We start from the raw sequence: 57671 nt of genomic DNA on the forward strand, positions 1-57671 counted from the left end.
TTCAATCATATGTCAGGTAAATTAAGTATAACGCATTCAATCTCCCCGACCCAAAATGAAGAGGGATGATCGTTTGATCATCCCTCTTTCTTCATAAATTAAACCAGTTTTTAAGTTTGCTCTCCATCATACATCTTTGGATATCATTAATTGACTTTAACTGTTTTCCCCGTTTTAGCCGTCTTCCATTGCAGAGCATAATAGGTAGTGCGGGTGCTGCCTGTATTTTTAATGGCATGCAAACTGTTTGCGGCTTCATAAACTACGGATCCTGGACCAATTTGCTGCCATTTGCCGGCAACCATAGCACTCACATTGCCCTCCTTAATAATAATCAGTTCCTCATTGGGGTGCTGGTGAGGAGCATGTGAAGAATCTCCAGGGTTCAGGGTGGTAATATGAAGTTCCAGCTGGTCAAGGGTTTCTGTAGGCGAATTGAATACTTCCCTCCTTTCGCCCTTTGGAGTTGGTATTACTTTAATATCCTTCCAGTTATAGGCGGCAGCCGGCAATGTGGGCTGGTCATTAATTTTATGGGCCAGAATACCTATAGGGATACACATCACCAATGCAGTGATGATTATGAGGCTTAAGTCTCTTCTTTTCATAATAATTTTTAAACTAATTTGTAATTTACTTACGGTTTATAATTGCAATTACACTTTAGGCTCCCAGCCTGGCTCATAGGTACGACTCCACAATTTTTGTGCCTCAGGATCATTTAAAATATGACCATTTTTAGGATCAAGATGAAGATCACGGCCCACACGCCAGGAAATATTACCCAGCTGCATAGCCATCACACTCCTGTAGCCTAACTCCACATCACAATTAGGGCGACGGTTATTACGGATAGCGTCCAGAAAGTTAGCCACGTGAAGGCTATCCATACCCAGGCTTGGGCTGGCGGTGTTCCTACCCTCAACTGCACTTTGCGGGGCGGTTGATTTTACCTGTTTTACTAGTTTGCCACTCAGGTCATATATAGTATAGTCCTCGCCGTCTGTATCTACGCTGCCATTTTCACCATAAAATATTACACCGCGGTCAGCACCTTCTATCTTCCTGCCGTTTGAGCTTCTGTTCTCCCACATCAGTGATACCCTGCCCGGATAATCCATCGCCACAATCTGGGTATCTGGTGTTTGCCAGTCGTCCTTAAATTGGTACCTGCCTCCTACCGAACTTACCCGGGTCGGAAATTCAACACCTAATCCCCAGCGGGCTACATCAACTTCATGTGTTCCATTGTTTAAAGCTTCACCGGTTCCCCAGTTCCAGAACCAGTGCCAGTTGTAATGAATCAGTCCATCCTGGTATGGTGTGCGCGGGGCTGGCCCCTGCCACAGATCATAATCCAGCCAGTCGGGCACAGTACCAGGTTTCAGGTAGTTAGCTTTACGGTTATTGGTGTACCATGCCTTAGCCAAATAAACCCGGCCTATAACACCACCATGTAATTCTTCTATACACTGTATCATTGCAGGCGATGAGCGGCGCTGTGCCCCCATTTGCACTATCCGGTCATACTTGCGGGCCGCGGCTACAGCCAACTCCCCCTCATGAGGGTTATGGCTTACCGGTTTTTCTACATATACGTGCTTGCCGGCCTGGCAACCCATAATGGTTAATGGTGCATGCCAATGATCAGGAGTAGCTATATAAATGGCATCAATATTCTTATCCTGTAATACTTTACGGCAATCTTTCTCGCCTTTTGGGGCGGTTGTCTGCCCCGCTGCTGTTATTTTTTGTTGAATTTTAGGTATAGTCCTTGAATCTACATCACATACGGTGCCTATTTCCAGGTTTTTTTGACGGGCAAAGGTACCAGCCATGCTGCTGCCACGCCCGTTAAGGCCTATAATGGCTACATGTATCCTGTCATTAGCCCCAATAATTCTTTTATAGCTTTTGGCAGTAAAGCTAAATGCTTTGCCACCAATGGCAAGGCCGGCTGTTGTTACAGCCATTTTTTTGATGAATTCGCGTCTTTTTTCCATTGTTTATAATTGAAACATAAAATTAAATGATGATGCGGTTATGGCCGGCACCATTAATGCAACTATGAATTTTGTTAAATTAAAGTACCCTGATCTTTATATTTCTAAAATGGATCACGTCTTCATGTTCCTGCAAAAGTATAGGCGATTTTTCCGCTTCAGCAAAACCCTTTTCATTTTTAAATTTACTCTCGGCTATATGGGCCTTAAACGCTTCACTCCCGCGCTCGTACTCTAAAACTTTCCTGCCGTTAAGCCAATGCTCAATATGCTTTCCTTTTGAGATGATACGGATGTTATTCCATTCTCCCAATGGTTTACTTTTCTTGGCTGTGGTATCAGGTGGCATAATATCATATAATGCCGCAAGACGACGGTTCCCATTTATACCCAGCTTTGCATCAGGATGATGGGCATCATCAATAATCTGGTATTCGCACCCTAAAGAGGTATTTTTAATTAAGCAGTACTTAACCCCGCTGTTGGTTCCTTTTTCCAGCTTAAAATCAAGAGAAAATTCAAAGTCCGAAAACTCTTTTGAGGTCACAATATCACCCCCGCGCCCGTCCTGCGGGTTTACGCTGATCACTCCGTTTTCTATTTTCCAACCTTTCCCTGTAAATGGTGTGCCATTTGCTTTTTGCCAACCATCAAATGTTTTCCCATCAAACAATAAGGTCCATCCATTTTTAATTTCTTTTTTAGTAAGCGATGGCAATTGCGCTTTTACTGAAATAATACAGCAAAAAAAGCCCGCAGTTAAAAGCAAAATGTGTTTTTTCATATTCATGACTTTATATTTTTAAGTTTTTAAAATTGTGTGTACCCTCTGTTTTGAATGATCTTACCCGGATTGGATTGCATTACAGGCGTTGGAATAGGATAGGCTAACATATTATCGCTCCAGGTAAATGGGGCAAATCCATCAACAGACTGCTCGGCAATTATCACATCTTTGGCCCGGCCTGTTCTAACGAGGTCAAACCAGCGATGGTTTTCAAAAGCCAGCTCAACCCGGCGCTCTTTTTCTATCGCCAGCAACAGCGCGTTATCATTGGCAAAATCGGCTAAGGTGTAGTCTTTCAGCAAACCGGCGGGTGGTGTAATTGAGGGATCGCCCTTTGTATTTCTTGCCCGCTGCCTTATTTTGTTTACGTATGATATCGCCTTGCCTTTATCTCCTCCGGTGCGTACCAATGCTTCGGCATCTAAAAGGTAAACATCGGCAAGCCTTAGTTCAATCCAGTTATTACCGTTATCACTGCCTGAGGTTGCCACATCATAATATTTACGCACATATCTTTCATTTTGCACAGCCCCGTTTTTTGAACTGATCCAACTGTCGCGCATTGATACATATTTCCGGGGATCTCCCGTTTCATAGGCACGTGACATATCACCTGTTGGCGAGTTTACGCCGCCTTTATCGCCTACCAGTACTACTTCCTTATCTGAAAAACGCGGGGCAAAGTCATTGTTCCACGGACTTCCCGTAGCTCCGTTCGGGCTGCCTTTCTGGAACTGAATTTCAAATAACGACTCGCCGCTGTTCTTTTTACCTACATCAAACAGATCTGCATAACTGGGCACTAAAGTCGCTCCTGAGGTATTAATAACCTCTTCGGCCTTTTGAATGGCAAGGTTATAGTATTCTGCACCTTTATTTAGCGGGTAACCAGCCATTGTCATATATACTTTACTTAGCAAGCCTTTAGCACCCCATTTGGTAACGCGGCCTATGTTGTTTCCGGAATAGGAAGCGGGCAAATTCTCCTCTGCATATTTAAGATCGCCCACAATTAAATCATAAGTGCTTTGCAAGGACGACCGGTTTAATTTATAAGCTTCGGCAGGTGTAATTTCCTTATCAACATTAATAACTCCTAATAACTCATTATTAAGCGCATAACCGCCGAAAACCCTGTTCAACCAAAAATACATTAAAGCCCGTACAAACCTTGCTTCCGCAGTATATTGATTCTTCAATTTTTCGTCTTTAAATGTAACATTACCGATACGACTGGTAACGATGTTACACCGTAGAATAACATTATAACCCAAATTCCAGCAATTGTTAGGATATCCATTTTCGGGTAAAAGCGGCGAGGCAAATACATCTATACCATTATCGTCGGCAGGGTTACCGGCCAGCCAGGAATAAGTAGTATTATCGGAGCGTATTTCGCCAAGCCTGATAAATGGATTCCTATATTCATCAAGCAAACCGGCATATGCCGAAAGTACAGCCTGGTTCATATCGCTTTCTGTCTTGTAAAAGGTCGAAGAGTTCAGATTAGACGGCGGATTTAAATCAATAAAATCTTTTTTACATGAAAACAGCAGCAATAAGCTAAATGTGGCTATTATTAATTTTTTCATCTTCTTAAATCATTAATTAGAAAGTGAGATTTAAACCTAAAATCAGACTGCGGGCTGCAGGATATCCCAGATAATCACCTCCGCGGGTAAGCCCGGTACCCTCGCTGCTTGTTTCCGGATCATAGCCTGGATATTTTGTCCAGGTAAATAAATTCTGGCCCGTTAAATACACGCGCAGTCCATTTATTTTCAGGGATTTTATCGCGCTTTTTGTAAAATCATATGCCAGCGTAACGTTACGAAGGCGCAAGTATGACGCATCAGTTACCCAGTTAGAGGATGGATCACGCTGCCAACCTGTTGGGTTGCGGGTTGCTCTGAAATGCATACCATCGCCCGGATCATCCACCGACCGCCAGCGATCTACCTGTTCAAGCAAAGCGTTTCTGTCGCCATGATAAATGCCAACCATACGTTTGAAAAAGCTGAACGCATGCGCCCCATAAGAAAAGGAAAACTGTGTGGACAGGCTAAAATTCTTATAAGAAAAGCTATTGCTGAAACCACCTGTAAATTTAGGCTGGTTATTGCCAATAAGCGCTTTATCTGTCTGATCAAGTTTACCATCTCCATTTACATCCAGGTAACGGCCATCGCCAACTTTATCTGCTGGCAAATGGGGGTATTTATCCAGTTCCGCCTGACTTGTAAATACACCCTGGTAAACATAGCCGTAAAAACTGGCTATAGGTTGTCCGGGTAAGGTTATAAAGGAGTTATTTGCATTGGGTGCACTGGCATATATTGGCTGTCCGCCGGGGCCCACTTCCAATACCTTATTTTTATTAAACGCGATATTGAAATTGCTTGACCATTTAAACTCGCCGGTTAAATTCCTGGTAGTTAATAAAAACTCAACACCTTTATTCAGTACTTTACCTATATTTTGAATTTGATTGGTATAACCGGTTATGGTAGGTACGGGCACATTCAGCAATAGGTCAATCGATTTACTACTATAATAATCGGCCTCCAGCCTGATACGATCGTTAAACAAACCCATGTCAAAACCAAAATTGCTTTGTAGCACTTTTTCCCATCCCAGATTATCATTAGGTACGGTAGATGGGTTTACTGTACTTTGCAAAACACCGCCTGTTGAATAAAAGCCTGTATTGAGCAAACCAATTGCCGAATAATTACCAATGCGGTTGTTCCCGGCGATACCGTAACTGGCCCTTAGTTTTAAATCATTAACCGTACCAGCGATACCCGACATGAAATCCTCCTGACTAACACGCCACGCGCCTGATACCGACGGAAATACACCCCATTTTTTATTTTCACCAAAGCGGGATGATCCGTCGCTACGAACAGTAGCGGTAAAAAGATAGCGGTTGTTATAGGTATAATTAGCGCGGCCGAAATACGAAATCATAGAATATTCTGTTTTATAATTGTTGAGCTGATACATATTACCGGCATTTAAAGTTTGGATATTATCATTTGGGAAGCCACGGGCCTCGCCATACATATAATCCTGGCTATGCTTTTGGCTGGAAAAACCGCCCAACAAAACCAGATCGTGTTTTTTAGCGAATGTTTTATTATAAGACAGCGTTTGCTCTATTACCCAATCATAATCGGTATAACGCTCGTTATAAGCTCGTGCTGGTCTTGGGGCTTTGGATGCATCTAAATCTACATTTGAGGGCTCATAATCTTGCAGATTATTATCCTGAATACTTCCGTTGATATTAATCCTATATTTAAGACCATCTATCAGATCCAGCTCTCCATAAAGCGTTCCTAACCAGCCATACTTTTTACGGTAGGTGTTCACTTGCTCCGCTATGCCTATAGGGTTGGCCACATCGCCTGCAAAAACCTCGGGGTTACGTACCATTGATCCGTACGTGCCATCGGGGTTACGCAAATCAAATATTGGGGGAAGCTGCAGTGCAAACTGAAGCGGTGAGTACTTACCGTTCACCTGTTCATTACCATTGGAACTGTAGGCATTTAAGTTTAAACCTACTTTTAACCGGTTGTTTACCTGCGATTCTACGTTGTTTCGGAAATTAAATCGCTTATAACCGGTATTTAATATAATACCATCCTGGTTCATAAAACTTCCTGAAAAGGCGTACTTGGTCTTTTCGGTACCACCGGTTATTGACACTTCGTACTGTTCCATTTTTGCAAGGCGAAATAGCAGGTCCTGCCAGTTATTATCGGGCATTTGCGCCACAGACTTAGGATCTAAAAAATTGTATTTAAAGCCATTAGTTCCGTCAGGTATAACATATAATGAACCAGAGCTCGGATACAGGTTCCGGCGGCTATTGGGGTCATTAATGGTATGCGGCCCGGTATTAGGATCGCCGCTTATTACAGGCTGATCCAACCATGCCTGATTGCGCCCATCCATAAACCATTGTACATACTGATCCCTGTTTAAAACCGGGATAGTTTTTGTTCTATCCTGATAGCCCCTAAAAGCGTTAAGGCTAATAGAAGCCTGACCAACCTTACCCTTTTTTGTAGTGATGATTACAACACCATTGGCCCCCCTTGACCCATATATGGCAGTTGATGATGCGTCTTTCAACACCTGTAGGCTTTCAATATCCCCGGGATTGATGAGCTGGAAAGCCCCGTCTTCCATAGGGTAACCATCAACCACATACAAGGGTGAATTGGATTGCGTAATGGATCCGGTGCCCCTTACCCTTATAGCAAGCCCTTCGCCGCCCGGCGCTCCATTAACTTGCTGAACCTGTACGCCTGCCAGCTGGCCAGCCATCGCCTCGCCAAAGTTAACAACCGCGCGTTCCTTTAAATTTTCTGAGGAAATGGTAGCAATAGCTCCGGTTAAGTCGGCCTTTTTACGGCTTCCATACCCAATCACTACTACTTCACTTAAATCGTTTGTTTTCTCGGTTAATTTGATGTTGATAGTTGTTCTGTCCCCAACCTTTACTTCCTGGGAGTTAAAACCCAGAAATGAAAATATTAGTGATGCGCCAGGGCCAGCTACTTTTATAGAATAATCACCGGATATGCTGGTAATAACCGCATTATTAGCGCCTTTTTCGGTCACCGTAACACCTGGCAGTGTTTGTCCTTTGTTATCGGTAACCTTTCCGGAGATGGTTATACTTGTATTTTCAATGCTTTGCGTTTTGGTGCGGATTTTTTCTTTAATAACTACAGTATTGTCATTATTAAAAAGTATATCAACGGGCTGATTTACAAAGCACAAGCCAAGAAAATCTTTCAGGGATGTTTTGGTAACGCTTATGGTAATAGGTTTTACCTTTTTTATCAAATCAGCATCACAAATAAAATTGTACCCCGTTTGTTTGGTTAGTTGATTAAATACTTCCTGAATAGGAGCATTTTTAACACTGAGATTAACCTCCTGAGCATAGCTCGCAGCATTTACCTGTAAAAAGAAAGCTGCCAGAAATAGAATAGTAAGGTTCATAGTAAGCAGGAATTTTAGCGTACAGCGAGTCATGTTCCCGCACTTAAGTGCAGTAAATATTTTATACATTTGATTTAGGATTAATAATATTGGTTGACGTTTCTCAATTGGTTTGTTATCCGTATTAGTTCCCATCTGCTAATCATGCCGGGGGTGGTCGAAACACTCCCGGTTTTTGGATTAACTGTATGTGTTATTGTGCTATAATGGTAACCCTCCTTCCTTCTATTTTAAAGTGAACTTTTTCTGTTAATTCAATATTTTTAAGCAGGTTTGCCAGGCTTTTGGATCGTGAATAATTTCCAAAGAAATTCACTTTTTCCATATTGCCCTCAAAAACAACATCCACATCATACCACCTGGCAAGCCGTTTCATGATGCTTTTTATATTTTCATTGTTAAATACAAACATGTTGTTTTTCCATGCCATCACTTCGTACATATCTGCAGGTTTAATAAGTAATGACTTATCCGGATCATTAACAGCCATTTGGCCGGGTTTTAAAATCGCGTGCTTATTTCTGTAAAGTAATTTTACCGACCCTTCCAGTAATGTTGTTTTAATATCACGGTCATCGGGATATGCCTGAACATTAAAATGGGTTCCCAATACTTCTATTTGTTGTTTGTTATCCACGTTAACACAAAATGGTTTTGTGGGATCTTTCGACACTTCAAAATAAGCCTCACCTATTAACTGAACCTGTCTTTTATTGCCGGTAAATTCGGGGGGATAGGTTATACTTGAGGCCGCATCGAGCCAAACCGATGATCCGTCAGGTAATACAATATGGTACTGCCCTCCTTTTGGGGTGGTTATAGTATTAGAAGCTATTTCGCCTCTTATTGGCACTTTTGAAGTTTGGCCGGTAGCATTATAAATAACCCGGCCATCTGTCGCTTTTGTGATAGCTACATTACCCTGAACCGCAAGCCGACCCTCCTTAGCATCATCCAGCACAATTCTTTTCCCATTACCCAGGGTAAGAATAGCTTTATTATTCCCGATTAGCGTATCACCTTTTAACAAATGATTTTTGGCAAGCGGTTGTACTACTGCCTTTTTATGGACAGTAAAATAACTACCGGCCATTATAAAAAGTAAAACGGTTGCGGCGATGGCTATCCAGCGAAGTTTTAATTTAGGTTTCAGATGTACTATTTTATCTTCATCCTCGGGTGCTTGTGAAGAATCTATTTTTTGATGAATGTCAACCAGCGATCTCATCATAGCTTGATTGATCAGCTTCTCGTCGTTATCAAAAAATTCGCGGTCGCCACCACGGTAAAGTTCAAACCATGCCTCTACCTCCAGCTTTTCAGCGGGCGTGCATTTATCCTCCAGGTATTTTTTTATTAGGTTGATGTGGTAATCGTCTACCATAACTCAGGCTATATAATAACATATTGCATGAAATAACTATTACCGCCATATCTATTTACTTTTTTTAATGATTTCCATGAAAAATATTTATTTTGCGTAACATCTATCTAACCAGATAAGCCAATATTCTTGACCAAATTAACTACATACAGTGACCATGAACTGCTTATTGCTTTGCATTGCGGAGATAAAAAAGCATTTGAGGCTTTGTATTTTCGTTATTTTACGCCGCTTTCCACTTATGCTTACAAGAGATTGCAAGACGAATACGTTGTGACTGAATTGGTACAGGACGTGTTTGTAGATATCTGGAAAAAACGTGAAACATTGGATACCGATGGTGAAGTGGCAAGTTTGCTGTATGCAATGCTTCGTAATAAAGCTTTGCATGAATTACGTGCCCGGTTCATACAGTCAAAGCATATTGAGGAATTTACCCTGCTTCATAAGGATGACGTGGCTGACAAGCTAACCGACGGATTGTATGTGCGCCAAATGGAGGAAAAAATGCAGCAGGCCGTCAACCGGCTCTCTCCGCAATGCAAGAATGCCTTTACTTTAAGCCGTTATGAGCATCTGTCTTACAAGGAAATTGCGGAAAAAATGAGTATATCAGTCAATACCGTAGAAAAACATATAGGCAAAGCTTTGCAGCTTTTAAGGCAGGAATTCCAGGGATATAACCTGCCAGTAGTCATTCTGGCAGGCTTGATAGAACTGGCTTTACGACGATAATCAGTGTTACAGCTTAAATTCAGATTTAATTGGTCATGGTTTTGAAGGTTACCTTACCAACATTATCCGGTTTTCCCTTTAATGCAGGTGCAATAGTGCCCTTTAATTTTCCGTTTACTTTCTGCACTTTGATCTGCCGAAAAGCATAATTACCTTTTTCATAATTATACGTTTCACCATCATCATCATACAGGGAATAAGTTCCTGGCTTATCACCATAATATCTAACCTCCAGGTCAACCTTCTGCCCTGCTTTAGGCGCGTGCAGCATTACCGGCATGAAGGGTATAATACCGCCGTTTTTTACATAAACAGGTATTTTATCCAAACCTGGTGTAACGTTGATCACTTCTCCATCACCGGCATACTTCCCGGTATAAAAGTCATACCATTTACCCTTTGGTAAGATCACTTTTCGGCTGGTTTGCCCGGCAAATACGGGGGCTACCAATAAATACTCACCAGCCATGTACTGGTCTTTAACCTCTTTGGTTATGGCCTCTTCATAAGGGTTTTCTTCCAGATTTACTTTTTTGTTCTCTTTTTGGACTTCTGCACCAACAAAGCCATCTTCCAGGTACATGGCCCTGAAAGGCGGGATACCCTCAAAGTGATATTTGGCAAACTCGCTATACCAGTAAGGCATCATTTGCATACGCAGATTGGCCATTGTTTTTACCTGTTCGGCAACTTCAGCAAACGACCATGGTTTGGTACCGCTGGCCCAGGCATTGATCATAGCCATAGGCGAAAAAACGTTCGACTGAAACCTGCGCAGCCACTCCTCGGCTGTTTTGGAGGAGCGCACTTCCGGCGTCCATAACACACCGGCAAAACCACTGTTTACTAATGCGGTTATAAAATCCCGATGGTCATAATAGTCGTTATAGATGACATACGGAAATGACGAACCGCCACCATTTGATGCACGAACCAGGCCAAAGGTGCGCTGGTTGCGCTGATGGTAAATTTCGCTGGTATAACGCTGCATCATTAAGCCATAGGTTTGGCGCATCTGTTCGGCATCATGACCTGAAGGAAAAGTTGCCACATCCGGCCACAAATAATTATCTCCGCCATCAACCTCATCCATTTTATAACCGCTGACTCCTATATCAATTTTGCCTTTTTCCAGTTCGCCGAAAAATATTTTCCGGGCCTCAGGCATACTGATATCAGGTACTATACCATTCCATACGGTATGCGAACCACTGTAAGGTAAAATACTTTTATAAAGTGGCGCCTCGGGCGATACATAAGGATTAGTCCACAAATTAAGCCTGATATTCTTTTTCAGCATGTCCTTTACCAAACCTTTAGGATCAGGGAACCGGCTTGCATCCCACTCAAAAGTACAAGGATATGATTTACTTTGCCAGCCTGGCTCAAGCCCGATAAAATCAAGCGGATAACCTTTTTCTTCAAATGCCTTTGCTTCATTTTCAACGCCCTGTGCATCGGTCAACCGTTGCATACGCTGGGTGAAGCCCAGGCCCCAGCGCGGGGGCAAACAGCCCCCCCCATTTAATAAGTTATAACGCCTAACCGCATCTAAGGTGGTAGGGCCTGCAAATACATAGATCTCCACACCGGCAGCAGGCACCAGCATTTCCACACCATCAGAGTATGGATGCGAGCTCCATGTTTTATCAAGGTTCCTGTCTTTTACATCCGGGGCAATCTTACTGTCGCGCCTTACCGCTGTACCGGCGTATACATTGATATACCTGGCCGAATTGATAAACACACCATAACCATTTGATGATACGTAAAAAGGCGTAGGTGCATGGGTACGCCCATTGTCTTTACCTGCATAATTATCTACATGTAGTGTAAGCACTTTGCCGCGCTGAAACACGGTTTGGAAATTTAAGCCGAAACCAAATAGCTGCTCTTTTTTTTCTAACGGAAATCGCAGGTAGGTTTTACCACCCTGTACGCTACCGGTAATTTCTTGTTGTGGCAATGGAAACCCAGTCTTTGGCATTTGTTGTAAACCTGCATGATAAGGTTGTACACCGGCAGTCTTCAACAGATCAAATTCCTCGGGCTTACCAATAACGCCTTTCCATATTCCGGGTTCTACTTCTGTCCAGGTGATGGCTTGCGCGTATAGTCTTGTGGAGAAACTCCAAAGCAAGCAAATCAGCAAAAAGCATTTTAAATTTTTCATCATGTTACTTAGGTATAATGGTATAGGTTTTGCCCTTTTGGGTAACAAAGTCAATTACATAACCTTTATTAAAGGATATATCCGTCAGTTTAGCATCATCTGCCTTTTGGTAAACTGGCGTTACGGGCGGTGTATTTAAAATATTTTTATTGGTGCCGATAGCTGCTTTACCGCTTACCTCAACCACTTTAACGGGTATTGGTGTCCGTAACCGGCAATTACCGCCTAAGTTCGATTTGATTAGCGCTTTGCTCAATTTTCCTTTTTTCCAGTCAATAGCTATCTCAAAATTTCCGCGGGCCTTAATGCCTTTGATACTGCCATCGGCCCAGGCATCAGGCAGGGCGGGTAACAATTCTATTTCACCGTTCTGGCTTTGCAACAGCATTTCGGTCATACCGGCAGTTCCTCCAAAATTTCCATCAATCTGGAATGGCGGATGGGCATCAAACAAATTGGGATAGGTACCGCCACCGCTCATTTGTTCCTTTTTTTGTAAGGGGTCCATATAATTAAATGCAGCGCCTAATATTTTGTAGGCATGGTTACCATCATGCATTCGCGACCACCAATTTACCTTCCAGGCCATCGACCAGCCTGTACTTACATCGCCCCGATAGATCATGGATTGTTTTGCAGCCGCTGCCAACTCTGGCGTATTAAAAACGGAGATCTGCCTGCCCGGAAACAGGCTGAACAAATGTGATATATGCCGGTGCGTATCTGCAGGATCATCCCAATCATTAAACCACTCCTGCAACTGGCCATGCTTACCTATATGAAAGGGATAAAGTTTATCGTAAGCCGCTTTTACCTGGGCAGCAAATACTTTATCTGTACCCAATACCCCTGCACTGCTGATACAATCCTGGAACAACTCCCGGATGATAGACATATCCATAGTAGAGGCCATGCTTACCTGGTATTCCTTACCACTTATTTTAATGGTATTTTCGGGTGAGGTGGAAGGATTTGTTACCAGATAACCCGTTTTAGGATCAGTTACCAGCCAGTGCAGCATAAACTGAGCCGCCCCTTTCATAGTGGGGTAAGCGGTTTTGCTTAAAAATCCTTTATCACCTGTAAAAAGGTAATGATCATACAAATGCAGGCTCATCCAGGCACCTCCCATTGGCCATGCCGACCATCTTACCGAGCTTTTAGGGTCGTGATCAAAACCACCAACTGTTGATGTTTTGGCCCATATATCGCTGTTATGATGTTCTACCCAACCTTCGTTGATATTATAATTTACTTTGGCGGTAACGGCACCGTTTACGGCAAGCTCCTTCAGAAAATCAAACAAAGGCTGGTGGCATTCTGAAAGGTTAGTGTTCTCGGCCAACCAGTAATTCATTTCGGTATTGATATTCGTGGTGAAATTACTCCCCCAGGGTGGTATCACCTGGTCATTCCAGATCCCCTGCAAATTGGCGGGCGCACTCCCCGGCCTTGAACTCGCTATCAGCAAATAACGCCCAAATTGGTAATATAAGGTTTGCAATTGTTTATCAGGATTGGTTACACTGAAGTTTTTAAGCCGCTCATCAGTTGGTTGTTTTACCATACCGGCATCAGCACCCAAATTAAAGTCAACCCGTTTAAACAACCGCTGATAATCGGCAATATGCCTTTGTTTGAGTTGCTCATACGTTTTTTGCAAAGCCGCAAGCAAACTGGCATTTGCCTCAACAGCCGGATCTTTACCCTGCAAACCCGGCGATTTATCAAACCCGTTAAAACTGGTAGCCTCGGTTAAGTAAAGTACAACTTCATTTGCACCGCTAACCTGCAGTTCATTGTTAGCAGTAGTTACTCGCCCGCCAACATTCTTTATTTTAAGGTTGATCTGAAAATTCATACCCTCGCCTTTTGGCTCATCATAAATTACTTGGCGTGGTTCATATTCCCGGTTGGCCACGTAGCTTGGAGCTTTACCCTTTAGGATCAGCTTACTGTTGCCTTCACCAGCTAAGCTAAAATGAAGCTTGCTTTGCAAATTAGCTGTGAAATTAATGGCACCTTTTTTATCGGCGGTAATGCGTACCAACATAATTTTATCCGGGTAGCTTATAAATGTTTCGCGAACATAATGTACTCCTCCCGCCTCAAACCTCACTGTTGAGACCGCGTTGTCTAAGTTCAGGTCGCGGTAGTAATGTATGCTGTCTTTCAGATTAAAGTTAAGCAGCAGATCGCCCAATGGCAGGTATCGGGCTGTGTAAGGGCCCTGTAAATACTTTTTCCATATTTCGGCGGCTTTATTAAAATCGTTATCAAACACAGCCTTTCTCACTTCGGGCAAATGCGCTAATGCCTGCGGGTTATTCCCTGCTTCAGGGTAGCCCGACCACAGGTTATGGTCATTAAGCTGGTAATGTTCATGGTCAACCCCGCCAAACACCATGGCCCCGGTGGTGGCATTACCCAGAGGCAGCGCCTCTTCCCAAACAGCAGCAGGTTTAGTGTACCACAGTTTTAAATTTGCATCATTACTGCGTGTTTGCGCGGTTACAAATTCAGTGCTTACCAAACCTGCAAAAACTAAGTATTTTTTAAGAAAACGTATTTTATAAAACCTCATATTATTTAACTGTTGTTAACTTAAAGGCCATTACCTTTTTACCCCAAAAGGTGGGTACATACAAAATGTGTTTCACGGTATCATAAGCCAAATCGGCAGTATTTACTTTTTTCTCCTGTATATCAAGCAGGGTTTCTATTTTACCATCGGCAGTTACATAAAATATATGCCCCGACCAGCAGGTGATCAGGAAATCGCCGTTGCCAACAGGTTCAATACCATCGCCGCCACAACTTAGCATGGCTATTTGCGTTAGTTTACCCTCGCTATCCGCCTTCATAAATTTTTGCCCACCCAATATGTAAAGATCAGTACCAACGGCTTTGAGCCCGTTTACACCACCTATATTTGTTAAAAATGTGGTTACATGACCATTCTCAATACGGTGTATCTTTTTAGTTTTACTGTCTGATACGTAAACAATCCCTTTATTATCAACAGTAATATCATTTAAAGCTTTGGCGCTGTCAATAGCGATCTTGTTTTTGACTTTACCTGTATTGATATCAATAACTGCCACTTCCGACAGATCAGCGGCATACAACTCATTCCCAAAGCGTCCCAATCCTTTAGGTGCATTTAAACCGATTGTAAAGTCCAGATTAATAATTTTTCCATCAACCGCAATTTTGGCAACGCCACCTTTACCGTCAACAGCGTTAGGATTTCCGTCGATTTCGGATACATATAATATGCCTTTCTTAGCATCAGGTAAAACTGATTCGGGCACTCTTACAACGGTATCGGTTTCCCAAAGCTTTTCCAGTTGATGTGTTTGCGCGTTGCTGTAATGGGCAACAACTATCATTAAACCAGGCAGAATATATCTAAAAAGTTTGTTCATTGATTTGAGTCATTTGATGTTTATAACAACACTGCCTGTGTAGCACCATCATTTATTTTGTATTTAATTGTTTTGCTGCCCTCGGTTATGGTAATATTTAATTTCTCCTTGCTTTGACGTGATATTTTAAGATCGAATATGTGACCGAACGAGTGGATATTATTTAAGGCCATTTCATTCCAACCTTTTGGTAACCGTGGCGTGCAATTAAAACCGTTAAAACCGGTTGGCCGTATACCAAACAGTCCTTCAGTAAATATTCTGCAGTAAAGTCCGCTCTCGGCAGACAGATGCCTTTGGTTACCCTCAGGATAAGCTTCTACAGGATATGGCACATGCTCTCCCAACAGTCTTCTACGAGAATAATAACGTAGATAATCCATTGCTTTTTCGGTTTTGCCAGCCTGCAATACACCCCGAAGCGCATACAGGGTTGATCGGTCCCAAAAGGTTTCCTTACCGGCCTGTGTAGCTAATCCATCAGCCGTCCATAAACGGGGCGAAAACAGTGCGTTGATCGTCCCCTCGCTCCTGTCAAAAATCCCCATGGTCAATGGCAGACAGATCCAGGCGCGCAGTACATCATTGGTTTCGTAATATTTATAAGTATCAAAACCTTCTATATTTGCGCCAAAGTATTTTTCGATATTGCTTTTTAGCATAGCCGCCTGCTTTAAATACTCATCTGTTTGTGCTTTTGGCTGATGCAATTGTTTACCAAGATAGGCGGCGGATATCAAGGCATCATAATAAAGGCTGTTGGTTGACAGGTTGGCTTTACCGGATGGAAAGCGCCCCTCCAACTCATCATGGTCTGAATTAACTACGCCCTGGTCATTTAATTTCCGGTGACTGAACTCCAGACACCAGGTGATGAGCGGCCACAATTTCTTTGCAGAATCAGGTTGACCATAAGTTAATGCATACCTGGAAGCCCCATAAGCGATCATAGCCTGGTCGCCCCGGTCACCGGCACCTTTCCATACCGCATCGCCTTCGGCAACTATGGAACTGGGTATGGGCTTATATTCCGGGTTCATATATTTAGCAAATAAGCGGTAGCAGTTCATGGCCGAAAGATTACCAATACTATCCCCCAAAAACGCGAAGAACGGGCTGATATATTCAGCCTGATCATTTGCCCATATAGCGGCATAATAAGCCAGACCACCGGGGCTATGCAAGTACCCTACTTTGGTTTTGTAAATACTCTCTGTTCCGCGGATCTTGGCAAATGAAAACTCAGTATTCAATAAGGTATCCGGGGTTTTTAATTGCAGTGGTGGTAAAATAGTATTTATACGGTTTTCACGGGCTTTTTCCTCTGCATCTGCATCAACAGTAATGGGCTGAGCGGGGAAATCTGTTGCCAGATAATAAACGGCAAAAGTGGTATGCTCACCGGGTTGTACTATCCGGCTGCCACTGTTCGCAGATCCCATGATGATAGAATGCGGCCTTACTTTACTTTTAAGGCTATCCGTTCTGACCTCATGCCGCAGGTATTCCATAGAAATATTAACTGGCTTATCCATGATATTGGTGAACACAAACTTTTCAATAACCATAGGTTTATTTACTGATGGAAAAATACTCCGGTCAATTTTTACCAGCGCGGGATTACCCGTTGTAGCCTCGATCTGCATAATGCCTTTGTGACTTATACTTTTGATATTATACGAAAGATCACCCGACTTTTTCCCGCTGGCCAGGTCGGTTTTTAACTGCCGGTTATTAATGTAAAACCGGGGCAGTCCACTATCCTGAAAAGTATAATCAATATGGGTACGGGTACCATCGGGCAGCATCCTGAATGTGGGGAACACCACGGTTCTGGAAATAGATGATCTGCCAGCGCTGTCTAATCCATACTGAACCCAGACAGATACCTTTTCGCCCGACATTTCAATATGATCTGTATGTGGCAGCCTACCATTAATGGTCCATTTAATACTTCCGTCAGGCTGAATTGCCCAGCGATCTGTTTGCTGTGGTAAAGCAACTTGCTGAGCGTAAACCGTGTACGGCAACATAAAAATCAAGCCTAAAAGTATTTTGTAAATATTTGCCTTCATTCCTTTTTAGATAATTATCAATTCATTGCTTCTAATCCAAAACAGCCGTGCCGGCCTTCAGATCAGCAGATAGTTCAACCTTCTTTTGAATACCAGGGATTTTATTTTTCAGGATATGCACACCACGGCTTGTACTGCCCTCAACACGCACAAATGCATTGGCCGAGCCAGTAACTGTGTTATTATTTATATGCGCCCCGGCAACGTTCTCTAATCTTATTACAGCCTGGGCCCCGGTAGTTTCAGGAATTGTCCAATTATTTAACTCCAAATTTTTCCCATCCTCGCAGATAAAGGCAGGTCTGAGATCATTATGACTCAAAGTAAATTTTACATTAGTGAGTTTTAATCCATCAACATGCCTGGCCCAAACACCGTAAGCCGGTACCAGCGGACCAAATGTTTTTACTTCGGGGTATTTATCAATGGCCTCGGGTACAACCTGCCGGGCATTTTCATTACTGCCACCACCTCCCAGGTTTATCTCTATGTTTTCTAAAGTCAGGTTTTTAATGTCATGCCCTGGAATACCCGTTATTAAAATACCCGATGGCGGCATGAGTTGCGCGTTATCTGCTGCTTTTGCTTTTACATTTTTGATGGTCACATTTTCCAGGGTTCCGATAGGTTGCTGTGTATCCTGATCTTTACGGAATACACTTAACCTTGCACCTAAACGAATGAGGATTGGTGTTTTTACTTCGACCATGGTGATATCACTAATTTGAACATTACTGATATTTGCCCCATCAACCGAAAGCAGTTTGATGCCACCATTGGTTGTATCGTAAATATAACATTGCGATATTTTGATATTCTGGAATGCCGCCATGGATTCAGTGCCGATTTTGATAGCTCCCTGCCCGCTTTTTAACCGCAAGCCCGAAACAACGATATCCTTACAGGCCATTTTGCTCGATGTTGTTTTAAAGCACAAGGCGTCATCACCGCTTACCACATCACAATCTTTAATAGTAACATCCTGACAGCCATCTATATCCATACCATCATTATGCGCTACCCCTCTGCTTACAATTTTTACATTTTTAATATTTACCTGTTTACATTGAAAGTAATGTGATGTCCAGGCGGCAGCGTAATTTAGGGTAACACCGTTTACAGCAACATTTTGGCAGCGTACAATACGTAATAAAAACGGGCGCCTGCCCCAACGCTGCGATTCAGGCCGGGTATCGGTTAATATTTGCTGGGCTTTAAGCTTTGATCCCTGACCGTCAATTGTGCCTTCGCCCTCTATGCTTATATTTTTTTTATCGACAGCTACTACCAGCGCCCAGCCAACGCTTATACCAAGTCCGTCTACAAACGGATCCAGATTCTTATAATCGTTAACTTCGGTACTGCCCAGTAAAACAGCACCTTTTTTGAATTGCAGGGTAATATTATCATTCAGCGAGATAGTGCCTGTTAAAAATATCCCCGAAGGGATAACAACTTTACCACCACCACTTTTATAACACGCGTCAATCGCTTTTTGAATAGCCTCTGTATTTAATGTTGTGCCATTGCCCACAGCTCCATAAGCGGTGATATCCACATCGGCAGCAAATAAGTTTAAATTACATGCTACGGTAAGAATGACAACCAACAATAACCTAACCGACCTGTACATGGTTATTTTTTCCTTTCTGCTTTAAGCATTTCGGTTCCAGCCAATAACAGAGCTCCTAAACCATGGGTATCGTTTAACTCGGTTGGCCTGGTGTAGTAGAATTTAATGTCGGTATCCATATTAGTACCTATACAAACATCTTGTAACTCACCATTAGTTGTAACTTTGGTAACCAATCCTTTCCACCCTTCGCGGGCTATGGCTATATATTTTTCATTGATCCAACCCTGGTTTACTGCACGGGCCACGGCGTAAGTAAACATGGCTGTAACCGATGTTTCCAGGTATGAATCTGGTTTATCAAGCAATTGGTGCCATAAACCAGTCTGATCCTGATAGCGGGCGTAACCCACAATTTGTCTCAGCAGAAATTTGATCAGCTCCGGGCGTTTGGGATGGTTTGCCGGCAAATGATTTAACAATTCTACCGTTGCCATGGCTATCCAGCCATTGCTGCGGCCCCAGTGGCCAACACCGTTGGTTTGATCGTCTGAATAATAATTATGGAAGAAAAGACCTGTAGTAGGATCATAAAGATATTTATTGAAATTCTCTACCTGTTTTATAGCATCATCAAAATATTTGCTATCGCCGGTAAGCTTACCCATGCGAGCTAAAAACGGGATACTCATAAACATATCATCGGCCCAAAGGGTCATATTACGTGGGGTAGGGCGCGAAAGTGTGCCATCGGGCAGGCGCATCTGTTTAGTTAAAATATAGTCGGCCGATCTGTTTAAATAAGCCTTATAATCCTTTCTGTTTGCCAGTGCATCCACGTCAAATAGTCCTGCCGACATGGCCCCGCAGGCATCCAGGTTGGTGATATTAAATACGGCATTATACTCCACCTTGGGCGCTTTGGCTTTGCGAAGTGCATCAAAATAACCGAGGTTATCAAAAATGAAAGCGAAATTGCGTTGCGAATAATCAGAGTATTTTTTATCGTTAAGCACATCAGCAGTTTGCACCATACCTATGCTTAAAACACCATTTACATAAGCCCATTTATTGTACTTGCTATCGGCTTTAATGTCGGGCGATGAAGCTAAACCTTTGGTCGAATCATATTTTTCGTTGGTACTGGTATTGATGAACTTAAAGGAGGTATTTTGAATTACATTATCAGCAACCCGACGGACTATATCTTCGGTATTGGTAGCCTGCCCAAATGCTGTTGTCGAGCAACCGATCAGTAATAAGTATAAAAATGATTTCATTATTTGAGTTGTTAAATTGGATATCTGTTTTATAAATAGTGATTTACTTTTTGTTAGCGGCCCTTACTGTTTTTACCTGTGCTGTACTAATTGACCCCGCTTTATTGGTAAAACTTTTCCTGACATAGGTTAACACATCTGCAATTTCCTTGTCTTTCAAAAAATCATGTGCCGGCATGATATTGGAGTATGATTCACCATCAATATCAACGTTTTCTGAGAACCCATTAAGCACCACTTTGATCAGGCGGGTTTTCTCGCCCAACACATAATATGTTTTAATTAACGGGGGATTCATATTCGGCACTCCGCCCCCATCGGCCTGGTGGCAGGTTAAACAATATTTTACATAGATGCTTTTGCCGCTGACCACTGAAGCGGTTAAAGTTCCTGCAGGCCGGGGTTTGGCTTTGGTTTTAACCTGGGCCATTAACTGAACACAGCTAAAAATAAAGATGATGACCGTGACATATTTCTTCATTGGGGTAATTACTTTTTAGTGTAGACAATACGGTATATGGTGCCTTTTGAGTCATCAGTAACATACAAAGAACCATCAGCACCCTGGGCAAGACCACAAGGGCGGTGGTCGGCACGACCCGCTGCTGTTTTTTCTGGTGAACCCGAAAAGCCATCAGCAAATACTTCCCAGTTACCGTCGGGCTTTCCATTTTTAAATGGTTGAAAAACCACAAAATACCCGGCCTGAGGTTCAGGAGCACGGTTCCAGGAACCATGAAAAGCGATGAAGGCCCCGTTCTTGTATTTTGCCGGGAATTGATCGCCGGTATAAAACAACAAACCATTGGGCGCCATGTGACCGGGATAAGCCACAACCGGATCAATGAATTTAGCATCGGCTTCTTTTTTTCCGTCGCCACCATATTCGGGAGCCTGGATCTTTTTATGCTGAATCTGGTCGTAGTACATATATGGCCAACCGGCATTATCACCTTTTTTAAGCGCATATAAACATTCGGCGGGTAACTCTGCAGACTGTTTGGTGGTATACAATTCTGGCCATGAACTGTTCAGATTATCCCTGCCATGCTGCATTACAAAAAGCTGGTTATCCTGCTGGTTCCAATCCATACCTACCATGTTTCTTAAGCCTGTCGCATATCTTACGCCATCGCCATAGGTTTGATTTAATTTGTCAGTCTTAAACTGCCATACGCCGCCCATAGAATCAAGTATAGGACAACCTGGTATTCCGGGTGAATGCAGGCCCCGGTCTTTTTCCTGGCACGAATTAAACCAGGCACCTATGTTTACATAAATATTGCCATCATTATCCAATGCAAATGATTTGGTTTCATGCTGGCGGCCTGCCTTTAAACCGGTAACTATTTTTTCGGGCACATCAGGATTGATCACTTCATTTTTATCGTTCACTTTATACCTGAATACCTCGGTATTTGAGGATGCATACAGATATCCCTTTTTTAAATAAACCTCTGTACCGCCGTAAGTGCCAAAGCTTGTTTTAAGTTCGGCCTTGCCGTTTGGGGCTTCGTGGAACACCAAAATACCTTTACCTTCTTTTGTTGGCCTCGCCAGTTTTACGTAAATATCGCCCTGCGGGGTAACCACCAAATGCCTTGCCTTTGCACCGGTTTCGGCAACTTTTAAGGCACCAAATCCGGCAGGTAATTTTAAACCCGCGTTATCGGCATCGGGTACTACATCCGCCGCCGGTTTTAGGGCATAAAGCGTTATGCTTACAGCGAACACTGTAAGTGCCATCATTGATCTGAACAGTTTACTTTTCATACTATTATTCATAGGTTTTGTATACAAATTAATACCTCAAAACCCTGGTTTACCAACCAGGATTTTGAGGGTACGGCGTACCGGTAATTGTTGCATCGATCTGTGTTTGCGGAATCGGTCGTAATACATGAAAAGGCTTTATATTACTTTTTCCATCAGTATTATGCAGCTTTACCCGTTCCAGCAATTTACCTGTTCGCACCAGGTCAGTCCAGCGCATTTGTTCGCCGCATAGTTCTCTTGACCGCTCATCTAAAATAAAATCTAACGTAAGTTTATCGGCAGTGATATCCATTGCTGCCACGTTACCTGATGGATAGGCAGCCCTTTCGCGTATCTTGTTTATGTACTGCACGGCATCACCGGCACGCCCATCCATATATAATGCCTCGGCGGCAATTAAATAGGTTTCTGCTAACCTGTATATAATGATTGGCCGGCTGGAGGGTGAATTTTGATCAGGCCGTTTGGTATCAAAATATTTGATCATTGTAGGTGACAGCGCAATACTATATTTACTTGGCGGGATAACCTGGTAACGATAGCTGGCAATTTGTGCAGCGGTCATTTCATAACCTGGCATCCATATCGCTGTATCACCAACCGCAAATTTAGGCGCACCGGGTTGGGCGCCTGCGGGGGCACCGGCTGGTAAAGGATTAGGCCAGGTAGGTATAGAGGCCGCGTTGTTACATAACCACATGGTTTGAAATGTTTTTTTATAACGCTGGTCGTTCACCCTTTCACTGAATACCGTATCAGTGAGCCAATGCGTAGGAATCACACGTATATAAGGGCGGCCATAAAGTGTACTGCGCTGCATACCTGGCTGCACCTCATATTTAGGTGCAAATAAATGGCACAATAAGTTATCAGGGCCACTGTTATTTTGTGTAGGCGACCCGTTATAAGCTAATGTTGGTGTGTGTTGTACCGTCCATAATATTTCGCTGTTAGCTTCATTTCCTTCTGCATATACACTTGCAAAATCCGGCTGTAACCTTAAGCCTGCAGCCGGGGCAACATTATTGATCAAATCAGTAGCAGTAGTATAGGCGTTTTTATAATCATCTGATTGCTTGGCCGATGAACCTGCTCTTGTTAAATAAACCTTAGCCAGCATGTGCATAGCCGCGGCCTTTGTAGCCTTACCCGGAAGCACACCGCTGGTTAACGGGCCTGCAGGAAGTACAGCTACAGCATCTTTCAAATCCTGGATTATAAAATTATACACATCAGCCATTGGGGCACGCGTGGCAGAGGTTGTTGGAGTTGCCTGAAAGGTTTTATTCAAGGTTACATCGCCCCAGGACTGTACTAATATAAAGTAGTAATTTGCCCGCAGAAACTTAGCTTCGGCAACCATACTTGCCGCTGTTGTGGCATCAACCCCGGCCGGGACATTATTGATCAACCCATTACAAGTATTAATATAGGTGTAGCAATTTTTCCAGATTCCGGCAACTATACCATCTGCGGTGTTAAAGTTACTGTTATATTTTACCAGGCCATTATTACCATCATTGCCGGCAATAAACTCGTCGGTTCCGGGTATGGTCATTTCAAAATAACTATCAGGACCCCAAATAGTCCTGAACCCGGCATAAGCCGCGGTAAGACCGGCCTGAAAGCCCTGGCTTGTAGAGAAAAAAGCCGGGGTAAGGGTTGATTTTGGGTCTTCTACCAGTGTTTTTTTACAAGCTGTAGTTATCAAACCTAAAAACAAACAGCTGTATAAATATATAGATATCCTTTTCATCTTATTTCAATTTAAAGTGTCATGTTAATACCGAATGTAACTGACTTTGTGGGAGGCGTATCCACGTTTAAGGTTCCGGCTGTTTCCGGGTCAAGACCATGAAATGTATCGCGGTACGGTGAAAAAAGTATAAATGGGTTTTGCACCGTTGCATATATCCTTAATGATCTGGCTTTAATACGCTTTGTTATGGCTCCAGGCATATAATAACCTAAGGTCATGCTCCTTATTTTAAGGAAAGTACCGTCAAAATAGCTTAGCAATGATGAGTAAGGCGTATTGGTCGACGCTGAATTTGGCTTAGGATAATAATTCTGATGATTGGTTGGGGTCCAGTAATCCTCATTTATATTATTATAATTACCCTGGAAGGTGTTGATAAAACTACCGCTCTGGAATAACCTCGAAGTTATTAATCCGCCAACCCTGTAAACGCCAACCACTGTAAAATCAAACCCCTTGTAAGCAATACGGTTAGTAAACCCGCCTGTATATTTTGGCTGATTTGATCCGAGTATAATCCTGTCGCTGGCATTGATCTTTCCATCCTTATTTACATCTTCTACTCTAATGGTACCTATAACAGATCCTGTACCTGTGGTGGTCAACCCCAGACTTTTAGCCTGAGCCGTGTCGGCGGCTGTATTTTGCCAGATCCCGATTTTCTTATAATCAAATATGGAATTTATAGGTTGTCCCACAAACAGGTTATTGGTTATATCCTGAGTAACACCACTCGATAGTTTGGTTACTTTTCCTCTGTTGAAAGTGATATTAAAGTTAGTGGTCCAGCTAAAGCTGCTTCGGCCGTTGCCTGGTATATTAATGGTACTCAAACTTACTTCAATACCCTTGTTTTGAGTTTGCCCAACATTGGTTAAAATACTGTTAGGTATGCCTGATGTTGGCGGCAAGGATAATGGCAGCAACAATGACCGGGTAGACTGACGATAGGCATCAACCGCGCCCGTGATCCGGCCGTCAAAAAATCCAAAATCAGTCCCGATGTTTAGCGTAGATGTATACTCCCAGGTTAAATTGGGGTTAGGTACACTTGTTGGATAAGCGCCGGTCAGGTTAGTAGAGCCAAAGTTATAATTAACTGATGTTAAAGCACCGAGGGTTTGGTAAGGATCAATCGCTGTGTTACCTACCGTACCGTAGCTTGCCCTTAATTTAAGATTTGATAGCACATGTGAATCCTTTAACATAGGCTCCTGTGTAACATTCCAGGCCACGGCTGCTGATGGGAACACATGATATTTGTTACCCGGGGCCAGGCGCGATGACCCGTCTGAACGCATAGTTAAGGTAACCAGGTATTTATTGGCATAACCATAATTTACCCTGGCCATGTAAGAGATGATATCCCATTTTGAATAGGACCCTGATCCGCTCAGGTTTGATCCATACTGCGGGTTAAAATATTGTACACCGTCTGATAAAATATTATTATAACTAAATGAGTTCGACTGCAACTGGCTTTCCTGCAAGCTGTAAAGACCGGTAAAATTGATATGGTGCTTTTGCGCGATTATTCTGTCGTAAGTTAAAATATTTTCAAGCGTGTAGTTGTAGCTGTAAGTACTTTGGTTATTTGCGGTTGATGCACCACCCAGGTTATTGGTGGTAGCGCTGGCATAATAGTTTCCGTATATATCGGGCCGTATTTCGGCACCGCCATTAAACCTGTATTTTAATCCAGGAGCCAGATTAACCTCAGCATAAGCCGTAGTGAAAGTCCCGAACCGTTTACGCGTTTCGGCTACAGCGCCTGGAACAAAATTAGCAAGGGGGTTCCATACCTGGTTAGCGCTCCCTGCGGTAAAACCTACCAATTTGCCGGTAACGTCATCATAAGGTGTTGAAAGCGGGCTTGCCCTGAGCGCCTGACCAAGTGGGTTCGCGTTTTCGCCATTGGTATAACTTAAGGTATTTAAGCTACTTAAACCAATTTTAACATTTTTGCCTAATTGCTGGTCAATGCTTAACTTGAGGGAGTAACGCACGAATGACTGGCCAAAATAAATACCAGTTTCGTTATAATACCCACCTGATATGGCATATTGAGTTAATTCGTTACCACCCGAAACACCCAACTGATGATCGGTTACAAAACCTGTTTTATAGATGAGGTTTTGCCAGTCGGTATTGCGTCCGCTTTTAATTGATGCCACTTCCTGTGGTGCAAAAGAGCCATCCGTTAAAAAGGCCGGATCATCAATCCCTGTATATTTGCCAGGGTTCCCGTTAATCAGGCCCCATTTTTTCAGGTCTTCAAATTGCGGCCCGTTCATGATATTATAATGCCCCATTGGTTTGTTATAACCGGCATAACCACTATAAGATACAGTTGTACCGCCTTTTTTTCCGCGACGGGTAGAAACCAATAAAACACCATTAGCACCCCTTGATCCGTAAATAGCGGTTGATGAGGCATCTTTTAATACTTCTAACGAAACGATATCATCAGGGTTTATATCATTAAGGCTTCCGTTAAAAGGAATACCATCAACTACAATTAAAGGTGAATTGGACGCATTTATAGATCTGGTTCCCCTGATCAAAATAGAGGGCGCAGCACCCGGATGACTATTACCGTTACTTTTTTGAATATCAACACCAGCGGCCTGCCCCTGTAATGCCTGACCTATATTAGCAGCCGGAATGTCACGAAGTGCCTGTTCATTAACAGAAACAATTGAGCCTGTTACGTCAGATTTTTTCTGAACACCATAACCAACCACGATAACATCATTCAGTGATTTTAGATCACTTATCATGGTGACATTAATGACCGTTCGATTGTTAACAGCTATCAGTTGTGTTTTATATCCGATAGAAGAAAATTTCAGGGTTGCATTCGGAGTTACTTTGAGCGTATAATTACCATTTGCATTAGTAATTACCCCATTCCCGCTACCTTCAATCCCTACAGAAACACCTGGTAACGGACCGTTTGAATCAGATACCTTACCCGTAACTGTAATATCGGCCGATTCATTTTTTACACTTTGATCATCGGCTTTATCCGTTAGCAAACTTGTTTTTAACGATGCTGTTTTATCATAAATTACTATTCCTGTATTTACGTCTTTAAAAGACAGATGGGTTTTAGCAAATAAGTAATTCAAGATTTTGCCCAGGGGCTCATTTTGAAATTTATGCGGAGTGGTGGTATAACCCTTTAAGTCTGCCGGGTTATAGGAAAATTTAACATTTGATTGTTTTTCAAGCTTATCAATTGAGCTTTGCAATGATTCGTTACCAAACGAAATTTTAACAGGGTAGTCTGAAACCTGATCCTCTGTTCCTTTCGCTTGTATCTGGCTAAATGTCATTATGCCGATAATAACAATCATTGATACTTTCTTAAAAAAAGTAAATAATTTAGTATGTTTTTTTATCATCTTTACGAGGTTTTTTGTTAAAAAAAACTAAGGTGAATTATTGGATTAGCTTGGAACCTGCCAATAATTTATATCTACACTTTTGTCAGTATCCCCGGCCCTCAGCCTGGGATATTGGCTTTATCAGGGCTTAATTGTTCAGGCTTTTTTCAAGATAAACCTCCTTTCCTTTTACCATATAATCCAAATGATGGATGGTTTTAATAATTTCCAGCACATATTGTAAATTGTTACCGTTTGAAAAATGGATGGTTGTTATTAAATGATCTATTTTTTCGTGATCATAATTTATGTGAACGTTATAAGTATTTTCTAACCTCATGGCCAGCTCATTAAATGGAACACTGTACAAATTGATCTCATTTGATTTCCAGGCAGCTACTTTTTCGGCATCTACTGTTCTGATCAGATGGGTAGCTCCTTTTTGGTTATAAATCATTTCTTTGTTGAGCGTAAGTACACCAAAACTTGTAGCTTTATTACCAACCTCAACACGTCCCCTGGTAACCGTTAATCTTACATCGCTCACGTTTTTATAAAATTTCACGTTAAACGCGGTTCCTAACACCCGGGCATGTAAGCTGCCATAACGAACTATAAATGGCGAATTATTATCATGTTTTACATCAAAATATGCTTCGCCATTAACCAATTGTATTTCCCTGGTTTTGCCAAAACGTTCAGGAAATTTAATTACCGAGCCGGAGTTGAGCCAAACAGTTGATCCATCGGGCAGCGTCACAATTTTAATATTGCCTTTTTTTGCAGTTACAGCTATCCAGTTAGTTTTATCTTTCGATAATTTCATGTAAAAAAGTGCAGAACAGCACATCAGCAATAAAGAGGCAGCCATGGTATACTTAGCTGCAGAGGTTTTTATAAAATGCCATTTTCCAAAAATTTCTTTATGGATATGATGAAGCATTTCTTTCTCTACAGCACGCATAGCTTCTTCGTCCTGAAGATGATCCTCCCCAACTTTATAGCCAGAGGCGGGCCGTCGCCATTGCATCATGATAATCTGTTTTAAGTTTATATCAACTGCTTAAAGGCAGCTTTTGGTTTGATACTATATATACAAAGCCAAGCGGTTTAGGTACCAGAGTTATTTACATTTTTATTTATAAAAATGTACCTTGTTAAAGCATCCCCAATTTTGTCCGTAATATTTTCAAAGCATTTGAAAGCTGATTTTTAACCGTGCGCTGGGTAATGTTAAGGGTTTCTGAAATTTCACTAACAGACAAGTTTTGCTGCCTTGATAAAATAAAAACCTCCTGCATTTTTTTGGGCAACTCCCTGATCTCCCCCTCAATTACAACAGACAATTCTTTGGCTATCAAGTTATCCTCATTGGTATAGTGGTTTGTGCTATCAGGATGTAATAAGTTTTCTAACCTCTTTTTCCGAGCCGAATCCTGTTTGTAAAAATTAATGATGTTATTTTTCAATATCCTGAAAAGATAGGAAGTATTGTAACGCTCGGGGTTTATGCTGCATCTGCAATTCCATAGACTGATAAAAACCGTTTGTACAAGGTCCTTCGCATCCTCCTGCGAACAGGTTGAACGATAGGCCATTTGATACAAAGCCCGCCAGTTTCTTTTATAAAACTCGTCAAAGGCCTGTATATCACCTGCCTTAATTAATATGACCAATTCAGTTTCTGAAAGCATTACTTATCAATAATATGATTCTATTAACAATGGCACCTTTATCATTTACTTTTTACCGGGATCTGTTTTAGCAGCCACTTACTCAGGTCATCGGCGGCTTTATCATTATCAAACCCCATTGCTGCAGGCAGTCGTCCGTTGGTATACTCATTATATAACCACGGGTCACCCACAGCTATCACTAAACCTTTACCGTATTTGGCTGTACCAACAATCACATGCGCGCTATCAACCAATGCGGGTTTTGCCGGTGGTGATAGTTTAAGTGTGGCAATATCTTTCAGGTAAATCTTTTTGGCGGTTTTAAATATGGCATCATTCGCAGGGATGTTTATAGCCCCCATTTCAAATTGAGTTCCTATCACGTGTTTGTACAAATCATCATTAAAATGGATCCCAAATTTTGCTGCCAGGTTATTCAAATGCGGCAGTTCGGCATTGGCGCTGTCATTGGCCATTAAAAGCAGCACACCGCCTTGTTTAACCCAATTGGCAATAACTTCAATATGTCTGGTTTCGATGTAATGCGGATCTGCGGTTTCTTTCTTAGTGTCAGGATCAACAATAATGTAAATATCTGTTCCTTTTAAGCTCTCAGCAGTTGGCTCATTTTCAAGGCTTTGCAGACTGGCCCCGTTCTTTTTAAAAATATCCCCCAAAATGGAGAAACCGCTGCTTTTGGTATCTTCCCAGGTGTAGTGAAAACGGTCTGCCCCTCCTGCCGGGTTTTTACGGTACTCATTATTAAAAAAATAATCTAACGTAACCGTTTTAGTTTGCGCCATTAATAAAGGCGTTATCATTAAATTGAATATAAATAATATCGAATAAACTATGATCTTTCTCATTTGATCGGCTTTATAAATTTTGAGTATTCATTACTGTATGGTATACCTTCCTACGTATCCCCCACCAACGCCTAAATTCAATGACAATACATCTGTAGCTTTTACCGTTGAACGTCCCGTTTTTAAAGCACCCGTGTTATCAGGATCATCATTAATACTGGTACATTTAGCAGGCGTTTTTAAAAAACTAAGCGGTATCTGAATGCTTTTGGGCTGAGTCCCGTTCATAACGGCCAGGAACCAGGTATTCCCTTTTCTGCGTGCAAATACAGCCAGCTCTCCTATTTCTGATGGCTTTAATACAATTGTTTCGTCCCATATAGATGGAATGCTTTTAATAATATCCACACCGGGGTTTGCCAATAAATGTTGCGGACTGGCGGCATACGTTAATACCGGTGCGCTTAAAATAACCGCGCTGGCAATTTGATTGGTCCACGTGGTATTTTTACGGCGTTCGCCAAAATGTACCGGGGTGTATTCTGCCGGGCCGACCAAAAAACGAGTAAATGGAATGGTTGTACTATGGGTGGCCCTATCCTCTAATTTACTCGACTCCATACCCTTAACCGCTTCACGTGTCAGTTCATTTGGCCATGTGCGCAACTGGCCTGTAGGTTTATTGGCGCCATGAAAATCGACCATTAAATGCAATTGGGCTGTCTCTAATAAAATATCCTGATACAGGTCTACAACTTCCTTAGCTTCATTATCAAAAAAATCAATTTTTAAACCCGATATCCCTAAATCATGGCAGCGTTTAAACTGGGCGTGCCTTACACTGGAGTCGCGTAAATTTTTGGAGTGCATCCATACCCAAATGCTCACACCACGTTGTTTGGAATAACTTACCAGATCTTTAATTTCGTCATCGCTCCATTTTCCCCAAAAGCCTTCCAGTATGTTATGCTCAAATCCCAGTTCGGCGGCAAGCCTGGAGTACTCCTTCATGTTATTCACAGTTTTATCGCCGGCTCCGTCCAGATATTGCCAAACTGCCCGGCCTGGTTTTACCCATGCGGTGTGTATCCCTTCGGGGAAATATTTTTTATCAGGCGGGGGGCATAAATTATGTACAGCATCGCAATTGACCAGGGTATTCAGATCAGCACCAAGCATGACCACCCGCCATGGGGTATTAATAGTTCCGCTGATTGCTGCGGGTTTTGAAACCCTCGCTATATCGTCCTTGCTGTACCGTAACTCATAAGGATGTGATATGGGGTGATGATCAGCTAATTGTAAAATCAGCTTGCCTTGTCCGTTGGCTTGTAAAGCCATCCCTGCATAATCTTTCAAATCAGCTTCGGCAATAGCAGCATACCCGGTGCCATCTGGGAGTTTGAAGGTGGCAGGTGGCGCTATCCACTGCCCGGCTTTCACAGAATCGATCAGTTTTTTTACATGCTGCCCTTCATAGTGCCCGTTAAGATCATGATACCAGATGGTGCTCCCGGCAGGTATATTAAATTCAGTTGATTCATCAGGGATACGGCTACTGTTCTTGCTGCCCGGTATAGTAAAGCTAAAAGCGGCCGCATCGTTAAACACCCTTACATCAAGTAAAAAGCTGATTTTACCATGAAGTAGCTTAATTTTTGCGCCATTAAAGTGGTTTACAGCTATGGAATGCGCCCCATACCAGGGATAGGTTTCATTTATGTTATAAGTTGTACTTTCCCCAATAGTAGCCTGGCTGGTGAGCATTGTTTGGTCAATGCTGATCTGCATGGCAGAGGTATTGATAACCGCTTTATTTTTGTAATGAACACTGTATGATATAGTTCCCTGCTGATCAAACACTTCTAAACGGACCTGCTTGTCGGGACTGTAAACAATAATATTACCGGCAGCAAATAATATAGATGGACAAGCCATAGCAAGCAATATCAGACAGATGGCCGCCTTTACGTTTTTAATGATTTTCATTTATTTTTTAAATAAATATTTTAATAACCAGGCGTTTGCTTGAATGCGTTATTACCTACCGCTTTGGCAATATCAATTTCTGTTTGCGGAACTGGCCAAATGGTATCGCGCAGTGGGAATGTTCGCTGGGCGGCGTTCGGATCTTTAATAGTTGGTATAATTACCCTGTCCAAAGCCCATCTTTTCAGATCAAAGTATCTTTGCCCTTCCAGTGCCAGCTCTATTCTTCTTTCATGTCGTATGCGGTCGCGAATATCAGCTTGAGAAAGGCCGGCTGGTATAGGTGGCATATTTACACCGGGGCGTGTACGAACGGCATTAATAGCGGTATAAACACTGGGGTCGGGCCCAGAAACTTCATTTTTAGCTTCGGCATACATTAATAAAACATCGGCGTATCTTAAATACACCCAATCCTGATCGCTTTGCGTGCCAATTACAGTAGCACGGGTTGAATCGACACCTTTTTTGTTAAGGAAACCTGCTGTAGCACCAAGGTCTGCCGGAACAAATGGGATACCACCTTTATATAAAACTCCGGGAGTTAATATAGTGGCCAATAACCTGGGGTCGCGGTTTATATATGGCTTTGCCGGGTTGTACAAAGGCGATGTGGCAATAGGTTGCCCGTCTGTACATTCATAATCATTAACCAAATAGCCCAACGGCTGAAAGCTTGAACTATATGTGTATAAATAATCGGCAGGACTAAAAGCCGTTGGAACCTGGTAACGGCCAGAGAAGATAATTTCGGGGTTACTATTTTGTCCGGGTTTTAGAAATAAGTTTTTATACCCGCCCGTGTAAATACTGAATTTCCCATCGGTAATGATCGTATTAGCTGTGGTAGCCGCCAGTTGGTATTGATGTCTTGATAAATATACCTTTACCATATAACCCAAAGCGGTTGCCTTAACCGCGTGGCCGCTGTAAACAGTATTGGGCAGGTTATTGGCCGCAAAGGTCAGATCGTTCAATATGGTATCGGTAACTACTGATTTTGGCGTTCTTCCTAACTGGTTGTTTGCCGGGTTAAGAGTTATTTGGCTGGTAGACAACACCACGTCGCCATATAGCTGGGTAAGCATAAAATACCAATAGGCCCGCACAAACCTAACTTCAGCTATATATTGATATAAGGTGGCCGAAGGCAGATTAATTTTCCGTACGTTATCTAAAAAAGTATTACATGCCTGTATAGCCCTATATGATGTAGTATAGGCGTCTGTTTGCAAACCGCCTACAGTTGGTGTAATAGCACCCTGCGCGATGTTTGAATAGGCACCGCTGTATGCGTTATCGCTCAAACTTTCCCAATAAGGCGTACCAGCCCCAAAGCCTTGTCCGGTATTACCAGACGCGGTATAGTTAAATCCCTGGATAAAAAAACTGTAGATACCAGCCAATGCTATATCTGCATCATTTTTTGTTTTCCAAAAAACCTTGCTATCAATATCAGCCGGCGGGTTTTGATCTAAAAGATTCTTTTTGCAGGCAAACAATAAAGTGGCCATTAAAAAGATCATCAAATATTTTATTGCTGTTTTCATCGTCATTTCAATAAATAAGTGTTAAAATGTAGCCCTTACACCAAAAGAATAAACCTGGTTTTGGGGGTGTGTAACAAACCTTGTATTTGAAGCAACCCGCTCAGGATCAAGCCCCGGAAACTTAGTGAACGTAAACAAGTTATCGCCGGCGAAGTAAATGCGCAACGCCGACATAAAGAGGTGTTTAGCAAACTTTTGCGGTAAATTATAACCCAACTGAACGTTTTTTAATCTTAAAAAAGAAGCATCCTGTAAATAATAGGTAGATGCCGTATTGGCATTGCTGCTGATGTTGCCCTGCCCTAAAACATAAACCATTGGCATGGTAGTACTATGGTTAGTAGGCGTCCAGGCATTTAGCCATTCTTTTGGTGGAGGCGATCCCTGGTTAAAGGGTTGTATACCCCAGCCATTAACATATAGTTTTTGGCCATAAGAACCATAAAAGAAAACGGTAAGGTCAAAGTTTTTCCATGTTGCACCTGTATTAAAGGAATAATCAAATTTGGGATATGCCCCGGGTACTATTACCCGGTCACTATCATCAACTTTTCCGTCATTATTGGTATCAGCATATTTTATATAACCGGGTTGAGGATTATATTGCTGTGTAGGCGAATTGGCTATTTCTTCTGCTGATTGGAATATCCCAACATACTTGAGCATATAAAAACTGCCATAAGGCTGCCCTTCCTGGTTAATGGTATTGGTTGCCGTATTTGGGGCCGGGGCACCGTATGATACCAAGGTATTTTTATTAGCCTGTATGGTTCCGCCAAAAGAAAAACCAACCTGGCCAAAACGGTCAGTATATTGAAAAGATGCTTCAATACCGGTATTTTTCATTTTACCATAATTGATAGTTGGTGCGGTAAGACCATAATACAGCGGGGTAAGCGGCGTAGCTACTTCCAGGATATCGGAGGTTAGCTTGTTGTACCAGTCGACCGTAAAGCTGAGTTTGTTATTGAGCACCGAAAAATCGGTACCGATATCAAATACCCGGGTAGTTTCCCATTTAATATCGGGATTAGTTAAAGAGTTATTAACCACTCCACCGGTAACCGTGGTGCTCTGAAAAGGATAAGCATAACTGGTTCTGGTGTTGTAATAGCTTTTAAAATTATAGGTTTGCTGGTATGGATAGTTACCTATGTTTTGATTACCTAAACTACCCAGTGAAGCCCGGAATTTTAAATTGTTTAACCAGCTTACGTTCGATAAGAATTTTTCTTTGGTTACTACCCAACCTAAAGATACAGATGGGAAAAATGCCCATCGGTTATCTGCCGGAAAACGGGAGGATGCATCATATCTGGCATTTGCCTCCAGCAGGTATTTTTCCTGATAATCGTAATTTAATCGTCCGTAGTATGAGTGTAATGCATAAATATTGCTTGTTCCGTTGGCTAATTGTGATGATATGGGCCCCGCGTCAACTTCCTGCAGGGTATTAGTAGCAAAAGGCAAATTGCGGATGCCTTCTAAATTTTGTGATTTATTATATTCAACCTGCGTACCGGCCAGTAATTTGAAGTTGTGCTCGTTATTGATTGACCGGGTATAGGTAAGCTGTGTATAAGCAATTGGGTAAAAAGAATTATTATCGGTTACATCAATACCTTGTCCGTTTACATCAAGCGTACGCTCAGGCGCGTCTGCAGGTTGTGCAAACCAATTGTATTGGTAAATTACAGGCTTAAAATCAGTGGTTTTATTAAAATCAAAGTTAAAACCGGCATTGGTACGCCATTCCAGGCCCTTCAACAGGCGAATATTTAAGAAGAAACTGCTTTGAATGTAATAGTCGTTTTGCTTATTGATAGCATTCTGGGCAATAGCTATCGGGTTTTTATTGGGTGTTTGAACGCTTGGAAACACTGAATTTACATACCTCCCACTACCGTCAGGCAATATAGGACCATATAAAGGAGTTTGTGACAGTGCCGATAAGAACTGGTCCTGGCTGCCTCTTGAGGTAAAACCTCTTTCGCTATAATTTAAAGTAATATTTGAACCAAATGTTGCCCATTTATTTAATTTAGAATTCAGGTTAAACTGCAGGTTGTATTTTTTATAATAATACCCAAGCATAACATCGGGCTGATCAACAAAGCCTAAACCTACATTATAGGTAGTGCCATTACTACCACCACTTATACCCAAATGATGTGTTTGTACCTTTACTGTGTTAAATATGGCATCAAGCCAATTGTAATTTGGATATAACTTAGGATCTGAAGGATTTTGATAAAGTGCGATTTGAGCATCCGTAAATTTGTTGGGATAGTTTGAATTAGTGGCTGCCTGGTTCCATAGGGTCATGTACTGTGCCGAATTATAGATCAGATCAGTAGGTAATGCGGTTGGCCTGGTTATCCCCAGGTTATAATCATATGAAAGTTGCATTTTACCTTCCTTGCCCTGCTTAGTAGTTACCAGTATAACACCGTTGGCCGCACGGGTACCATATATTGATGCCGATGCCGCATCTTTTAATACAGTTACTGATTCAATGTTTTGCGGGTCGAGCGCGGTAAGGCTCCCGGGTAAACCATCAACTATAACAAATGGCGAATTACCCGCGCCGCTAAAAGTACCGTTACCCCTTACACGCAACGTTGTACCTTCATTACCTGCCTCACCTGATCCCTGAACAACAGACAATCCGGGCAGTTTTCCCTGTAGCAATTGTGTTGGATCAGTTGCTACCCTTTTATTTAGTTCGGTACCCGAAACCGTAGCAACAGCGCCTGTCAAATCGGCTTTCTTTTGTGTTCCATAGCCAACCACAATTACCTCACTCAGGTTATTGGTAGCATCCTTCATCGTAACGTTGATCAGCTTCTGGCTGCCAACCGCTACTTCCTGCGGTTCAAAACTCACGTAGGTAAATACCAATATGGCACGTTCATCAGGTACTTTTATGGTATAATTCCCTTGTACATCAGTAACCGTACCCGCTGATGATCCTTTTATTTTTACGTTAACACCAATTAGGGGCTGTCCTTTTTCATCAACCACTTTACCCTGAATATCAATACTGGCTTTTATATCAGTTTTAACGGTTTCCTCTTTTTGTTTAATAATTATGGTTCCCTGTATTATCTTATAAGTAATAGGCTGATCGCGAAAACAGGCATTTAACGCATCTTCGATCTTTGCGTGATCCATATCAAAATTCATTAGCTTGATACGCGACAGGTCAGGCTTTACATTAACCAGGATAAGATGACACCCACTTTGTTTTTCAATGGATTCCAGGACCTTTTTGAGCGATACGTTCTTTTCATGAAGCGTAACAGTTTGACTGAAACTTTTAGCGCTTACACTGGCAAAGGCGGTGATCATGATGATGGCAATCAATTTCATAATCAATAAAACTTTAGTTATAGCGGGGCATCTGCCCGGTATGGACTTAAAAATGAATTTCATACTTTTGTACGGTTTGGGTTAACGTCTAATTTTCAATTATGCTGTCAGGGATAATTGGTTTGCCCAGATACAACCGGGTGAGTGTTACAGCACTTCCCGGTTTTTTAGCATCGTTCTAATAAAAAGCGTATTATATACAGATACTGCTATAATTACGCGCGGAATATGTTTCCTTTATGGTGTGGCGGGTATTCGTTCTCTCATCATTTTTTAATTTAATTGAATAATTGGTTATAGTTTATGATATGGGTTAATCTTCTCACACATTAACCCGGTCATTTAGTTATGATTACTTTTTTGCCGTTGACATTAAAGTTCAAACCGGCATATTTTAATATATTGATGAATCCATAAAAATCAACCCTGCGCGACATTTGGCCGCTAAACTGAATTTCAGGGATCTTACCTTCATATACTACGTCAAAGTCATACCATCGCGAGGCCTGTTGCATTATGCCTTTGATGTCTGCATTTTTAAACATAAACAGGCCATTCTTCCACGCAATCTCTTCATCAATACTGATATCGCTGGTTATTTTTTGCTGTCCAAGATCATCAGTTATGGCTTGTTGCCCTGGCTTGATCACGTTAATCGCTGTCTGCGACTGCACCCTGACGGCACCTTCCAGCAATGTAGTTTTACTGCTTTTTTCATCATCATAAGCCTTTACATTAAAATGAGTGCCTAAAACCTGCACTTCTGTCTTGTCGGTTTTAACAACAAAAGGCATACGGGCATTTTTGGCAACTTCAAAATAAGCCTCGCCGGTTAAATACACCCTTCGCTCGTTCCCTGAAAACGCAACCGGATACCGTAAAGTAGAGGCAGAATTCATCCAGATCTTTGATCCATCGGCCAATATTAACTGATACTCGCCCCCACGCGGAACTATAATGGTATTGTATACAAGCTTTTGGTCTTCAGCAGATTGTTGTTTATTATTTTTATAGGCCAGCACATTATTTTGGTTGGATACAGCAGTGCCATCATTTTCTTTTAAGGATAGGTTTGAATGTTTTTTAAGCGATACTTTTTCGCCATTGCCCAGCACCAATATAGCGTGGTTACTCCCCGGATGAATTTGCTCATGGGCTATGGATTGGTTAGCAGTGTTTTTTGCCTGCTTACTGTATTCGCGATATAGTAACATAGAAGCGGCTGATACCAATACAACAATAGCTGCATATTTTAATAATGACAGATAGTTAAAGCGTTTTTTTTCTTCCTTTATATCCAACCTTTCCTGAAGTTTTTCCCAGGCTTTGTCATTATCAAATGAATTCCACAGCTCCATCTGTTTTTCGAGATAAGCAGGATTAGTTAATTTTTTAAAATGCGCACGGTTATCGGCACTTTCCTTTACCCATTCCTTTAACCATAAGTTCTCTTCCGTCGAGATATCGCCGTTTAAGAGTTTGCTGATCAATTCAGCAACATAAAAGTCATGATCGTTTTTTTCCATTTGATACTATACAAACAGCTATACGCGCCCAGCGGGTGACAGCTGATGAAAATTTTTTATTTTTTTTGAAAAGATTGAGCCCGAGGGGTATCGGAAAAACTATTTCTTGAGCGATAGCGAAAACCCTTATAGTGTTCATATGTACACCCGTGAACGCTCATGAACACTAATCAATATCTGATAATCAAGCATTTGAGATTATGACTGTACTGACAAAATACTGCACTTGAGGTACACCTGGGGCGCGCCAATGCATGATATCAGCCGAAAAGAAAATGGTTTTGTTATAAAACTTTGGACATTAAAAGTACCAAAGCAGTTGGAGAGTGTTTTAATATTTCGCGCAGGATACGCAGGCTCCTAACCTTTTGTGTTTTAACCGTATTGATAGAAACGTTCAAATAATCTGCAGTTTCCTGGTTACTAAGCCCTTGAAAATAGCTAAGATAAATTACCTTTCTATAGCTTTGAGGTAATTGTTGTACAGCCTGCTGAACCTCTTCTAATACTTCTGCTTCAATTAAATGGTAAATAATATTTGTTTCATCGATCTCTTCAACCTGATCACTTTCAAACTTATCAACAATTTTTTGGTGCTTATAAGTATTGATACAACTGTTTTTTGTAGTTAAGTACAAAAAGGCCTTTATAGCATTCAAATTATTAAAGCTATGCCGGCGTTCCCATAATTTTATAAAAGCATCCTGAACAATATCCTCAGCACAATCTTCATTTACAATGCCAGCAGCAAAATAACAGATCCGCTTATAAAACATGTTAAAAACATGATTAAAAGCTTCCTTATTGCCATTTTGGAATGCCGACATTGAAATTGTTTCGGGCATAAGTGTTAGATTTTTAAGTTTATCAATGTTAAAATTAAACAATAAAATTAGTGTTTAGCATTTTGACCTGCATCGGCCAAATTAAGCGCATGTGGTGTAACCGTCGTATTGCTTACCTCGTCAGCCCCTATATCAAACGGCGCAACCCTTGCCTGCCCGTCCATATCAACGGTAACCTCCGGGTATGATCCTGAAGCGTGGTCAACAGCAGGGCTTCCCTGCTGAATATGGTAGGTACCCGCAGCTGTTTTAACTAATTTGGGGTCAACCATGGTATATCCTTCTGATGGCATATTACCAATGTCGTTAACATGAAACACTATATTTCCCTGCCATTTTGAATCAGTATACGGCCCCGATATAGAAGCTGCCGGTCCACCACCCTGGATAATGTTATTAGCAACGGTAATATGGGTAGCCCCCATACCGTTCTTACGGCCTGTTTGAACAATATTATCTTTATTGTTAACCAATGTATTAAAAGCGATCAGCACCCTGTCCGGCCGGTCATGGGCGGTTAACTGGGCGCCATCTGCCACTTCACCATCACCGTTACCAACCATAATGGCGGTACTGCAATTCTCAAAATAATTACTGTAAATCAGATGATCATCACCAAATATCCTAAGTCCGGGAGTGTTAAAAAAGTAATTTCCATAAATCAAACTTTTGTTACCATGGCGTAAAGTAAATTGTGCCGGGCAATCGCGAATGGTATTATACCGGAGTGTTACGGCTGATGCTTTAACTGAGATGAGTTCATTTTCACCTTCGCACCGCTCAAATAAATTGTATTCAACTATGCTGTTACTTGATGATAAGCTAAACCCGCTTAGACCAAATTGAAGGGCTTCGGCACCGTTTTTACCACCCTGGCTGCTAAAATTATTGAAATAATTATGATGAATATGTAACCTTTCGGCAATTTGTTTACCCTCGCCACGTATGGCTATAAACCGGCCGAGCGCATTTTTATTTTGAAAAGTATTATAATCAACCTCCTGATCGCTACCCGCAACAGTCAGGTCCTCGCCAACACCCGGGGTTTCAAAAACATTTTGTGTAAACCGGCAAAAACTTGTACCTATACCCGTTTTAGCCCTTGATGCCGCATGGGTAAATTTAAAACCACGTATGGTAATATAAGCTGCCGGACTAACCAGGCTAAAGCCGCCCTTGCCAGTAATTTCGGCTTTGCCTAAATTTTGTGCAGCAATGATTATGGGCTTCTTCTCAATACCTTTATTATTAACAATAATATCTTCTGTGGTTGTATAAACCCCGTCAGTAAGCATAATCTGATCGCCAGGTTTAGCCTTGTTAATGGCGGTCTGCAAATCGGCAATTGAAGAAACCGTAATAGTATTGGCTAAAAGTATTTTTGGTAATAATAAAACCAAAACAGCAAGCAGGGTGCTCAAGGTGGCCTTGCATTTATTAAGGCAAATCACGGGGGCTGTAATATTCATTGTTTTAATTAAATAGTTGTTAGGGTTGTCCATTTAAAGCACCATAACTACTGATCTGATACCGGTGTTAAAACCAGTTAATACCATTCCATTTATAATGAAAATCGTCAAAATCAAACCAGGAATTTACTATAAACTGTAATATATTACACCATCACATCCAGACCGGCCAAAACATAGCCTGCTTGGTCTCATTCCATCGGCTGCAGGGGCCTTAATCAAATACTACCTGGTTTATAATTGGTCAAAACTAAATTAGAGATAAATGTGAACCGAAGAACAGGAATTTTAATTAAAATACGCAAACGTTTCCGAAGTGACAAATTGACACCAGTTTATTAATTTAATAAACTGATTATCTGATAGTTAAAAATATTTTTAAATGTTAATAATACAATTATAAGCCGTATTTATCAAAAGCAAAACGCCTTAAATAAATCATTTAAGGCGTTTGCTTTCAAAGTTTTATTTAAAAAACTACATTTAAATTATTGCTTTGCCTGGATCAAAGCCAGCAGCTTGTTAAAGATATCGGTATTAGGATATACCCCTTTAAAATCACCAGAATGGGGCCCATAAGCAAAAACAGGGACAGGAGTACCCGTATGGTCATTGGTGCTAAAGTCGCCCCTAACGTAGCCATTGGCAATACTGCCGTCAAGCAGGGTTAAACCACCTGTTTCATGATCGGCAGTTACAATAACCAATGTTTCGCCATCCTCATCAGCAAAGCGTAAAGCATCACCTACTACGCGGTCAAAGTCGGCATTTTCAGTAATTATCTGTTTCAGGTTATTGTTATGACCACCATGGTCAATCTGCGAACCTTCAACCATCATAAAAAAACCTTGAGGGTTGTTCTTAAAAACACCGGTTACCTTGTTAAAAGCCTGGGGTAAATAATTCCCCCTACCCTCCATTTTGGGCCGGGTTACACTGTCATCCACCAATGCAACGATTTTTTTTGCCGGTGAGTTCAAAAACTCATCAAAATTGCGGATAATAGTATAGCCTTTTTGTTTCAGTTTATCCAAAGGCGTTTCACCATTAACTTTTTGTGTAAAATCTTTATACCCTGAACCCAGCAAAATATCAATGGGTGTTGAAACCATATCATTAGCGATAGCTGCAGCATTGGCCCGTTCTGATTGATGTGCATAAAAAACCGCAGGAGTAGCATCGGTTAATTCGCAGGCAACAATATCCGCGGTTTTCTTTCCGGCTTCGGCGCTGTATACTGCCAATGATTTTAATGGTTTGCCCGATGGATCAACTCCAACTGCCCGGTTATCTGTTTTTTGCCCGGTAGCAAAGGCAGTGCCTCCAGCTGCCGAATCAGTAATATAAGCATCGGCCGAATTAGTTATGGAGAACCCAATATTGAGCATTTGAAATATATTCAACTGCCCGCGGTTGGCAGTATAGGTAGAATATATTTGTGCCAAACCCATACCATCGCCGATACATAAAATAATATTTTTAACCTTTTTAGTTGAACCATCAGAATTATAGGTTGGATGATATACCTGGTATGGGACCGGTGACACATATTCATCATGTGGTTTTTTATTTAAAAAGTCGCCCAACTCCTCTATTTTATCCGTACCAATCACATCAACACCTAACCTGATCAAAGCCAGCCAGCTGCTTTTGGTATCGGGGGTTTCCCAAAAACGGATCATTTTCCCGGAGTTGTGTACACTATCAATCCCACTCTTTATCCTGCTGATCTCATCACGGTTCAATACTCCCTTGCCATTCCATTTGGTGTATTTACCAAACGGAAAACTTACCAGCCCTATCCTTTGCCATTGCTTAGGTGTAAATCCATTTAAATGATCTACATCAAAAGATATCCAATCAGGATAATTATTAAGTTCAGCTGCCGGAGGTACCGCCCCGGTCATTACGATGGATAATCTGCCTGGGTGCCCCGAATAGGAGAAATATTTTTCAAGCGGCTTCAGTTCTTTTATTACCAGAGGTAATATTGCTTTATGATCTTCTTTTATTTCGATCAGCAGCCTTAGTTTTCTTTGGTCGTCACGCTTAAACTTTTCAATTAAGGGATCAATATATAAGATTTTTAATGATCTGCTGGCACTAATATCCTTTTTATCATGGGCCACCATAAGCTGGCCGTTAACAGCAAATACATCAGCCTCAATGGAGCCAAAACCTTTTTCATAAGCCCGTAAAAAAGGAATGTTATTCTTATAATCATTATGAGAATGAGCATCGGCAACAGTATATTCTCTTGTTTGTGCGTTTACCGTTATGCAGATGCTTGCCAATAGCCCTAATACTGTAACTCCTTTTGTAAGTTTATTCATGTTAATTATTTAATGTAAAACCGCGGTGCAATATAAAGCAGTTTTAATTCCGGCCAAAGAAACTGTTATGTTGTTAACGCAAAATAAAATAAATATTAAAGCTTAAAACCTGTGTAGATATTAACTACAACCAAATTTAGAAAGAGCAGATAGGATTTTGCTTGCTATTGATTATTTAACATCCTGATTTGTTTAGCATTAAGGTTATTTTTATATTTAGTACTTAAATCCTGTTCACACTTAAAAATCATCCTCATGCCTAATCATCTTTCAATCCTTGGAATTATTCACACTATAATCAGTGTGCTCGCAATCATCGTTGCCGTAGTAGCTTTATTTCGTTACGGGAAAATAAGTCCCGGAACCAAATCCGGCAGGTTATACGTTATCTTAACGATCATTACCTGTCTTACCGGATTTCCGATCATGAAAACCGGGCACCCTTCTGCCGGTCACGCACTTGGTGTAATTATCCTGGTATTGCTGCCCATTGCTGTTTATGCCCGGTCGATCCGTTTTTTTGGAAAAAGTGCCGATTATGTACAGATCATCCTCATGTCGTTAACACTTTTTTTCTCTATGATCCCGGCAACGGTCGAGTCATTAACAAGATTGCCAATTGAACAGCCATTGGCCAGCGGCCCTGATTCACCTGTAGTAAAAATGTGGCTGGGAATTTGGTTCGTAGTGTATTTAGTTGGTACAACATACCAGATCATCAAGTTAAGAAGCCGAAGAAAAGCGGCAGGAACGGCTGGTGGTACTGTTAACCTTGGTTAAATTATCATAACATATCCTCTTAAAAATGGGTTAATGATCATTAACCCATTTTTTGTTTAACCTGCCCTTATTTTGCATTAGATAAATACTCCAGGTTAATTATAAGTGGAGAGGCTGACCTTTACCGGCACTAACTTTTTTGTGGGGCCATAATCATTTATCTGTCCTTTTGCCTTTTTCAAAACCATTTTCTGAGAAATTGCAGGCGGTACGCCAACGTACCAGTTAATCTGATTACTGAGCTTACTAATAATGCATCTGCTCACAAAAAAATCCGTAGGCCGCGAGTACTTGCTTTATTAAATCGGGGTCATGATAAAGGCTTTCTACACGCAGTACTTTATCTTCGTCTGTAAGGTCAATTGTCCAGCTTGTTTCTCCAAAAACCGCATCAAGTACATTGGCTATAAATTCCTTGTCGGTTTTATTTTTAACGGATGTTTTATAAATAAAAATATAAACTTTCCATTTTCCTAATCGCTCCATATACATTATATCTTCCATGTAAGTCAAATAAGTTATAGAACAAAACTCACTAATAAATTAATAGATTTCTATCCCCAAATCAGGTGGTTTTAATCACCATAAATCACGGGCAAAAAGCCTATTCCTGATCATATTAGAGTATCCTAAGGCATAAACAAAACGCTTTATTCATCTCATTGTCAATACTTTTATATTACCTCAAATAACACTGGTAAAGTATGTACAAGTAGTAAAATATAGGTATCTTTGTGTATAAAGTACACTATCAACATTTACTAAAATGAGCACTCCTAAAACTATACCAGCAACCGCGGACACTGTCCAGAATGCGGTTAAAAAAATCGTGATTGTTGGAGGTGGTTTTGCAGGGATAAACCTTGCAGAACAAGTTGCCAAAGACAAAAACTACCAGGTTATTTTGCTTGATAAAAACAATTATAATTACTTTCCACCCCTGCTTTACCAGGTGGCAACCAGCTTTCTTGACGCATCGGATATCAGCTATCCGTTTCGCAAACTATTCAGGAATAAAAGGATAAGCTACCGCATGGCCGATGTGGTAAAAATAGATCCGTCAGCACAAACCGTACATTTAACTGACGAAGAACTTAAATATGATTACCTGGTGTTTGCATCAGGTGCCAGGATAAACTTTTTCGGTATGGAAAATGTTCAGCAAAACGCCATCCCAATGAAAACCATTGATGATGCTTTGCGCATGCGTAATAGTTTACTGCAAACTATGGAACAGGCCGCTATGACCCAGGATCGTGAAGAACGAAAAAAAATGTTGACCATTGTTATTGCCGGCGGTGGCCCTACAGGCGTTGAAATTGCAGGTATGCTGGCCGAAATGAAGAAAAATATTTTCCTGAAGGATTACCCCGAACTTAAAGGTACTCCTGGTGGTATTTATATTGTTGATGGCGGTAAAAACCTGTTAGGCCCAATGAGTGATAAAACTCATCAGGAAGCTTATAAGGTACTAACAGAATTAGGCGTAAAAGTGAAATTAAACACCCAGGTGAAGGATTTTGATAAAACCAAAGTCACTTTATCAACCGGCGAAACTATTGAAACCAAAACACTAATATGGGCAGCAGGTATCACTGCCAATACTTTTGAAGGCATTCCTGAAACCAGTTTAGGTGTTGGAAAAAGAATGATAACCGATGAATTTAACAAAGTAACCGGCGTCGATAATATTTATGCCATCGGCGATGCCAGCGTTCAAATAACAGATGAACGCTATCCTAAAGGCCACCCTCAATTGGCGCAGGTAGCTATACAGCAGGGCCGCAACTTAGCCAAAAACTTTATTGCCATGCAAAAAGGTAAGCCGCTTAGCGCCTTTGATTATTTTGATAAAGGCGATATGGCCATTATAGGCCGTAATAAAGCGGTTGTTGACCTGTTTAAAAACAAGCTGCATATTGGCGGTATCCTGGCTTTGTTCATGTGGTTATTTATTCACTTAATTTCGTTGGTAAACTACCGTAACAAGTTAAAAACACTGTATAACTGGGCCACAGCCTATTTATCAAAAGATCAATCGTTAAGGATGATATTCAGATCATAAAACGGGTAAAAGCTGTAAATAACTGCTGCCTATTTATTTTCAGATGCAGCCGCCCATATATCGCGGATGGTGTCTTCATCGCCATGACCATCGGGTACCGCAGTGCCCGGGTTATTGGCATAGTACCATCGTTTTTTATCAATCGGTGATGTAGTTTGCCTGCCGCCGGGCATTTCAAGGTGACCGTTAGGATCAGTTCTTTTGACCCAATCATACGCGTAATGCAGCCATTGGGTACGGTATTGTTTATTTTGATGTGCAAACCAGCTGATCTCATCATAACCCCAAACCCAAAAAGGAATGTCACCGGCATTTGCCTGGCCTGGCTTTTTGCTTACCCCATAGTTATCAAATTCAACCAGATAAGGTAAATGTTCGCAAGTCCAGCCACTTGGGGTAATGCCGCCTTTACTGCGCAGATAAAGCGCGTCTGTATGCCCTACCTTGAGCATTGCCTCTTCCGGTTTATCAGGGGTTTCCATTATTCGTAACGGAAAAGCATGAAAATCCATCAGCAATTTTCCATTGCGCACAAAGCCACCGCTGGGTACATGCGAATCGCATATGATCATGTGCCTGCGGGCATGCTTGGCTGCATAATTTCTGATCAGGGTTAATATCTGCGCATAGTTATCCAATTGAGGATCGTTTTTGTTCATCAGCTCCACCTGTCCAAAATGGATACCCTCTATACCTATATTAATATATGATACAGCGAGGTAGTAGAAAAAAAGCATGGTTTCGAGCCTGCTTACATCAGGTACAGAACCTTTGCCCCATTGATTTTTAAACTTCCCGTCGGGATACAGCATATCAGCATAACTAAAATTTCGTTTCTGTACTGGCATATTTAAGGCGGTAAATGCCCAGTCGGGTACAGCAAGCTGATCAACCTGTGGCGTTACTATCTCAAAAATACAAGCCTGCAAAATTATATCGGGGTCACTGGCATGTACCCTGGCGGCCAGCTCTTTTTCTTGTTGCAGGTTCTTTGGAATATCAGCTTCTTCGCCCCACTGGCATACTGCCCTGCCTATAAATTTGGCCCCAATGTTTTTTATCATCCTGAGGTTATCATCAAAACTACCTTTACCTACCAACAGGCTTTGCATGGTGACTGATCGGTCTAAATAGTTTTCCAGTACTACCCGCGAAATCTTTTTATCAAATTTAAAATCGTCGTTATTGGCCGATACGGGGTGATAAACAGATGCTTTGCTAAAGCAGATAGAAGCCTGGCAAAAGAACAGGATAAGTACCCATTTGAAAGGTGTTAATGTAGATAAATTCATAATCAGGTTTTATTGGTTGGATACAACAAACCTACGGTCACAAATAAATATTTAATTAATATATAATTAATAGGATGTAACATTTATGATTCAAATGATGTTTACACCATCTGAATCATTAAATAACTTATTCACTCCACGGTGAATGCAGAATGCAATCACAAAAGTTTTTACGGTGAAAATTCGGGATCATAAAGGCACATACATCGGCTTTAATGTTACCAAAAGTGGTTTCTGTTTTGTGTTCAAAACCGCTAAAAAAAGTTGGGATTATATTTTTCTTGAAATCATTTCTCGGGAATGCCTGGATGATCTCCTCACGGTGTTCTGCACTTAGGTTTTCATACCCCTCGCCCATTACGTCAAGACCGACTCCCGAATACATAAGTGCAACTTCCGGCTCTTTATGTTCGGCAATGCCTATAGTGGTATGCAAGGCTATGGTATCCCACACCAGCTGTAAAGATTCTTTGGGCAGGCCATGGCTTTTCAAAAAGTCGCGGGCAGCATTGGCCCCGTCCACTTCAAAGCGCAGGTCAGGACTACTGTAATGTTTGGTTAAACCCAGATCATGAAATACAGAACTCACGTAAAGCAGTTCCGGATCATATTGTAAATTATTACGTTTTCCGTTGAGCGACGAAAACAGAAAAACCCTCAGGGAGTGATTATAAATAAATTCTGTACCGTGCTCTAATAATAGTTCGGTAGCCTGGTTGGCAATAGCGCTATCGGGAATAACTATTCCGGCTAACGATTTTACTTTATTTACTGACATATTTTTTGTTGATTTTATATCAACAAAAATAGTTTGGTTTAAGCGGCCCCGGAATGTTAAAAACCGCCAATCACATGCCAATATTTACAAAACGATCACGATAATCATGAGGCGAGATCTGTGTATTCTTCTTAAAAAAATGACTAAACTGATCGGGGGTAGAAAAATTGAGATGAAACGCGATCTCTTTTACCGGTTTTGATGAAAATTGCAGCGAACGCTTGGCCTCCGCAATAAGCTGTCCGTTGATGATGTCTTTAGCTCCTTTTCCACTGCAACGTTTGCACAGATCAGACAGCTTACGGGCAGAGATCCCTAACTGACTTGCAAAATAGGCCACTTCATGCGTTGCCTGGTATTGTTTGCTTACTAATTCTATAAACTCCCTGTAAAGTTGTTTTTCATAGCTATCATATCCATGAATTAAAGCAGCGTTCACATTAGCTATCTTGATCATGATGATTTTTAAATACGCAGCCAAAGCATCCAGCTTATTCGGGTAATCGTCCTTTATAAGTTCCTGGTAAAGCGCCTGAAAAAGCACATCCAGCTCTGATTGATCTGTGTTATTTAAGGGTAATTGCTGGTTGGCTGCTGCGTTATTAAACAATACCGCTTTACAATTACTGGCGCTATCAGGAGCCTTTTCCCAAAAACAGTCGCCAAATGAAAGTTCATATCCGGTTATACGGGTATTGGGATGAAATGCATATAACTGACCCTTTGCCAATAAAAAAAGCTCACTACCAGATAATTGATAGGCAACATCATCTACCAAAAGTGTACCACTACCCTCTGAAAGCATAAAGATGCGGTGGTAATTTATCCTGCAAACAGACAAGCCATCAAATGTTTGGTTCGATAGATAATTTATGGAAAAGGAATCTTTTATCTCCTTATCCACATGCGCCTGTGAAAAATTATCATTGATCATTGCCCTAAAAAAACAAACTTATTAAATGGGGATGACTATATCGTCACCCTCGTTTAAGTTTTTAAATAATGGGCAAACCTTTTTCCGGTTTCTTACCTCCATTCACCGATGATTTAGGCTAATTGGCCGAAATCTATTATTGATACCATGGGTATGTTATGATATTTGAAAGCAATATTTAATGATCACTTATGAGCGGCGACCTAAAAAACAAAAATATTTTAATCTCAGGTGCAAGTATTGCCGGTCCGGCATTGGCTTATTGGCTAAACCATTATGGGTTTAATGTAACTGTTGTTGAACGGGCTGCCGAACTTAGAAAAGGAGGTTACAGGATTGATCTGCGCGGGGTTGCCACGGAGGTAGCCGGGCGTATGGGTATTTTAGATCAGGTAAAAGAATTAAATACTGCCATGCGTGGTTCATCCATGATAACCGCGGCAGGTAAGCGGTATGTAGACCTTAATGACCCCAATATATTTGGTATGCGACAGGATACCGATGTGGAGATCATGCGGGGTGAATTATCCGGGATCCTTTATAACGAAACCAAAGATCAAACGGAATATATTTTCAATAACTCCATTACCAGCATAACCCAAACTCATGAGCATGTAACCGTTAGCTTTAAACAGGGAGAACCGCGCATATTTGACCTGATTGTAGCGGCCGATGGCCTGAGGTCGAACGTGCGGGAACTGGCATTTGAAAAGGAAAACACCACTATTAAACATTTGGGGTATTATGTAGCCACCTTCACTATACCCAATCACTTTGACCTTGATCATTGGGAACTCAGCTATCCAGCATTGAATAAGCTTGTAAACATATACAGTACAGGCGAAAATCAGGAAGCAAAAGCATTGTTCATGTTTGCGGCGCCGGCAACAGATCATGGTCACCGTAATACAGCACAGCAAAAACAAATGGTTATTGATCAGTTTAAGGATGAAGGGCTGGCTATTTCACAAATATTAGATGCCATTCATGATACACCCGATTTTTATTTTGATGCCATAAGCCAGGTAAAAATGAATAGTTTATCAAGTGGCCGTGTGGTGTTACTGGGCGATGCAGGTTATTGCCCATCACCGGCATCTGGCCAGGGCAGCAGTTTGGCATTAGTTGGTGCATATGTTTTAGCCGGAGAACTTGCAGCCGCTTCCGGAGATCATCGAAGAGCATTTAACAACTACGAAAGCCAGATGAGATGGTTTGTTAGGGCCAACCAACAATTGGGAATAACTGTTTTAAAAGAGATGGTAAGTAAATCAAATACACAGCTATGGTTTCAAACCACGATGTTGCGCATACTGGTTAAATTACCCTGGAAGGAAAAAATATTTAAAAGATTCCTGAAGGAAATGCAGCAGACGGTAGATGAGGCAGCAAATGCTATAGAGCTTAGGGATTATGCCCGTTACACGCGGCATACAATAAAAAGCGATCCTGTTTAATAATACCGTTTACAATATTTAATTTTGAGTTACAGAAAAATAAATTCATGCAAACCACATTAGACAACCGGCTTATTGACACCCTGCGCGATCTGCCTGATCTGATACCGGTTATGCGTGATTATTATGAAAGTTGGACCATCAGGGTATTTAACCGCGAGCAGCACGAGTGCCGCAACTACTTATCGCCTAACCGGCGCGATTTTTATAAAGTTTTGCTTGTAACAAAAGGCGCCGGCGTTTTCACCATGGGGCTCAACACCTATTATATTGAAGAGCCAACCTTGCTTTATATCCATCCCAATGATATTATTTCATGGAAAAACCTTTCAGATGAGTCTGGCGGTTATTACGTACTCTTCAAAAAATCCTTCATCAACGGCCACCCACAGCTAAAAGCTACCATTGATAAGTTTGGTTTATTTAACGAAAAGCATAAAAGCGTAATCCGTTTGGCAGAGAGTGAGCTCCCGATACTTAATCATTTATTCAGTAGTATGAAAAATGAAGAGCTATCTGCAAGTGAATTTAAGGAAGATGCCATGCAGGCCTATTTACAGCTTTTAATGGTGGAGAGCATGAAAGTAGCCCGTTTCCCTAAACCTGATAGTGTATCTGAAGAATTTAATCATATCCATCAATTTTTTAACCTACTGGAAACAGAAACTTCAGGTATTAATTACGAAACCCCAATAAGATTAAAAACGGCTAAGGAGTTTGCCTCCAGCCTATCGGTACATCCCAACCACCTGAATGCTTTATTAAAAAAGCATACCGGGCAAAATGTGAGCACTCATATCCGTAACCGGCTGCTTGAAGAAGCCAAAGTGCTGCTGTTACAAACCGACTGGACCTTACAAAATATAAGTTATAGCATTGGCTTTGCCGAACAACCCAGCTTTAACCTCTTCTTCAAAAAAAACACCGGTTTCACCCCTGCCGAATTCAGAAAAGCTCATCATGCTTAACTAATCAGTTTAATTTCATTTGCTTTATTTATCAATCTTTGAAATTCATAATAAACGCTTTGTTATTGTTATAAGCTACCCTACCGCTTCTCCTCATCTTTGATATATCAAAACAAACAAAAAATCAAAGCAATGAAAACTCAAAAAACATGGTTCATCACCGGTGCCTCAAGAGGGTTCGGTTTGAATATTACCAAAGCAGTATTAGCATCAGGTGATAAAGTAGTAGCCACCGTTCGTAACAAACCAGAAGAATTGGCCACTCAGTTTAATAACAATGAAAACCTGTATGTGGTAACCCTTGATATTACCAATGAAGCACAAGCAAAACAAGCCGCCGCGCAAGCCATTGATCATTTTGGCAGTATTGATGTATTGGTAAACAATGCAGGTTATGGTTTACTAGCCGCTGTTGAAGAAGCTACAGACCAGGAGGTAAAGCAAAACTATGAAGTGAATGTATTCGGTACGCTGAATGTGATAAGGGCGGTATTACCTTACATGCGCAAACAACATTCAGGTCATGTGATCAATATATCATCAGTTGGTGGTTTAGGCGCTTATTATGGGTGGGGTTTATACGGTTCAACTAAATTTGCCATAGAGGGCATCACCGAAGGTATGGCTTTGGAACTTGCGCCACTGGGCATACATGCTACTGTAGTTGCTCCTGGCTTTTTCCGCACCAATTTTCTGGATACATCATCCCTAAGCCGTACAGCAAACGTTATTGATGATTATGCAGAAACTGTAGGTACTATGCGTCAGTTTGCCACAGAGGCTAACTACCAACAACCAGGCGATCCTGAAAAACTGGCACAAGCCTTTGTTAAACTTGCCGCTGCAGAAAATCCTCCTGTCCACTTGCCTTTAGGTAACGACACCCTTAAACGGTTCAGGGAAAAAACAGCCGCTTTTGAAAAAGATATAGCAGACTGGTATGATGTAGTTACCGGTACTGACCATGATGATGTAGCTGTAAAAGCATAAGCAATAACCATTCTTTATTGAGCCGTGCAAGATGTAATTATACATCATGCGCGGCTTTTCAATTAAAAATAAATATTATTGAAAACTTAAACATTGACAAGGTAAATTGTTTAACTCATCATTAGCTATTATTAATACATGAAAGGATTAAAAACAATTCTATTTTTAACTATCTCCAATACATTCATGACGTTTGCCTGGTATGGGCATTTAAAGTTTAAGGAATATTCATGGGGTAAAAACCTGGGGATCTTCTCCATAATTGTGATTAGCTGGGGGTTGGCATTTTTTGAATATCTTTTTCAGGTACCAGCCAATGAGGGTGGTTTTAAAGACAATGGGGGGCCTTTTACACTGGTTCAGCTTAAAACTATACAGGAGGCTATAACCCTCGTGGTTTTTATGTCATTCACGCTCATTTTTTTTAAAGACGAAAAGCTGGGTTGGAACCACCTGGCCGGATTTGGGCTCATCGTGCTGGCCGTATTTGTGATCTTTAAAAAATGGTGAGCAATAAATTATAACAGATTAAACAAGATGATTTAAATGCCTATCTACCGTTTCCAATAGCCTGGCCATATTAAATGGCTTATTTAAATAAGCATCGGCACCGCATTCCCGGGCTACATTAGCCAGGTTTTCACCCCTCGATATCAGTATTACCGGGACATGGCTGGTTAAAGGATGTTTTTTAAGGGCCGAACATAGTTCGCTCCCTAAACCGTCTTTTAATTTGTTATCCACCAGCACCAGGTCGGGCATTTGCAGTATAACACCCTTTATAGAATTTTTACCAGGATAAGCAGCAGTGTGATAACCCTCTCCTTTCAGGTTCGATTGTATTTCGTCAGACAAATCATTGTCGTCCTCAACGATGAATATTTTCTTGCTCATAAATTTCGTTGTTTAGGTTACTCAAATTTACATTTATAATTAATACCAATCAATTATAAATTAATTTATTTAAAAAAAAGGAAATGTATTATTGACGTTTTTAAGCAATCATGTTAAATGCTGATCAGAACAAAAAATTATCCGCCCAAAACAATTAGCTTTAATTTCAATTTGAAGTTTAGTAACAATAAATAAACTACCTGAACATTTATGAAAATAATAACATACCCCGGCAATCCATTTCCACTTGGCGCAAGCTGGGATGGTAATGGGGTTAACTTTACGCTTTATTCAGAAAATGCAACAGGTGTTGATCTTTGCCTGTTTACTACAGTGAATGATGAAATAGAATCATCGAGAATTCAGATCACCGAATTTTCTGACTTGATATGGCACATATACATACCCGGCTTAAAACCCGGACAATTATATGGATACCGGGTGCATGGCCCCTATGAGCCAGAGAACGGTCATCGTTTTAACCCCAACAAACTATTGATAGATCCTTATGCAAAGGCTATTGCAGGCACAATTGATTGGGATGATTCCTTATTTGGATATGAAGTAGGCAGCCCTGATGAAGATCTGAGCTTTAGCGAAACGGATAATGCGGCATTTGTCCCCAAGTCGGTTGTTATTGATCATAACTTTGATTGGGAGGACGATAAAAGTCCCAACATAGCCTATTATAATTCGGTGATCTATGAAGCTCATGTAAAAGGGCTCACCAAACTTCACCCTGAAATACCTGAAGATATCAGGGGTACGTACGCGGCTATAGCACATCCCGTTACTATTGCTTATTTAAAAGATCTGGGTATTACCGCTATTGAATTAATGCCGGTTCATGATTTTCTTACAGACAGGCATCTTGTAGAAAAAGGCCTCACCAATTACTGGGGCTATAATACCATTGGTTTTTTTGCACCAGATGCCCGCTATGCATCCTGCAGTGTACTTGGCGAACAGGTTATTGAATTTAAAAACATGGTTAAGGAGTTGCATAAAGCCGGGATTGAGGTAATTCTTGATGTGGTGTATAATCATACCGGCGAAGGCAACCAAATGGGTCCTACTTTATCTTTCAAGGGTATTGACAATGCTTCATACTATCGCCTCAAAGATGATGATAAGAGGTATTACATGGATTATACAGGTACGGGTAATACCCTGAACGCAAATTTACCCAATGTGCTGCGCCTCATGATGGATAGCCTGCGGTATTGGATCGTGGATATGCATATTGACGGCTTCCGTTTTGATCTTGCCGCCACGCTGGCCCGTGAACTGCATGAAGTTAACCGTCTGAGCGCCTTTTTTGATATCATTCACCAGGACCCTATCATATCCCGGGTAAAATTAATAGCCGAGCCCTGGGATCTGGGCGAAGGCGGTTACCAGGTGGGTAAGTTTCCATCGGGGTGGGCAGAATGGAACGGTAAATACCGTGATAGTATACGTGATTACTGGAGTGGAAGTGAAAGTACACTGGCAGAATTTGCCGACCGCATAACCGGAAGCTCTGACCTGTACAAATCATACCGCAGGCCTACAGCCAGCATCAATTTTATCACCGCGCATGATGGCTTTACTTTGAACGATCTGGTATCATACAATGAAAAGCATAACGAAGCCAATGGTGAGGATAATAATGATGGTGAAAACTATAACCGTTCATGGAATTGCGGTGTGGAAGGCCCTACAGATGATGAAGTTATCAATAAGCTGCGTGAGAAACAGAAAAAGAATTTTTTAACTACGCTTTTCCTTTCGCAAGGTGTACCCATGTTGGTTGCTGGTGATGAAATGAGCCGCACACAGGGAGGGAATAATAACTCCTACTGCCAGGACAATGAAATTTCATGGATAAACTGGAAAACAATGGATAAGGAGCTGCAGGCTTTTACACGTAAATTGATCAGTTTGCGGAGAGATCACGCCGCTTTTTCAAGGAAAAACTGGTTTAAGGGCGAGCCTGTAAAAAGTAATGGCATTGCTGATATAGCCTGGTTTTTACCCAACGGTTCTGAAATGACCGATGATAACTGGAGTCATGATTTTGCCAAATCGGTAGCTGTTTTTTTAAATGGTTTAGGCCTCCATAGCGTTAATGCCGAAGGTAATAAAGTAGTTGATGATAGTTTCTACATTATTTTTAACGCGCATGATGAACCATTAAGTTACAAATTACCCAAAATTGAATATGCCAAGGATTGGGAACTACTGATAGATACCGGTAAAGAGCAAATAGATGAAAATACCTGCAAATATAGCGCTGAATCTATCATACAGGTAGCGGGGAGATCGGTTATATTACTTAAACACCAATTGGTATATAATGGCGGCACTAAACATCAATAACAGATCAATAGGTGTTAACTTTAATATTTCGGGACTTGCTGAGGTAAAGTTGTGGGCACCAAATGCCGGCAAGGTTTTTATCAAACTTGATAAACAAATGCTTCCTTTAATCAGGGAAAAGCACGGCTATTGGACATTAACCACCGGTGAGATTAAACCTAATGACCAATATTGGTTTGATGTAGATGACAAACAACTATCTGACCCGGCATCACTTTTTCAACCGGATGGCGTGCATGGCTCATCAGGAGCATTTGACGTAAACGCTTTTAACTGGACAGATGCCACATGGAAAAACACTCCGCTGGCTGATTATATATTTTACGAACTCCATACCGGTTCATTTACCCGCGATGGCACTTTTAAAGGCATTGAAGAGCAACTTGATTATCTGATTGAACTTGGTATCACCGCGATAGAAATTATGCCCATAGCTCAATTCCCCGGCGAAAGGAACTGGGGATATGATGGTGTTTTTCCTTTCGCGGTGCAAAACAGCTACGGAGGACCACGGGGTTTACAGCATTTGATCAATAGCTGCCACAATAAAGGACTGGCTGTAGTTTTAGATGTGGTATATAACCACATGGGCCCTGAGGGTAATTACTTTAGTCAATTCGGGCCTTACTTTACCGATAAATACCCCACACCCTGGGGCAGGGCTATCAATTTTGACGATGCCGGCTGCGATGAGGTTCGACGTTATTTTATAGAGAATGTGCTGATGTGGTTCCGTGATTTTCATGTGGACGCCTTGCGGATGGATGCAGTACATGCTATTAAAGATTTTGGCCCAAAACATATTTTGCAGGAGATCAGCGGGAAGGTAGCCGAACTGACGCAGGCATCCGGAAAAACTCATTATCTTATTGCGGAATGTGATCTGAATGACACCCGGTTCATTAGCCCCGTAAATTGCTGTGGATACGGCATGGATGCACAATGGATCGACGAATTTCACCATGCCCTGCGTGTAACAGCAGGCGGCGAAAGAAATGGATATTATACAGATTTTAATGGCATAGCCGATCTGGCAAACTCCTATGAAAATGCCTATGTATATCACGGCCAATATTCTGAGCAACGACAAAAAACATTTGGCACCAGTACTGATGATGTAAATGGCAGGCAGTTCGTGGTGTTTTCGCAAAATCATGACCAGGTTGGTAACCGGATGCTGGGCGAGCGTTCAAGCCATTTGTTTAGTTTTGAAATGCAAAAGCTGATGGCAGGAGCCGTAATGATCAGTCCGTTTTTGCCCATGCTATTCATGGGCGAAGAAAGAAGTGAGCCTAACCCGTTCCTGTTTTTTGTAAGCCATACGGATCAAGAGCTGATCAAGGCTGTAAGAAAAGGACGCAAAGCTGAATTTGCAGATTTCCATGCTCACGGTGAAGCTCCTGACCCGCAGGCAATAGAAACCTTTGAACACTCCAAACTAAACTGGGATATACTTGACCAGGAACCCCACCAAACCATGCTGAGGTATTACAAAGCCCTGATCGGATTACGGAAGCATCAACCAGCTCTAAAAAGTCCCAATCGTAAAAACATGAGCGTTGAAGTAGATACAGCCAGCAATACATTGATTTTACAACGATGGACTGACGAGCAGAGCGTAATTTGTTTGTTGAATTTCGCCAATATCAATCAAAATGTGATGATACCTGAAGGCGTAGATCAATGGCAAAAACTATTTGACTCTGCCGGGCCGGGATGGAATGGACCTGTTTCATCACCGCAAATAATCAGTACAGGTGTAATGGCAATACCTCCGGAGTCTATCCTGATATATACCCAATATTATGCATAACCCCGTTGCTATCTACCGGATACAGTTTAATAAAGATTTTACTTTTAAAGATCTTGAGCACATTATACCGTACCTGCATCAATTAGGGGTTAGCACTATATATGCCTCTCCTATTTTTGAAGCCACGCCTGGCAGCACCCATGGTTATGATGTAGTTAACCCTTTACACATTAATCCTGAGATAGGAACTTTGAAGCAACTGGAAAATATCAGCAAAACCCTCAAAAAATTGAACATTGGCTGGTTACAGGATATTGTACCAAACCACATGGCTTTCCACCAAAACAATAGCTGGTTAATGGATGTGCTGGAGAAAGGCAAGCGTTCAGCATACGTTGATTTTTTTGACATTATATGGTCGGCACAAGTGTACCACAGCAGGGTGATGG

41 protein-coding genes (1 of these 41 running past the window's edge) are annotated in these 57671 nt (G+C 41.5%); 10 read left to right on the top strand and 31 right to left on the bottom strand.

Annotated elements, in window-relative coordinates; translation table 11 throughout:
* Positions 1-146: 146 nt before the first annotated feature.
* The 6 genes from M2273_RS29695 to M2273_RS29720 form a co-directional block, all read right to left on the bottom strand.
* Positions 147-608, bottom strand: coding sequence for a cupin domain-containing protein (locus M2273_RS29695; RefSeq protein WP_429401846.1), 462 nt, complete (start codon positions 606-608; stop codon positions 147-149).
* Between the two features lie 48 nt (positions 609-656).
* On the bottom strand, positions 657-2003 hold the full coding sequence (locus M2273_RS29700) for a Gfo/Idh/MocA family protein (RefSeq protein WP_429401848.1): 1347 nt from the start codon (positions 2001-2003) through the stop codon (positions 657-659).
* A 79-nt stretch (positions 2004-2082) separates the two neighbouring features.
* Positions 2083-2787, bottom strand: coding sequence for a 3-keto-disaccharide hydrolase (locus tag M2273_RS29705; RefSeq protein ID WP_429401849.1), 705 nt, complete (start codon positions 2785-2787; stop codon positions 2083-2085).
* Positions 2788-2813: 26 nt separating this feature from the next.
* On the bottom strand, positions 2814-4382 hold the full coding sequence (locus M2273_RS29710; RefSeq protein ID WP_429401851.1) for a RagB/SusD family nutrient uptake outer membrane protein: 1569 nt from the start codon (positions 4380-4382) through the stop codon (positions 2814-2816).
* Between the two features lie 16 nt (positions 4383-4398).
* Complete coding sequence (locus M2273_RS29715; protein WP_429401853.1) at positions 4399-7812, bottom strand: SusC/RagA family TonB-linked outer membrane protein; 3414 nt, start codon at positions 7810-7812, stop codon at positions 4399-4401.
* A gap of 193 nt (positions 7813-8005) precedes the next feature.
* Positions 8006-9196, bottom strand: coding sequence for a FecR family protein (locus M2273_RS29720; RefSeq protein WP_429401855.1), 1191 nt, complete (start codon positions 9194-9196; stop codon positions 8006-8008).
* Positions 9197-9325: 129 nt separating this feature from the next.
* Here M2273_RS29720 and M2273_RS29725 point away from each other — a divergent pair, with 129 nt between their 5' ends.
* Complete coding sequence (locus M2273_RS29725; protein ID WP_429401857.1) at positions 9326-9931, top strand: RNA polymerase sigma-70 factor; 606 nt, start codon at positions 9326-9328, stop codon at positions 9929-9931.
* 25 nt (positions 9932-9956) lie between these two features.
* Here the strand turns inward: M2273_RS29725 and M2273_RS29730 are convergent, their stop codons facing one another.
* The 20 genes from M2273_RS29730 to M2273_RS29825 form a co-directional block, all read right to left on the bottom strand.
* Complete coding sequence (locus tag M2273_RS29730; RefSeq protein ID WP_429401859.1) at positions 9957-12107, bottom strand: TIM-barrel domain-containing protein; 2151 nt, start codon at positions 12105-12107, stop codon at positions 9957-9959.
* A 1-nt stretch (position 12108) separates the two neighbouring features.
* Positions 12109-14688, bottom strand: coding sequence for a glycoside hydrolase family 95 protein (locus M2273_RS29735; protein WP_429401861.1), 2580 nt, complete (start codon positions 14686-14688; stop codon positions 12109-12111).
* A gap of 1 nt (position 14689) precedes the next feature.
* On the bottom strand, positions 14690-15532 hold the full coding sequence (locus M2273_RS29740) for an SMP-30/gluconolactonase/LRE family protein (protein ID WP_429401863.1): 843 nt from the start codon (positions 15530-15532) through the stop codon (positions 14690-14692).
* 20 nt (positions 15533-15552) lie between these two features.
* Positions 15553-17607: a hypothetical protein gene (locus tag M2273_RS29745; protein WP_429401865.1), complete on the bottom strand. Its 2055-nt coding sequence runs from the start codon at positions 17605-17607 to the stop codon at positions 15553-15555.
* A 31-nt stretch (positions 17608-17638) separates the two neighbouring features.
* On the bottom strand, positions 17639-19240 hold the full coding sequence (locus M2273_RS29750) for a glycoside hydrolase family 28 protein (protein WP_429401867.1): 1602 nt from the start codon (positions 19238-19240) through the stop codon (positions 17639-17641).
* A 2-nt stretch (positions 19241-19242) separates the two neighbouring features.
* A complete protein-coding gene (locus M2273_RS29755; protein WP_429401869.1) occupies positions 19243-20460 on the bottom strand; it encodes a glycoside hydrolase family 88/105 protein in 1218 nt (405 codons plus the stop codon).
* 43 nt (positions 20461-20503) lie between these two features.
* Positions 20504-20941: a c-type cytochrome gene (locus M2273_RS29760; RefSeq protein WP_429401871.1), complete on the bottom strand. Its 438-nt coding sequence runs from the start codon at positions 20939-20941 to the stop codon at positions 20504-20506.
* Positions 20942-20949: 8 nt separating this feature from the next.
* Complete coding sequence (locus M2273_RS29765) at positions 20950-22233, bottom strand: PQQ-dependent sugar dehydrogenase (RefSeq protein WP_429401873.1); 1284 nt, start codon at positions 22231-22233, stop codon at positions 20950-20952.
* A gap of 49 nt (positions 22234-22282) precedes the next feature.
* On the bottom strand, positions 22283-23992 hold the full coding sequence (locus M2273_RS29770) for a RagB/SusD family nutrient uptake outer membrane protein (protein WP_429401875.1): 1710 nt from the start codon (positions 23990-23992) through the stop codon (positions 22283-22285).
* A gap of 11 nt (positions 23993-24003) precedes the next feature.
* A complete protein-coding gene (locus tag M2273_RS29775) occupies positions 24004-27354 on the bottom strand; it encodes a SusC/RagA family TonB-linked outer membrane protein (RefSeq protein WP_429401877.1) in 3351 nt (1116 codons plus the stop codon).
* Between the two features lie 178 nt (positions 27355-27532).
* Complete coding sequence (locus tag M2273_RS29780; protein WP_429401879.1) at positions 27533-28417, bottom strand: FecR family protein; 885 nt, start codon at positions 28415-28417, stop codon at positions 27533-27535.
* Positions 28418-28541: 124 nt separating this feature from the next.
* A complete protein-coding gene (locus tag M2273_RS29785; protein ID WP_429401881.1) occupies positions 28542-29078 on the bottom strand; it encodes an RNA polymerase sigma factor in 537 nt (178 codons plus the stop codon).
* A gap of 41 nt (positions 29079-29119) precedes the next feature.
* Positions 29120-29926 carry a DUF4350 domain-containing protein gene (locus M2273_RS29790; protein WP_429401883.1) on the bottom strand — a complete coding sequence of 269 codons (807 nt, stop codon included), beginning with the start codon at positions 29924-29926 and terminating at the stop codon, positions 29120-29122.
* A 30-nt stretch (positions 29927-29956) separates the two neighbouring features.
* The gene (locus tag M2273_RS29795; RefSeq protein ID WP_429401884.1) at positions 29957-31855 is read right to left on the bottom strand and encodes a glycoside hydrolase family 97 catalytic domain-containing protein; all 1899 of its coding nucleotides are present in this window, start codon (positions 31853-31855) and stop codon (positions 29957-29959) included.
* A gap of 20 nt (positions 31856-31875) precedes the next feature.
* Positions 31876-33405 carry a RagB/SusD family nutrient uptake outer membrane protein gene (locus M2273_RS29800; RefSeq protein ID WP_429401886.1) on the bottom strand — a complete coding sequence of 510 codons (1530 nt, stop codon included), beginning with the start codon at positions 33403-33405 and terminating at the stop codon, positions 31876-31878.
* 21 nt (positions 33406-33426) lie between these two features.
* Positions 33427-36777 (bottom strand): SusC/RagA family TonB-linked outer membrane protein, encoded by a 3351-nt coding sequence (locus M2273_RS29805; RefSeq protein ID WP_429401888.1) that lies wholly within the window; start codon positions 36775-36777, stop codon positions 33427-33429.
* A gap of 338 nt (positions 36778-37115) precedes the next feature.
* Positions 37116-38303 carry a FecR family protein gene (locus M2273_RS29810; protein WP_429401890.1) on the bottom strand — a complete coding sequence of 396 codons (1188 nt, stop codon included), beginning with the start codon at positions 38301-38303 and terminating at the stop codon, positions 37116-37118.
* A 284-nt stretch (positions 38304-38587) separates the two neighbouring features.
* A complete protein-coding gene (locus M2273_RS29815; protein ID WP_429401892.1) occupies positions 38588-39148 on the bottom strand; it encodes an RNA polymerase sigma-70 factor in 561 nt (186 codons plus the stop codon).
* Positions 39149-39195: 47 nt separating this feature from the next.
* Positions 39196-40617, bottom strand: coding sequence for a polysaccharide lyase 6 family protein (locus tag M2273_RS29820; RefSeq protein WP_429401894.1), 1422 nt, complete (start codon positions 40615-40617; stop codon positions 39196-39198).
* Between the two features lie 488 nt (positions 40618-41105).
* Positions 41106-42950, bottom strand: a complete 1845-nt coding sequence (locus M2273_RS29825; RefSeq protein WP_429401896.1) for an alkaline phosphatase — start codon at positions 42948-42950, stop codon at positions 41106-41108.
* 255 nt (positions 42951-43205) lie between these two features.
* On the opposite strand from M2273_RS29825, the gene M2273_RS29830 reads away from it, so the two are divergent.
* Positions 43206-43730 carry a hypothetical protein gene (locus tag M2273_RS29830; RefSeq protein ID WP_429401898.1) on the top strand — a complete coding sequence of 175 codons (525 nt, stop codon included), beginning with the start codon at positions 43206-43208 and terminating at the stop codon, positions 43728-43730.
* 246 nt (positions 43731-43976) lie between these two features.
* On the opposite strand, the gene M2273_RS29835 is transcribed toward M2273_RS29830, so the two are convergent.
* Positions 43977-44234, bottom strand: coding sequence for a hypothetical protein (locus M2273_RS29835; protein ID WP_429401899.1), 258 nt, complete (start codon positions 44232-44234; stop codon positions 43977-43979).
* 262 nt (positions 44235-44496) lie between these two features.
* Here M2273_RS29835 and M2273_RS29840 point away from each other — a divergent pair, with 262 nt between their 5' ends.
* The gene (locus M2273_RS29840; protein ID WP_429401901.1) at positions 44497-45795 is read left to right on the top strand and encodes an NAD(P)/FAD-dependent oxidoreductase; all 1299 of its coding nucleotides are present in this window, start codon (positions 44497-44499) and stop codon (positions 45793-45795) included.
* Between the two features lie 29 nt (positions 45796-45824).
* On the opposite strand, the gene M2273_RS29845 is transcribed toward M2273_RS29840, so the two are convergent.
* The 3 genes from M2273_RS29845 to M2273_RS29855 all read right to left on the bottom strand — a co-directional run bounded on the left by M2273_RS29845 (position 45825) and on the right by M2273_RS29855 (position 48799).
* Entirely contained in the window at positions 45825-47087 is a 1263-nt protein-coding gene (locus M2273_RS29845) for a hypothetical protein (protein WP_429401903.1), read from the bottom strand.
* A gap of 127 nt (positions 47088-47214) precedes the next feature.
* Complete coding sequence (locus tag M2273_RS29850) at positions 47215-47865, bottom strand: HD domain-containing protein (RefSeq protein WP_429401905.1); 651 nt, start codon at positions 47863-47865, stop codon at positions 47215-47217.
* Between the two features lie 70 nt (positions 47866-47935).
* Positions 47936-48799: a helix-turn-helix domain-containing protein gene (locus M2273_RS29855; RefSeq protein WP_429401907.1), complete on the bottom strand. Its 864-nt coding sequence runs from the start codon at positions 48797-48799 to the stop codon at positions 47936-47938.
* 191 nt (positions 48800-48990) lie between these two features.
* Between M2273_RS29855 and M2273_RS29860 the strand changes: the two genes are divergently transcribed.
* The 4 genes from M2273_RS29860 (at position 48991) to M2273_RS29875 (ending at position 52724) form a co-directional block, all read left to right on the top strand.
* On the top strand, positions 48991-50256 hold the full coding sequence (locus M2273_RS29860; RefSeq protein WP_429401909.1) for an FAD-dependent monooxygenase: 1266 nt from the start codon (positions 48991-48993) through the stop codon (positions 50254-50256).
* A 47-nt stretch (positions 50257-50303) separates the two neighbouring features.
* Positions 50304-51224, top strand: a complete 921-nt coding sequence (locus M2273_RS29865; protein ID WP_429401911.1) for an AraC family transcriptional regulator — start codon at positions 50304-50306, stop codon at positions 51222-51224.
* A 132-nt stretch (positions 51225-51356) separates the two neighbouring features.
* On the top strand, positions 51357-52214 hold the full coding sequence (locus M2273_RS29870) for an oxidoreductase (protein ID WP_429401913.1): 858 nt from the start codon (positions 51357-51359) through the stop codon (positions 52212-52214).
* Positions 52215-52352: 138 nt separating this feature from the next.
* Complete coding sequence (locus M2273_RS29875) at positions 52353-52724, top strand: DMT family protein (protein WP_429401915.1); 372 nt, start codon at positions 52353-52355, stop codon at positions 52722-52724.
* Between the two features lie 18 nt (positions 52725-52742).
* Here M2273_RS29875 and M2273_RS29880 read toward each other — a convergent pair whose 3' ends face one another.
* The gene (locus M2273_RS29880; protein ID WP_429401917.1) at positions 52743-53108 is read right to left on the bottom strand and encodes a response regulator transcription factor; all 366 of its coding nucleotides are present in this window, start codon (positions 53106-53108) and stop codon (positions 52743-52745) included.
* A 210-nt stretch (positions 53109-53318) separates the two neighbouring features.
* On the opposite strand from M2273_RS29880, the gene glgX reads away from it, so the two are divergent.
* The 3 genes in view from glgX to treY are tightly spaced (each overlapping or abutting the next) and all read left to right on the top strand, a layout consistent with a single transcriptional unit that may run on beyond the window.
* Positions 53319-55469, top strand: coding sequence for a glycogen debranching protein GlgX (glgX, locus tag M2273_RS29885; protein WP_429401919.1), 2151 nt, complete (start codon positions 53319-53321; stop codon positions 55467-55469).
* Positions 55447-57282, top strand: a complete 1836-nt coding sequence (treZ, locus tag M2273_RS29890) for a malto-oligosyltrehalose trehalohydrolase (RefSeq protein WP_429401921.1) — start codon at positions 55447-55449, stop codon at positions 57280-57282. Before glgX ends, treZ begins: the two co-directional genes overlap by 23 nt.
* A protein-coding gene (gene treY / locus M2273_RS29895; protein WP_429401923.1) for a malto-oligosyltrehalose synthase crosses the window boundary here: on the top strand, positions 57275-57671 show its 5' end (the start). The gene runs 2291 nt beyond the window's last position; only the first 397 of its 2688 coding nucleotides appear in the window; it begins with the start codon at positions 57275-57277; its stop codon lies beyond the right edge, outside the window. The genes treZ and treY overlap by 8 nt, the downstream gene beginning before the upstream one ends.

The organism is Mucilaginibacter lappiensis (assembly GCF_050433765.1).
Lineage (GTDB): Bacteria > Bacteroidota > Bacteroidia > Sphingobacteriales > Sphingobacteriaceae > Mucilaginibacter > Mucilaginibacter lappiensis_A.

Bases quoted from the DNA above. Each gene is read 5' to 3' on its own strand.
- M2273_RS29695 (WP_429401846.1), bottom strand. From the start codon at position 608: ATGAAAAGAAGAGACTTAAGCCTCATAATCATCACTGCATTGGTGATG.
- M2273_RS29700 (WP_429401848.1), bottom strand. From the start codon at position 2,003: ATGGAAAAAAGACGCGAATTCATCAAAAAAATGGCTGTAACAACAGCC.
- M2273_RS29705 (WP_429401849.1), bottom strand. From the start codon at position 2,787: ATGAAAAAACACATTTTGCTTTTAACTGCGGGCTTTTTTTGCTGTATT.
- M2273_RS29710 (WP_429401851.1), bottom strand. From the start codon at position 4,382: ATGAAAAAATTAATAATAGCCACATTTAGCTTATTGCTGCTGTTTTCA.
- M2273_RS29715 (WP_429401853.1), bottom strand. From the start codon at position 7,812: ATGAACCTTACTATTCTATTTCTGGCAGCTTTCTTTTTACAGGTAAAT.
- M2273_RS29720 (WP_429401855.1), bottom strand. From the start codon at position 9,196: ATGGTAGACGATTACCACATCAACCTAATAAAAAAATACCTGGAGGAT.
- M2273_RS29730 (WP_429401859.1), bottom strand. From the start codon at position 12,107: ATGATGAAAAATTTAAAATGCTTTTTGCTGATTTGCTTGCTTTGGAGT.
- M2273_RS29735 (WP_429401861.1), bottom strand. From the start codon at position 14,688: ATGAGGTTTTATAAAATACGTTTTCTTAAAAAATACTTAGTTTTTGCA.
- M2273_RS29740 (WP_429401863.1), bottom strand. From the start codon at position 15,532: ATGAACAAACTTTTTAGATATATTCTGCCTGGTTTAATGATAGTTGTT.
- M2273_RS29745 (WP_429401865.1), bottom strand. From the start codon at position 17,607: ATGAAGGCAAATATTTACAAAATACTTTTAGGCTTGATTTTTATGTTG.
- M2273_RS29750 (WP_429401867.1), bottom strand. From the start codon at position 19,240: ATGTACAGGTCGGTTAGGTTATTGTTGGTTGTCATTCTTACCGTAGCA.
- M2273_RS29755 (WP_429401869.1), bottom strand. From the start codon at position 20,460: ATGAAATCATTTTTATACTTATTACTGATCGGTTGCTCGACAACAGCA.
- M2273_RS29760 (WP_429401871.1), bottom strand. From the start codon at position 20,941: ATGAAGAAATATGTCACGGTCATCATCTTTATTTTTAGCTGTGTTCAG.
- M2273_RS29765 (WP_429401873.1), bottom strand. From the start codon at position 22,233: ATGAAAAGTAAACTGTTCAGATCAATGATGGCACTTACAGTGTTCGCT.
- M2273_RS29770 (WP_429401875.1), bottom strand. From the start codon at position 23,992: ATGAAAAGGATATCTATATATTTATACAGCTGTTTGTTTTTAGGTTTG.
- M2273_RS29775 (WP_429401877.1), bottom strand. From the start codon at position 27,354: ATGATTGTTATTATCGGCATAATGACATTTAGCCAGATACAAGCGAAA.
- M2273_RS29780 (WP_429401879.1), bottom strand. From the start codon at position 28,417: ATGATGCAATGGCGACGGCCCGCCTCTGGCTATAAAGTTGGGGAGGAT.
- M2273_RS29785 (WP_429401881.1), bottom strand. From the start codon at position 29,078: ATGCTTTCAGAAACTGAATTGGTCATATTAATTAAGGCAGGTGATATA.
- M2273_RS29790 (WP_429401883.1), bottom strand. From the start codon at position 29,926: ATGAGAAAGATCATAGTTTATTCGATATTATTTATATTCAATTTAATG.
- M2273_RS29795 (WP_429401884.1), bottom strand. From the start codon at position 31,855: ATGAAAATCATTAAAAACGTAAAGGCGGCCATCTGTCTGATATTGCTT.
- M2273_RS29800 (WP_429401886.1), bottom strand. From the start codon at position 33,405: ATGAAAACAGCAATAAAATATTTGATGATCTTTTTAATGGCCACTTTA.
- M2273_RS29805 (WP_429401888.1), bottom strand. From the start codon at position 36,777: ATGAAATTGATTGCCATCATCATGATCACCGCCTTTGCCAGTGTAAGC.
- M2273_RS29810 (WP_429401890.1), bottom strand. From the start codon at position 38,303: ATGGAAAAAAACGATCATGACTTTTATGTTGCTGAATTGATCAGCAAA.
- M2273_RS29815 (WP_429401892.1), bottom strand. From the start codon at position 39,148: ATGCCCGAAACAATTTCAATGTCGGCATTCCAAAATGGCAATAAGGAA.
- M2273_RS29820 (WP_429401894.1), bottom strand. From the start codon at position 40,617: ATGAATATTACAGCCCCCGTGATTTGCCTTAATAAATGCAAGGCCACC.
- M2273_RS29825 (WP_429401896.1), bottom strand. From the start codon at position 42,950: ATGAATAAACTTACAAAAGGAGTTACAGTATTAGGGCTATTGGCAAGC.
- M2273_RS29830 (WP_429401898.1), top strand. From the start codon at position 43,206: ATGCCTAATCATCTTTCAATCCTTGGAATTATTCACACTATAATCAGT.
- M2273_RS29835 (WP_429401899.1), bottom strand. From the start codon at position 44,234: ATGGAAGATATAATGTATATGGAGCGATTAGGAAAATGGAAAGTTTAT.
- M2273_RS29840 (WP_429401901.1), top strand. From the start codon at position 44,497: ATGAGCACTCCTAAAACTATACCAGCAACCGCGGACACTGTCCAGAAT.
- M2273_RS29845 (WP_429401903.1), bottom strand. From the start codon at position 47,087: ATGAATTTATCTACATTAACACCTTTCAAATGGGTACTTATCCTGTTC.
- M2273_RS29850 (WP_429401905.1), bottom strand. From the start codon at position 47,865: ATGTCAGTAAATAAAGTAAAATCGTTAGCCGGAATAGTTATTCCCGAT.
- M2273_RS29855 (WP_429401907.1), bottom strand. From the start codon at position 48,799: ATGATCAATGATAATTTTTCACAGGCGCATGTGGATAAGGAGATAAAA.
- M2273_RS29860 (WP_429401909.1), top strand. From the start codon at position 48,991: ATGAGCGGCGACCTAAAAAACAAAAATATTTTAATCTCAGGTGCAAGT.
- M2273_RS29865 (WP_429401911.1), top strand. From the start codon at position 50,304: ATGCAAACCACATTAGACAACCGGCTTATTGACACCCTGCGCGATCTG.
- M2273_RS29870 (WP_429401913.1), top strand. From the start codon at position 51,357: ATGAAAACTCAAAAAACATGGTTCATCACCGGTGCCTCAAGAGGGTTC.
- M2273_RS29875 (WP_429401915.1), top strand. From the start codon at position 52,353: ATGAAAGGATTAAAAACAATTCTATTTTTAACTATCTCCAATACATTC.
- M2273_RS29880 (WP_429401917.1), bottom strand. From the start codon at position 53,108: ATGAGCAAGAAAATATTCATCGTTGAGGACGACAATGATTTGTCTGAC.
- glgX (WP_429401919.1), top strand. From the start codon at position 53,319: ATGAAAATAATAACATACCCCGGCAATCCATTTCCACTTGGCGCAAGC.
- treZ (WP_429401921.1), top strand. From the start codon at position 55,447: ATGGCGGCACTAAACATCAATAACAGATCAATAGGTGTTAACTTTAAT.